The following is a 57,671-nucleotide window of genomic DNA, read 5'->3' on the forward strand; positions in this document are numbered from 1 at the left end:
ACCGCGTCATCCCCAAACACCAGCCTCACCGGCAGCCAGGTCGTCCACGGAATGACCTTCTCCGACGTCAGCCTCACCAGCCCCGCCAACGATCCGCACGCAGTATGGCTCGAAGGCACAGCCCACACCGCCGCCGCTCTCACTGCAAGAGTCCTGCGCGGAGGCGAACCGCTTCCGGCTCTCCTTACAGATATCACAAAGGCCGTTCAATTATTGAAAGACATCGAGCACGCGCAGCAGATCCTCGGCGTCGGTCAAACCGCAGGCGGAAGAGTAATCCCCAGCGGTCTCGGCATCGTCGCATCATCGAGCGTCCTCGACACGGGCTTCGGCTTCACCTACGGCCCATCACTCCACATCGGCGCAACTGGTTGGTACCTCATTGCAGGCTTCGCCGCTAACCCATTCCAGCTTGGTTACCGCGTCATCGGATGACAGACGAGAAGCAAATCAACGAGACAAACATCGATGCCCATATCGCAACAAAATCATCTGTCGTGAAATGGGCATCGATGCAAAGTCTAAATCCGCTCTAAAGTTCCCCTATCCATCTCCCCACCAAAATACTTTTTCAGCGCCTCCTGGAACACGCCGCCACCCTCTTCAGCCTTAGCAAATAACGTCATGCTCGAATGAAATTTAAGATCATCAGGATCCCCGAAGATCTCCCTCGCCGGCCGATCCTTCGCTCCCACCAGGATCGCTGTGCACTCACGCAGCCGCAACCCGAGGACGGGATGCGCCAGATAAGCCCGCGCCTCATCCAGCCCCGAGATCGAATACTTCACCGCCATCGGACTACTCCCGAGCCCGCGAATCTGTGGAAACACAAACCACATCCAATGGCTCTTCTTGCGCCCCGCTCGCAACTCTGCACAAGCCTGCGCGAAGACGCCTAACTGCGCCTCCGCAAACCGATCCAGATCGAACTCGTCGTTATCCGCAACCATATTCACCATGCCTCTCCCAACAGCAACAGTACAACCAACTTCCACGACGTGCTCCAACATGCAGTAGACTCAGTCCGAAGGAGTCCACCATGTCTCCAAACTACGCTAACGGCAAGATCTGTTACCTCGAAATCCCCGCCACGGATATAGCCGTCTCTTCCTCCTTCTACGCCTCCGTCTTCGGCTGGGAACTCCGCCATCACGCCGATGGCACCACTGCATTTGATGACGGTGTCGAGGTGAGTGGTATGTGGGTGCTCAATCGTCCTCCATCCAATCAATTGGGTATCGTCATCTCCATCATGGTCGACAGCGCAGTCGCAACTGTCGATCTCATCACCGCCCACGGCGGCGAGATCGTCCAGCCCATCGACCCCAACGCCCACGAGATCACTGCTCACTTCCGCGATCCCGCAGGCAACATTCTGGGCATCTATCAACATCGGGGCTAGTCGCAACACACGATCAGCGGAAGACGAACACACCACAGAGAAAGCGGCGCTACTTCACGCCCTTATTTGGATCCCAGACACCCTGTAGCTTCCGCACATACACCATCTGTCCAATGTGGTAAGCGTTATGCGCTCCAACGTGCGCAATCGTCGAAGCCCACAGCGCGACCTTCGCGTCATCGGCAGACTCCACCGCCTGCTCCCAGTCGGTCATCACCTGATCGAGCTGCTTCACCGTATCGTTCCAGCTCTTCTCATCAAAGTTGTTGAAGGTCTCGTCGTTATTGCCATCGAACTTCGCCGGTTTCTCGCCTTTGAACTTCGCCAACGACTCGCGATCCCAGAACACCAGGTGATTCGCCAACTGCCCCACCGAGTGGTTCCCGCTCTTATCGGTCCAGCTCGCCTGCGCCGGCGTCAAACCCGCAACTGCAGTATTCGCCGGAACAAACCACTCCGCCTTGTTATGCGTTGTCCGCAGCTGCTCCAGCAGAACAGCCTTCAGCGTCATAGGCTTCTGGTCTTGCGCGATGGCAAAGCCTGACGAAGCCGCAACGGCCAGCGCCAAAACAATTAGAACTCGTCTCATACGATCTCCTGCAGATGGATTAACGTACCGATCGACCAAGGTCTTGTTGACGAGATCATTCTAAAGCCGCATCTCGATCTTCGCTCGCATTTCAAATCGCAGCGTGATCTTCCGTCGAAACCTGCATCTCCCGCTCCGAGACATCCTTACGCCGAAGAAAGATCCCCGTGTAAGCAGGAACACTAAACTCCGGATACCCCGGAATCTCCAGCGAAAGCTCATGCGCCTTCCACTCATCGACCACAACATAATCGAGTTGCTCTAAATCGTGAATCACCTGGCTCTTGTTGTGAACCATGCAAGCAATCCGAAAGATACCAAGGTCTTGAATCGTCGCGACTGGCGCACCATCCGTCATCGGCGTGCGGTTAATCAAAATATACGAAGGCCTCACCGTTAACTCGCCAATCATCTCCGCCAGCGGCCGATGCAGATAGTGAAGCGATCCCGAAACGATCAGGAGATCCGCTCCATCTGCATCCATCCACTCCCCAGTAAATTGAAGTTGTTGCGCCTCGCGCTCTTTCGCAATGGCCTCGCCTGCGGCCATATTCCCCGGCAGATCGAGCACCTGCCACACCAAACCCTCAGGCCAACTCAGATAATTCGAGTACGAATAAAAAAGATTGCCCGAATTTCCTCCCAGGTCGAAGACTCTTTTGATGCAATGCAAAATCGGCCGAATATAAAACAACGCAGCATAATCACTCGGTCTCGCACGAGAGTACATGCCGAGATGGTTCTTCACATTCTGCGGATGTTCGTGACCACCCAGCGAATAGCGCGCCACCGCTGCCTCCGCCTCTTCGAGTGACGCAAACGGCCGTCGATACCCAACCAGCCCGCGATAAAGCGAACGCGTCAGAGGCAGTCTCTGAAAGCCCCGCAGCAGATACTGACCCGCACGAAAGCGCCCCACGCCTTCCACAAGTCGAGCTGTCAAGGCAATCTGCCCTGCGCGCCTCATGAAGGAACTATTCCGGCTGTCACCGTTGAAGTCAAGTTTTGCTCACCATCACCCTCGTCTTATTCGACGAGAGTGAGCACGCCTCCCGTTGCTTTAACCAGCGGCGAGAAATCCTGGGTTACGGGCATCAGCACAGCGAGCGGCAGGCTGAAGGCACCTCATGAGACGCCGACGAAACGGTGCCCAGGTTGATCCTCAACAGCATTTACTTCTCGCTGCTGGGAGGTGCCAACCCTTTCAATCGCAGATAGAGCGCAAGCGTCGCATACTGTTCATCGTCATGCGCCACCGTGCCCCACAAAATGCCAATGCGCGACCGCTTTGCGTTGAACACGTCGAACATATCTGCGAGGTTCGCATCCGTGGTCGCCGCAAACGCCTTATCGCACGCCGCAAACGAAAGCTTCAGCGCGTCGATGATAGTGGCCTTATCCGCAGTCTCTGCCGGCGCCTTTTGAATATCGGCTGCTGCCGTGCCATTCAACGCGCCGCAGGTCCTGAACTGCGCCTCGGTAACGTGATTTACCACACGCGCAAAGGTTCGCACGTCCGCTGTCGGTTTGAACGGATAGTCTGCGTCGGGCATCTTGTCGGCAGACTTCAGAATGTTAGTTTTGAAGGTTCCATAGCTTCGCTGTACCTCAGCCGCAGGCCCAGTCGGCCCCGCTGGAGCAGCCTGTGCTTGTCCCAGCGCCACACCTGTCGTCACTACCATCGCCATCGCGAACATCACACGCATCGATTGCATCCCTGTCACCTCGTCCCTCCAGCCTACCGCCACACACCGCCTGCTCCAGACTTTTTTTGTCAACGCCCTGTCATTTCTGCACTGGCATCGGTCGCTCAGACACCCAATAGTTGCTCCTCGCCGAAACTGTCAGCTCCGGATGATGGGCAACCCGCACCGCAATCGTATGCAGACCCGGTTCGGTAGACGTCGGCGCAAAAGTGAGTACGTAGCCATTGCGAAGATGGTTCGTCAGTATGCCGAGATCCTCAGCCAACTCCCGTCGATTGTCGAAGCTTCCGCACTCGCCTCCCGACAACTCAGCAACCTCTGCAGAAGTATTTCTCCGCATCGCCCCCAGAACCAAAGCCAGCGGCGCGCTGAGATTGAAGTAGGCCTGATATTGGCCGCCGGCGTTTGGTATATTCTGCAGACCGTTGGGAGCCCCTAGCGTAAGCGGCGGATTTGCGTGCGGATTTTTGAACGCCTCTCGGGCTGCTGTCTTCTCAGCTGAAAACGTCATGCTGTAGATCGCCGTATTCGTCTCGCCTACATCACGAACGATCTCCTTCAACGTGGTTTTGCTCCCCACATCATGCTCCTGGCTGATCAGCAAAATTGCACGCCGATTACCCGTTGGCCTTTTCTCAAGCAGCTCAAGCCCATACGCCAAACCATCGAAGATCGCAGCCCCATGATCCCCATCGTCAGGATGATCGATCGCGTCCCGCCATTCGGCAACGTTCGACGTAAAAGGAGACGCAGCCTCCGGGCGACTGTCGAAGTTCACAATTGAAACCTCATTTGGAGCCTTCCCCAGCAGCGAACCAAGCATCGTGTCGAGATGCTCATAACTCGGAAACTGCCCCCGCGCATCCCCGCCCGTCTGTATCAACACCACCAGCGACAGGGGCCGCTTTGCCTCCTCCTCAAGGGTCACCTTCTGCGGAACTCCATTGTCCGTCAGCAGAAAATCATCAGCCCTCAGCGAATACACCAGCTCTCGATCCTGCGTCTCCACCAGCGTCGGCACAACAACCAGCGTGGTCGTCGTATGCAGCGTCGTCTGCGCAAGCGCTGCACCACCCAAAGCAGCAAAGCAAACAACGAATTTGCAGAGCCTCATCATTGCGTCTAAGTTAGACGAGCCAACTGTCGATCGGCACGAGAAAACCAGCAAAAAGGTATCCTATAAAGGACACCCACGACGCCAAACCAGCCTCGTACCCAAGCCATCACAGGGAATAGCAAAACAAGGAAATAGCACAATGCCATTGAACTGCGGAATCGTTGGTCTCCCCAACGTCGGAAAATCAACGATCTTCAACGCCCTCACCTCGGCCAAGGCGCAAGCCGCCAACTACCCCTTCTGCACCATCGACCCCAACACCGGCGTCGTCACCGTGCCCGATGAGCGCCTCCAAAAGATCTCCGCTCTCATCAAGCCCAAATCGCTCGTCCCCACCACGATGGAGTTCATCGACATCGCCGGCCTCGTTGAAGGCGCCAGCAAAGGCGAAGGTCTCGGCAACCAGTTCCTCGGCCACATCCGTGCCACCGACGCCGTCTGCCACGTCGTCCGCTGCTTCGACGACCCCGAGGTCATCCACGTCGCCGGCGGCGTCAACCCCCTCCACGACATCGACATCATCAACACCGAGCTCCTCCTCGCCGACCTCGACACCGTCGACAAGCGCCACACCAAAGTCGAGAAGCTCAACAAATCCACCTCCGCCGATCACAAGATCAAGACCGAGTTCGCCGCTCTATCCAAACTGAAGCAGGCCCTCGAAGCCGGCAAGCCAGCCCGCACCGTCGATCTCTCCGACGAAGAAAAACCCTACACCCGCGATCTCTTCCTCATCACCGCAAAACCCCAGCTCTACGTTGCCAACGTGGACGAAGGCGGCCTCACCACCGGCAACGCCTACACCGCCGCCGTCGAAAAGCGCGCCGAAGAAGAGGGAAGCCAGGTCGTCCGCATCTGCGGCCAGATGGAAGCCGAGATCGCCCAACTCGAGCCAGCCGAACGCGACGAGTTCCTCAAAGAGATGGGCCTCTCTGAACCCGGCCTCAACCGCCTCATCCACTCCGCCTATCGCCTGCTCGACCTCATCACCTACTTCACCGCTGGCGTGCAGGAGGTCCGCGCCTGGACCATCCGTCGTGGCACCAAGGCCCCCGGCGCCGCAGGCGTCATACACTCCGATTTCGAAAAGGGCTTCATCAAAGCCGACTGCTACGCCTCCGACGACCTCTTCACCTACGGCAGCGAGCAGGCCGTCAAAGAAAAGGGCCTCCTCCGCTCCGAAGGCAAAGAGTACATCGTCAAAGACGGCGACATCCTCTTCTTCAAATTCAACGTTTAGAACCGATTCCCGATAGGCATTCATGAGCGACAAAACACTACTGAGCAACAAAACACTACTGAGCAACGAAAGATGCCTGTCATTCTGACCCTGAGCTAGTCGAAGGGGAAGAACCCCCGCATTTCGCTTTTGTAGTTGTCTGTTCTTCTTCTTTCAAACCGCCAGCGAAACAGAAAAAGGCGGCTCCAAAAAGGAGCCGCCTTTTCATCCAACAGGACCGCTACTCCTTGGTCTTCAAAGCACCGTCATTCGCCTGAATGAAAGCCTCAATCTCCGGTGCCATCTCAATAATCTTTCTCCACTGCTCCTTATACAGCGTCACCGGAAACCGGCCCATTCCATACAGCGACAGGCCACCCTTCTCGCTGACCTTCAGGCTGAGCCCACGCCCGCCACTCTTATTCTTCAGCTTGTCGTTCTCTGCTCGCAACCGTTCAATCTCAGCCTTCAAATCTTCATCCGACATAGATACTTATCTCCTTCAACTTAAGAGTACGACAACGGCAGAAGAATCTGTCACCCTTCATCCCGCTTTGCGACGAAGTTAAACGGCAGCCATCAACGGCCACATTGGCACCCATCAGAGCGATAGCGACGCCGAAGCTGATAGCAAAAATTCCGTGCCGTATTCGCTACAAATAAAGTTACAAATACGAAGCACACAACTCAGCGGCCAGCTAGCGCAATCAGCTTCTACTTAGGACTTCCTCCAGCGTGGCCGGCGCCGCCCGATGCGCCACTGCTCGCCGAAGGAGCGCCCATGCTGTGAGAACCTGCCGATGACGCCGAAGATCCCCCACGCGATGGCGAAGCAAACCCAGAGCCTCCGCCTTGCGCTGGCGTTCCCGCCCGCAATGACACCGGCCCGCTAAACCCGCCGCGGTTTGACGCTGTCATCCCCGACGAAGGCGCAGCAGCATACACCGGAATACTCGCCGATCCATGCTGTTCCACGTGGCTCGAGATTTTGTTCAGGCTTCCCAACGATCCACGCGGAACGCCCAGCCCTGCCGAGTTCTGCTGAAAGACAAAGTTCCCCGGCCTATCTACCTTCGACATCACCATCGGCGTACTATTCGCGAGCACCAGTGAACCCGTGCCAACGGTTGGCGCCTGTGGCGACCCGGCGCGCAGCGGCGAGTGCACCGAAGTCCCAACCGGACCCCCTGCAAACCCAGCAACGCCCGCAACATTGTTCAACCCATTGAACGTGCCACCCGGCTGCCAACCCCACCCATATCCAGGGAAGAACGACCACGTGCCCGAGTGATACGGCAGCCATCCCCATGGGTACGGAGACACCCACGAGTAGCCCGCCCCCGGATACTGCGCCCACAGGCCATTGCCGTACGGACTCCATCCCGCGCCAATAAGATACGGCTGCCAGAAAGATCCAAACGCTCCGCCGTTAATAAAGTTCCCGTAGTAGTTCAGGTCGCTCAAGCCATACGTCGATCCACCCGCCACCATCGCATTCGCCTGCGAGTAGCGCGCATGATAGTCATTCGCGTCCTTGTCCCACGCATCGTACGGCTCTTCCTCGATCTTCTTCGCGACTACCACCTGATCCCCGCCCAGCGTCAGCGTCTCCTTCTTCGTCACCATCGTCGTCGCTGAGCCGTGCACCACTTCCACGTTTCCGTTGAACACCGACACCACCGTCTGCCCGTTATCCACCGTCATCCGCATATGCGTCGACGGCGAAACCGTCACCGTCTGATCCCCAGCTCGCAGCAAAAACTCATTGCCCTTCGTACTCTGCAGGTTCACATACACCATGCCTCGCACCACCTGTATCGTCGAGGCCTTCGCACCCGAACTACGCAACGCCAGCAGCGGAAACTCCACCAGCGAGTGAGGAGCCACGCGCAGCGTGCTGTTGTCTTCAAACTCGATCTCTGCATACCCTTCAGCCGTCCGAAGCTTCTCGCCTTCGATGATCGGCATATTCGACATCGTCGCTTCAAAGCCGTTACCCGTCTTGCGGTCGAGCGAGAGCGTACCCTTCACATCGCTCAGTCGCACAATCCTCACATGCGAATCGCCAGGCCGCGCCCCATTGTCCACTCGCACGCTGGCCGCAGGCACACTAGCCGTCGGCGAACTAACTGCCGGCACATCAGCCGTCGCCAAGTGAGCAGTCGATGCAGAATCTGCATCCAAAGGATTACTCTGCTCCCCGGCCGCTACACTCTGTGCTCCCGCGGCCACCACTCCCGCCAACGAAAACGCCATCGCCAGAATCATTCCGTAACCAAATTGGATCTTCATCACCGGCCTCCCAGAACCAAAGCAGTTGGAACATCAAGTGCCCGCAAGTATACGTCCGCGACGATTGCAATAGCTTCATCAAAACTCAAATAGTCACGGCCTTTGTTCGGCACTTTTACGAAACCGTTGCAGTGAAATCGTTCAGTATTGACGGGCCTGCCGATATAACACCATCAGAACAAAGGTTTTGCGATCAAGCATCGTGCAAGGCATCAGAGCCGTCCACTCTAACCCTCTCCGCATCCCCCATCAACAATGCCTTGTACGCTGGCGGAGAATTGAACCTAACCAGCAGGAGACGCGCCAACCGGCGTCGCTCCACCACCCATCAGCACCGCTTTGAACACCGGAGGATAGAAGAACTCCAGATCGACGATCTCGTTCACCAGCGCCTGTGCCTTCTTTGGATCACTCTTCAAAAGCGCCGCCACCTGCGCCCGTTTGCTCGCCAGCCGCGACCGGTCAACATCCTGCACGGCATACTGCAGCGCCGTCGTCATGCGTACCAACTTCTCCTCTGACGTGTCCGCCTTATGCGTAAAAGCGTCGAGATCGTCCTCCGACAGATTCGGCGCCTTACTCAGCTTGAAATATCCCGCGTTCGCCCCCAACAGGTAAGGCACGGCCTGCAGCAGGCTGCCGTAGTAGATCTCAAGCAAAAGCTCCGGTTTTCCTTCCGGGTACGATCCCTTCCTCGCCGCTTCAATCGTCTTCTCACCCTGCCCACGCAGCGAATCCAGCGCAGCCGTCAGCTGCGCACTCAACTTAAGCCCCCAACACCCTTCAATCAGTCGCGACGCCATCTCATCGATCGCAACCAGATCCCACGCTGCAGCCTTAGCCAGCAACGCCGAACAGGCTTGCGGACTGAGCTTGGCAAGCTCGCGCGCAATCGCCGTCACCATCAACACGCCCGCCGCATCGTAGCCTCTGGCCCTGCCCACGAGCAGTTCAGTCCCGACCATCTGCTGCGACGCCTGCTCCAGAAATTTAATCTGCTCCTCTGCCACCGGCGGCACGGATGCCAGCGTCTGCTGAAATCCCTTCACCAGCCGGGCAGAGCGCTCCGGCGTCGGCAGGTCTTTCAGCGTGTCCATAATCTGGACGATCTCCGCATGGTTCGGCAGATGTGCCGGAACCTGCCCAAGAATCGCCAGCATGTTATCCAACAGCGTCGGGGCAGGTTCTCCCGGTGGAATCTCCACCACCAAACTCGGATCGACACCCTCTGGCAGCTTGCCGTCCGCGTGCCACTCCCCACTATGGTCTGCCTGCACCTCAATCAACCCGGGCTGGCCGGTGTAGCGATACCAATGCCCCGGCTCCTTCTGCTCCGGGCTCAGCCGTTCAAACTGCTGCATCGCCTGCCATCCATCCTCCGCGGCCTGCGGCATCGTCGCCACGTAGAAACGCAAAAACGCGCCGTACCGATCCCCAGCCACCCAGCTTTGATCCGACATACTTAAGCCCCCGGTGTTAGAACCTTCAAGCCCTCGATCTTCACCTGGTCCGCCACTCTGTTGCTGACCGTCGCATCCGACCGCTTCGACAACTCCGCGGCCATCGCGGTCGCAACTGCCTGTCCGATCGCCGCGATCTCAGCCTGCGACAGCCCGCCCGCCTTCACCGCAGTCTCAGCTTCCTTCCGCGCATCCTCAAGATCCTTCTCGCCCACCGGCGGCTCTTTGCGCTTCAGGCGATTCAGCAGACTACCAAACGCATCGCCAATTGCCGTGCCCAACTTATCCCCCACCTTCTCCTGCGCAACATCGCTGGCCTTCTTGGCCACACCCTTCAGGAAAGCGAAGAGAAACGAAGAGCCCATCTCGATCAACGCGGCCTCCGCGATGAAGTGCTTCTCTCCGGTCGGAGTGAACTCAGCGGCATCCGCTCCTATCGCGGACCCAATAGCGGAACTGGCTTGTTGAAGGTCTGATTGCATCGCGGAAGTCTAACATCGGCTCAAAGCGCCATAACGAATCAAAGGTAACCACCACGCACTTTGCTTTCATCAGATCACGCCGCCATCCAAAAAGATGGCGACCGCTAGCGCCACAAAAATATTCAAAAAAATCTTCGCGAAAGTTGGCGCATTTTTTTGGCGGCAAAAAACGTGGTGCGAAAACACCACATTCACCATGCAACTCACCACAAATTCACCACCATTTACCATCAAAAAACACCACCAAATCTGCAAAATCCCCTGCAAAAGACCACATCGATACCCCCTGAACTTTTTCCTGCTTAACCACTCCGATTTAGTAGAAACTTGTACCTATCCATGACCAAGCAGACGAAGACGAAACAGGCCAAAACAGCGAAGCAGACAAAGAAAACCTCCACCGGCAAACTCCGTATCGGAATCCTCTTCGGCGGCCGCTCCGGCGAGCATGAAGTCTCCCTCCTCTCTGCCGCCTCCATCCTCAAATCCATCGACAGCACAAAGTACGAAGTCATCCCCATCGGCATCACCAAGCAAGGCCAGTGGCTCACCTCCGGAGAAGCGCAGAGCCTGCTGGCAGGCGACACAAAACCCGCGCCAACACTGAAGAAAAACGCCTCCACCAAGCCCATCGCACTCAACGCAAACGCTGATTTAAATCAAGCAAGCACAGCTCTAGCGCAACAAAACGGCTCCCTCGCCCAGTCCCTCGACATCATATTCCCCGTCCTCCACGGCACCTTCGGCGAAGACGGCACCATCCAGGGCCTCTTCGAACTCGCCGACATCGCCTACGTAGGCTCCGGCGTTCTCGGCTCCGCAACAGGCATGGATAAGACCGCAATGAAACAGCTCTTCGCCGCTGCCGGCCTGCCCCAAACGCCTCACGTCAATCTCCTCCGCAGCGAATGGAAGTCCGACGCGAAGCGCTGCATCAAGCGCATCGAAAAGAAACTCACCTATCCGGTCTTCGTAAAACCCGCGAATCTAGGCTCTTCCGTAGGCATCAGCAAAGTCCACGACCGCAGCGAACTCGCCCCCGCAATGGACCTCGCCGCCAGCTTCGACCGCAAACTCATCATCGAGCAGGGCGTCGGCGGCCCCGGCGCCAAGCCCCGCGAACTCGAAGTAGCCGTCCTCGGCAACGACGCCCCCGAGGCCTCCGTCGTCGGAGAAATCGTCCCCGGCGCAGAGTTCTACGACTACAACGCCAAGTACCACTCCGACGCCTCCGTCCCCATCATTCCTGCGAAGCTCTCCAAGTCCGAAGCGAAACAGATCCGCGAGATGGCCATCGCCGCCTTCCGCGCCTGCGACTGCGCCGGCCTCGCCCGCGTCGACTTCCTCATGGAGCCCGCCGTCAAAAACAAAAAGGGCAGGGAATCGAAGTCCGCCCGCATCTACCTCAACGAAATCAACACCATGCCCGGCTTCACCAGCATCAGCATGTACCCCAAACTCTGGGAGGCCACTGGCGTCCCCTACTCGCAACTCATCGACCGCCTCATCGCTTTAGCCACCGAACGCCACAAAGAAAAGCAACAGACAACCTTCACTCGCGTCTAACAGAAGTCCGTCAAAAGTCACGGATCAGCAGCCGCAGCCACGAAAACTGCGGCTGTTATTCTGTTTCGACGGCGCCCACTCAAAGCGGGTTAGGAGAAAGTCCAGCATGGACACGATCGGCAAGCCAGTTGCACCTCCAAGCCGCACGCCGAAGTATGCCATCGCCTCCATGTCCCTGCATCTCCTTCTCGTGGCTGCGTTTGTACACCAAAGCGCCTCCTGGGTTGCCCCCATCCGCCTCCCCGGAAGCCCCCACGGCACCAACCTCTTGTTGACGTATTCGCCCGGCAGAGCACCTCTTCAAGCCTCCGTCCCCAACGCAAAAACGCAACCCAAACAAGCCGAAGCAACCACCCCACTACCGTCGCCGCCTCAGCCAAAGCTGAAAGAAACCGAAGCCTCTCCCAACACCAGCTCACCAGCCTCCGCGCAGCCCGACTCCGCCGCAGGTGCAGACTCCCTCGGCTCCGGCAACATCAACATTGCTCTCGTCAGCTACTTCCCCACACCCAAACCTGACCTCTCGACGCTCCCACGAGGTACAAAGGGCGATGTCATCCTCGACATCGTCATCGACACTACCGGAAAGATCGCTGACATCAAGATGGCCAGCGGTCTCGGCCACGGCATCGACGAAAACGTAATCGCAACCGTCCAGCAGTGGACGTTCCATCCCGCCACCAAAGACGGCCAGCCCGTAGCCAGCGAGCAAGAGCTTCACTTCCACTACGAAAAGGCCTGACACCCGATCTCAGCCAAAGCGGGTCGCTAAATAACCCTGCTGTGCCTGTATCCACCCTCTGTCAGCGCCGCCAGCAACTCGTCCACTTGCTCTCGTCCGCGCGTCTCGATCGTGATATCGATTGTCGTATCGCCAAGATTCACGCCATAGTAAGCACGGTTGTACAGCGTATCCACAATGTTCGCGCGATAACTTGCAATCAGTCGCGTCAACTCCGCCAGCGCTCCGGGCTTATCAAGCAGATGAATCCGCAAGCGAATCATGCGCCCATCCTGCACCAGACCGCGCTCGATGATCCTGCTCAGCAGTGTCACATCAATATTTCCACCGCACACCATCACAGCCGTATGAGCACCGTTGAGCGAAGTCTTCTTCTGTAACAGCGCTGCCAACGCAGTCGCCCCGGCCCCTTCAGCAAGAGTCTTCTCGCGCTCCAGCAAAACCAGAATCGCCGACGCGATCTCGTCTTCATCGACGGTCACAATCTCATCGACATATCGTTCAACCACTGGAAAGGTAACATCACCGGCGCGCCGCACCGCAATACCATCGGCGATCGTCGTCGAAGGCTCGAGCGTCACCGGCCTTCCCTCGCCACGCGCAGCCAACATTGAAGGCAGTCTGGAAGTCTGCACTCCAATCACGCGAATCTCCGGACGTGATTCCTTGATCGCGCATGCGACTCCACCAATCAGCCCACCCCCGCCAATCGGCACAACAACAGCCTCCAGCTGCGGAACCTGCTCCAGCAACTCAAGGCCAATCGTCCCTTGCCCAGCCATCACCACTGCATCGTCGAACGGATGAATGAACGTCATCCCCTCCGCCTGGCACAGCCGCGTCGCCTCCTCGCAGGCCTCGTCGTAGTTGGCCCCATGCAGAATGACTTCAGCGCCGAACCCACGCGTCGCCGTCACCTTCACCAGCGGCGTCGCCAATGGCATCACGATCAGCGCTCGAATCCCACGCTTTGTCGCGTGATACGCAACCCCCTGTGCATGATTCCCGGCACTCGCAGCGACCACCCCCCGAGCAGCCTGCGCCTGCGTCAGCGTCGCAATCCGGTTCAACGCCCCGCGCTCTTTGAACGAGCCCGTCATCTGTAGATTTTCCAGCTTCAAATAAACCTGCTGCCCCGTTAGGGAAGACAGCATCTGCGAGTGCGGACAAGGCGAGTAGTAGATCGACCCACGCACCCGCTCACGCGCCGCAGACACATCGGCGAGACTGATACTAACTTTATTTATCGAGTCGCTCACAGGCATCAAATTCTTCCTTCAAAGTCCCAACCCATCAAACAACTTCGATCAACTGACATCAACGACGCTGACGAAACCGATTCGCAAGCGCAAACTCATCTCGCAGCTCCGGAGTCCGCAGATTCTCCCTCACATGTTGCAACCGTTGTTCAAGAGCCAACAAAGTATCCGCGACCGGCCCAGTATTGGTCATCGCGACATCCCGCCACATACTGTAAGGGCTAGCTCCCAGGCGCGTCGTTTCCCGCAGCGCGCGTCCACCGATGGCCGCAATCTCCGGCGCATCGCCGAACCGATCCTCCAGCAGTGCCGCAAGCGCAGTTGAAAGCATCTGTGGCAGATGGCTCACCCACGCACACAGCTCGTCATGTCGTGTCGCATCCATATCCAGCGTACGGGAGCCAAAACATCCAACCCACGCGCGCCAGTCTTTCTCTATCGCAGTCATCTCAGAGCTGGTCGGCGTAAACAACCACATCGCTCCATCAAACAACCCCGCCTCCGCCAGCAAAGCCCCACCCGATTCTTTGCCCGCCATCGGGTGTCCCGGCAAAAAAGTTGCTGTCTCGCCCCCGACAAACAACTGCTGTGCCAGCTCGACAATCTCAAGCTTTGTGCTCCCAACATCGGTCACGAGCTGCCCCGGGCGCAACACAGGCGCTAACTGCTTCATCCAGTCTTTGATCGCTAGCACCGGCACCGCCAGCACAACAACATCCGCCAACCGTGCCAGCTCCAGTGCGTCTTCACGACTCGCAGCTCTGCCGTCGATCGCGCCCATCTGCACCGCGCCCGCCATCTCGAGCTGACTTGCATCCCACCCGTCGATGCGGCCCGCAAACCCCGCCGAGCGCAGAGCCAGACCCGTCGAAGCCCCGATCAACCCAGTTCCGATGATGAAAACCCGCTCCACTATCCTTGAACCCTCATCTTACCCAATCGTCCTGCCGACTACCGGCGCCAACTGCTGCAGTTGTGTCATCAGTTTCTGTAACTGTTCAGGATACAAACTCTGAGCCCCATCGCTCATCGCCTTGTCCGGGTTCGGATGCATCTCCATCAAAAGCCCATCAGCTCCAGCAGCAACGCTCGCCAGCGCCATCGGCGGAACCAGATCGCGAATGCCCACACCGTGCGACGGGTCGCCAAGCACGGGCAGGTGTGTCAACTTCTTCAATACCGGAATCGCAGAGATGTCCATCGTGTTTCGCGTATACGTCTCGTAGGTCCGGATCCCCCGCTCGCACAACATCAGGTTGTAGTTCCCGCCCGACAAGATGTACTCCGCGCTCAACAGCACCTCTTCAATCGTCGCCGCGATCCCTCGCTTCATCAGCACCGGCTTACGCACATGTCCCAGCTCGCGCAGCAGATTGAAGTTCTGCATATTCCGCGCACCCACCTGGAAGCAATCGATATAGGGCAGCATCAATTCGATCTGTGAGATCTCCATCACCTCTGTGATCACGAGCAGTCCGGTCTCATCTGAGACCTCACGCAGCAGCTTCAGCCCATCAAGCCCCATACCCTGAAAGCTATACGGCGAACTCCTTGGCTTGAATGCTCCACCCCGCAGAAACTTCGCGCCCGCCGCCGAAACCTGCTTCGCGCTCGTCAAAATCTGCTCCCGCGATTCCACAGAGCACGGCCCAGCCATTACAACAACTTCTCTTCCACCAACAATCACGCCGTTCGGAAATGTGACCGTCGTCCCTTCAGGACGAAAGCTACGCCCTGCCAACTTGTACGGCGAAGAGATGCGATAAGCGTCATACACACCTGCCAGCACCTTGAACTCAGCAACCTCAAAGTGCTCCGGCGTCCCAACCCCCGCCAGGATCGTCTGTGCCGCGCCTGTTGTTCGGTGAACATTGAAGCCGAGCTCCACCATTCGCTCGATTACCTGCTGTATGTTCTCTTCGGTCGCCTGGCCATGCATCGCAACTATCATCGTCTTCGATTCGCTCTCTTATATGTAACTAAATTAGTTATAAAACTACACTGGCCTCGCCAATCATCGGCTTCTAACGATCTCTCCGCTGCAGCGTTCGCATCACATCGATAATCCGTTCGTAAACGTGTAGTAACTCAGCGTCAGGCAACGGTCCAGGGTTTGCCTTGCGGACACGATCGAAGACCTCCTGCTCGCGGCGCGGCTCGTAAACCGGAAGATCTGCTGTACGTTTGAGCTCGCCAATCGCACGCGCTGCCTCTGCACGTTTGTTGATGAGTCGAACGATCTCGACATCCAACTCGTCAATCTTCTGTCTCCAGTCGGAGATATCCATCCAATTGCCTTTCGCTGCAACGGCACCGCATGCACAAGTAATCGTCGCAAGGTTAGTTGTATCAACCATGATAACCGCCGCATGCCGTTGCCACGATCGGGCGTAGTTGAAGATCTCATCCTCGAAGCCCCGCTATAAATCTTCCAATCGCAGCCGCGGCATCCGGTGCAGGCGTCTTCTCAATAAGCGCTACCAACGCACTACCAACAATCGCCGCATCCGCAAATTCGCCAACCGCCTTCACATGCTCAGCATTGGAGATCCCAAATCCCACAGCAATCGGCAACGTTGTAAATCGCCGCAGCCGCGCCACAAGCTCCGAAGCATCTCCAGCCACCTTTTGCTGCGTGCCAGTTATCCCAACCCGCGAGATCGCATAGACAAACCCCTTCGACACTCCAGCTATCGCCTTCAATCGCGCATCCGGACTGGTCGGCGCCGCAAGAAATATCGGAGCCAGCCCATTCCCCGTCATCGCTTCGAGATACTCTGCCGCCTCTTCAACAATCATGTCCGTCAGTAGCACACCGTCGGCCCCAGCCTCCGCTGCCCATGCACAAAACGTCTTCATTCCCATCCGAACCACGGGATTCAGGTAGGAGAACAAAACGAGGCCCGCCCGCGGCCGTGCAGCGCGCAACTCTTTCGTCAGACTAAGCACATCGCTCAACCGGACACCGCGTGCGACCGCACGTTCACTGGCTCGCTGAATCACCGGTCCATCCGCCAGTGGATCGCTGAACGGCACACCCAACTCAATCACATCCGCGCCGTTGTCAATCGCTGCCAATGCAATATCCCGCGTCGTCTCCAGGTCGGGATCACCCGCAGTCAAATAAGCAACAACCCCCGGCCTCTTCCTGAACTCAATCGCCATCGCTCTGCACTTACCCTTTCGCCGTGCTGTTGACTTGCTGGCTCCCTGACTCGCTGCCTTTCAAATTCAACTCTCTCGCCAGAATGCCCATGTCTTTATCGCCGCGACCGGACAAGTTCACCATCAACACATCGGTCTTTGCCATCGTCGGAGCAAGCCGAATCGCCTCTGCTACCGCGTGAGCACTCTCAAGCGCAGGCAGAATTCCCTCCGTGCGCGACAGTGTAACCGTAGCCTTCAACGCCGCATCGTCCGAACACGAAACATAGCTCGCCCGCCCCGAATCGTGCAGCATCGCATGCTCTGGCCCCACACTCGCGTAGTCCAGGCCTGCCGAGACCGAATGCGTACTGCTCACCTGCCCCGCATCGTTCTGTAACACATACGAGTACGTACCCTGGAGCACCCCCGGCATGCCGCCGCCGATCTTCTGAAATCGTGCAGCATGTTCGCCTAACGCCGTGCCGCGCCCACCTGCCTCTACGCCAATCAACTGCACATTCGCATCCGGCAAAAACTCATAGAAGGCGCCAATCGCGTTCGACCCACCGCCCACACAAGCGACGACCGCAGTCGGCAGTTTACCCTCCTGCTCCAACATCTGCGCTCGCGCCTCGCGGCTAATCACCCGATGGAAATCCCTCACCATCGTCGGATACGGATGTGCCCCCAGCGCGCTCCCTAGAATGTAGTATGTCGTCCGAACATTGGTGACCCAATCCCGCATCGCCTCATTGATCGCGTCCTTTAAAGTCGCCGATCCAGCCGAAACCCCGCGAACCTCCGCGCCCAGCAGCCGCATCCGGTACACGTTCAGCTCTTGTCTACGCATATCTTCTTCACCCATATAAACGACGCACTCCAGGCCAAGCAGTGCACAAACCGTCGCCGTCGCAACACCATGTTGCCCCGCGCCAGTCTCTGCGATGATCCGCTGCTTCCCCATCCGCCGTGCCAGCAGGCCTTGCCCCAGCGCATTATTGATCTTGTGTGCGCCGGTATGCAGCAGGTCTTCGCGCTTCAAATAAATCTTCGCCCCACCCAACTGTTCCGTAAGCCGCTTCGCAAAGTAGAGCGGAGTAGGCCGCCCGCAATAGTGATGCAACAGGCCATCCAACTCAGTTTGAAATTCAACGTCCTTCTGAGCCACCGCATACGCATGCTCCAACTCTTCAAGCGCCGCCATCAGCGTCTCTGGAACATACCTGCCGCCATATGCGCCGAATCGCCCCGCCACCGCCGTTGGCAAACCTATCGTTGAACTTGCACTCATCGATCTCTCTCCTGCTGTTCACGTTTCAAAAAACAAAAACCGCGACTCGGAAGGTCGCGGCTCGTATGGATGTCGAATCAACTGAAACTTACAGATCTTTCAGATGAAGCTACTCCGCCGACGCCGCTATTGTGTGCCAATAGCGGGCAATAAACGAAATTCGGCTAATCTGAGTAATCATCATCTTGCTATCAAGATACATCCTGTCCACAACTCCCGCAACTGTGCGAGATCGAATTGCTCTGTATTTTTTTTTTCAAGAGAGCCGCATCAACGACTCGAAGGCATCGCCAACTGGCTCTCTTCGTCTTCCATCGTCTCTTCGAGACTGCGGAACTTCTTCAGGGACATCACGCCCAGCACAGCCAGCACCATCACCTCAGGTTCAATCGGCTGCCGATAGTCCGGCGACGCATGCGTGAAGTAGTACGTGATCGGGAAGAACACGATCAAAACCAGAAACGGCAGCGCCCTGACTCTGTCTTCGCGCCAGAACCGTCGTGCTCCCACCAGCATCAGCACAGTCATGCCTGTACAGAAAAACACATCGGGAATCTCCAACGGCTCAAGGCTGAGATACGACGGGCTGAAGCTCCAGAAGCCGCTCCAGTATGCGAAAGCGCGTCGCAGCGACAATCCTGCAAAGAACACAGGATGATGCTCGACAAAGTTCATCGTCATCACCTTCTTCTCAGCGATATAGGCGACCTCACCGACAGCCTCGAACCGCTGCATCTCCATCGCATTGCTGGCGGGATGAGCCCATCTCGCATTCGACTCGAACGTATCGCCGTTGTTCCCCGCCCAGCACTCCAGCCAGAAGTTATCCCGCACCGGCCCCACAAAGTGCATCGCGCGATAATTGTGAATCGTCCACGGAGTCAGCACGACAACAACCCCTGCTGCGGCAACGACGCAACGCAGCAGCCACCTCTCACCATCCCGACGCATTTGCAGCGCAGCAAGCAGCAAAAACACAGGAAACATCGGCAGCACCGATGGATTCGCCAGCGCGGTCACTCCATAGAACGCGCCAAAACCCAGCCAGGCCACAAGCTGTCTCCGCCGATGCAGTTGCTGAGCGATGCAAAAGCAAGCCGTAAACAGTAGCCCAGTCAGCGCGTAATCCCACACCCGCGCTCCAGAAAAATAAATCGCATACGGATAGATCACCCAACCGATCCCAGCCCACCGCGCGGCCTTCTCACCCAGCGCATACCGAGCGCTGAAATAGATCGGTATGCAGGTCAGCGCAGACAGCAGGCTATTGATCGACAAGATTGCAAACGCAGCCTTTGCCGTATACAACCCAAACAAATGAAACATGCTGGCCAGCATGTACGGAAATATCGGTGGAACCATCGCCGTCGGTCCGGTAAAAGGGAAGAACGGCGAGCTAAAGCCATGCCCCAGAAAGATCGACCGCGCAACCCAGCCCATCTCCCACCCAAACTCCGCATGATCGATCGTCGGCGCTGCCTGCGCACGAAAACCACAGAGCACCACGACCATCCGCACCGCCAGAGCGGCCAAAACCATTAACAAAACTGGATGCTTATCCCACGCTCTGCGGAATGGACCCGCGCTAATACTCTTCAAGATGGCCCACTCTCCATCTTCATCAGCTGCGAACAATCCATTTGTCCATGATATAGGGTGACGCTTCTATAAGGCCTCTGAAATATTGGGGATTTCGACAAATTAGGATCACAATTTGTTACTAAAGCTGGTCGCGGCATCTGCATCTCACAATGCGACGCAATAGTTAGCTCTGACGTTAGCCGTGCCTTGCCACTCCGCTTCGCATACATCATCAAATCTTTTGCACGCGTTGTACATCTCGCACGCCTGGCACCTTCCGCAGATTCTGCACCAGCTTGTTCAGATGTCGCACGTCCACCGTTTCCACGACAAAATCCACCATCACCTGACCATCCGGCAGCGGCTTCGTATCCACGCTGCGAATGTTGGTCCCATCATCCGAGATGATTGCCGTAAACTCCTTCAACATACCCGCCCGGTCATCACACAACACCGTCAGCTTCACCGGATACGTCTGTGCCTTTGTCGTTCCCGGCTCCGTCGGCGATGGCGACCACTCCACCTGGATCCTCCTATCCGACTCATACAACAGATTCTGCACATTCGGGCAGCTTCTAGCATGCACCGCAACGCCCTTGCCCCGCGTCACGTACCCCACAATCTCCTCACCACGAATTGGGTTACAACAGCGCGCCCGATACACAAGCAGATCGTCCTGCCCCTCCACCTGCAGCGAATCCGATCCCTTCCCAAAGAAGACTCGCTTCACCGCCTCCGACATCTGCCCAACCGTATTGCCGACTCCGCCCTCCGGCGCCACAGGCTCAGCCGACATCGTCGACCCCGGCTCCAGCTTATTCAGCACCTGCCGCGCAGAAAACTTACCGAACCCAACGCCCGCCAGCAGCTCCGCCTGCGTCCCCAGACCATACTCGCTGGCAACCTTGTCGTAGTCCGCCTCATGAAACTTACCTAGCCCCAGCTTGTACTTCCGTGCCTCGCGATCCAGCAGCTTCTTGCCGATCTCAATCGCACGCTCGCGCTGATGCTCATTCAGCCAGTGCTTGATCTTGTTCCTTGCCCGCGAACTCTTCGTAAAGCTAAGCCAGTCGCGGCTCGGAGCGTGTCCCGTCTGCGTCGTAATCTCAACAATATCGCCATTACGCAACTTCGTCCGCAGAGGCACGATCCGCCCATTCACCTTTGCGCCGACCGTCGTGTTCCCCACCTCGGTGTGAATCGTGTACGCAAAATCAATCGGACTCGCGTCCTTCGGCAGCACGACAACCTTGCCCTTCGGAGTAAAGGTGTACACCTCCTCCGGATACAGATCGATCTTCAGCGTCGACATGAACTCATTGGGATCGGTCATCTCCCGCTGCCATTCCATCAACTGCCTTACCCACGCCAGCCGCTGCTCATCCTTCGCGCTTACATTGTCGGATGCCTTGTACTTCCAGTGCGCCGCAATCCCTTCCTCCGCGACGCGATGCATATCCTCCGTTCGAATCTGCACCTCAAACTGATGCCCACCCTCAGCAATCAAAGTCGTATGCAGCGACTGGTAGAGATTCGGTCGAGGCATAGCAATAAAATCCTTGATCCGACCGGGCACCGGCCGCCAGATACTATGCAGCAGCCCAAGCAGCGCATAGCAATCCTGAACGGTATTGCAGATCACGCGAATCGCCAGCAGGTCATACACCTGATCAACAGGAATCTTCTGATCCACCAGCTTCTGCTGTATCGAATACAGCCGCTTGATTCGCGACTCCACCCGCCCCTGAATCTTGAACTCCTTCAGCTTCGCCTCAAGCTGCTTCACAATCTTTTGCAAAAACTCTTCGCCCGCCCCGCGCAGCGCATCTACCTCAGTCGACACCTGTTCATACGCATACGGATCGGTATACCGAAACGCCAGATCCTCCAGCTCGCCGCGCAGCTTGCCCATGCCCAGCCGATGCGCAAGCGGAGCGTAGATATCCAGAGTCTCCCGCGCAATCTTCTGCTGCTTCTCCGGCTTCAGGTGCTCCAGCGTCCGCATATTATGTAACCGATCTGCAAGCTTAATAATCACCACGCGAACATCGGTCACCATCGCAAGCAGCATCTTGCGAATGTTCTCCGCCTGATGGTCCTCACGATTTGCGAACTTGATCTTCTCCAGCTTCGTCACACCCTCAACGATGTGCGCCACCTGGTCCCCGAACCGCTTAGCGATCTCAACCGAAGTAACATCGGTGTCTTCCACCGCATCATGCAGCAACCCCGCTGCAATCGCCGTCGAATCCATCTTCAACTCAGCCAGCACCTGGGCCACTTCAAGCGGATGGATAATGTACGGCTCGCCACTGGCCCGCTTCTGGCCCTCATGCTGCTGCAGGCAGAACGCCCAGGCCTTGCGAATAATATCCAGGTCATCCGCTGGCCGATTCGCGTGCACCGTCTCCAGCAGCCGTTGAAACTTCGCATCCACAACATGAATGGCCTTCGCGGAACTACCCGCAAGATGACTCGCCGAAGACTCATCCACGCCGGCAATCACCAGATCGGTCTTGTCCGGTGTCACCTCTTGCTTTTTTCGTTTCACGCGAGGGGTCGTATCCGAGGCGACCGGTGGTTCCGCGACAGGAAGAGCTGCTTCCAGCTCAATCCCCGTTTCGGTATGTTCCAACTCCGGTTGGCTCTTCGGTTCTTCTTTCGGCTTCGGCCCAGCCTGCGAAGAGGCCAGAGGAGCGATTGCCATAGTTCATTATAGGCTGAACCGTCAACCTTTACAGCCGCAGTGAAAGAAGCCAACTTAGGCCCACTGAGATCTGCGCTCCGAATCGCCGGCCATCCGGGACTTAGAAACAAGCCATTCTGCACACCGCGAACTTGGCGGGCGGGGAGGTCAGTGGTGCACTTCACGCTATGCTTGTTCATGAGGCCGTGGTAGAGGGTAGAATCTCTTTGCGCAGCTGGTTTCAGTCGTTATCAAGGACCCTTCACACCCAGACGCTTGACCCAGACGCTTGCCCAACTGGACCTTGACTATGCCTTCCGCTCAAAAACTCGACACTCATCACAAAGCACTCGCTATCAATCTTGATACGTCAACCTTCGGGTCTTTCGCCGAAATCGGTGCCGGACAGGAAGTCGCGCGGTGGTTCCTTGTCGTAGGAGGAGCCTCCGGCACCGTGGCTAAGACCATCTCCGCCTACGACAAGGAAGTCAGCGATGATCTCTACGGCGCCGGGTCGCGCTATGTATCCAAGCAGCGACTCGAGGCGATGCTCGATAACGAGTGGGCCCAGCTTCTTACGCAATTAAACGAGACTCGTGGTCCGCAGACTCGGTTCTTCTGCTTCGTTGATACCGTCTCTGCCCGCAACTTCGCCGGAACCAACGACTCACATGGTTGGATCGGTCTCCGGTTTCAGTTGCAGCCCGGTGGTCCTGCCAACGACGTCCTGCTGCACGTCAACATGCGCGATCCTTCGAATGTCCTCCAGCAGGAAGCCATCGGTATCCTGGGGGTCAACCTCATCCACGCTGCGTTCTATGAAGTACAAATCAAGGATTCATTTCTTGAAGGCTTGGCACAAGACGTTGTCCCGGAGCGAATCGAGATCGACTACGTGGATCTTCACGGGCCGGCATTCGAAAGCTGGGATCGTCGGGCTCTGCTAGTCCAGTTGGTTCGTGATGGCCTCGCAGAGGCTGTATGTTTCCCAATCAAGGGCTCCGCTGTTCCCCCGACCGAGGTCCTCTACAAGAAAGCAATTGTGCTTGTACCGGGATCCTTCGGCCACACCGATCCCATTCATTCGCAGGTCCATTTGCGATTATTGAATTCCGCAATTCAAGAGCTTCATCAGGACCTTAGCGAAACAAAATCGACGCCCGCTGGTTTCTTTTGCCTGACCGCTGCTCCGCTGACGTCGGAAGAGCCAACCCCGGAAACTCCCGACATGCTTCGTCGCATCGATTCGCTTCTCGCCGCTGGCGGCGACGTGCTCCTCTTTCGTAAACCCGAGCTCTACCACATGACGGCTCTCGTCAATCGCCATACACAGGCGCCTGTGCGATTCGCCGGAGGTCTCTCCCTTGTGATTCGAGCCTTCGAAGACATCTACGGCAATCTCGAAGGCAAGCTGCTCGAAGCTCTTGCCCGTCTCTTCGCCCAGAATGTTCGCATCTACGTCTATCCGATGCCCGCCGCGGATCTGCGGGAATGGCTGAGGGGTACTTCCTTTAACGGTTGGGAGTGGAGCGAGACGAATGAATGGGTTTCAGCAAGCCACCTGCGTCGCACGCCACCTCTGGGACATCTATTCGCCTATCTTCTCGCCAGCAACTTCCTCGTCCCGATGGACCCTCCTGTGGAGGGATGAGAGCCTGTGTAGAACCCGGCTCTCCTGTCACGGCAACTCGGAAGTTATATAGACGTCCAAGCCTAAATCCCTGTTTCGAGGATTTTAAGTAGGGAGGGGTACCCCGGAGAGGAGTACCCCGATGCCTCCCAGCTAAGCCGATGCCGAGTTCGTGCCGGCCAACTGCCGCAGCACGTACTGCAGAATCCCGCCGTTCTGGTAGTACAGAATCTCCTGCGGCGTATCGATCCTCACTGTTGCAGAAAACTCCATCGTCCTGCCCAGGTCCGACTCCGCAAACACTGTAACCACCTTGCCATCGGCAAACTTGTTCTCGAGCATCGCCTTCAACTCACCCCTCTCACCGACGGCAAACACCTCCTCGCCCGAAAGCCGTAGCGATTCGACATTCTGCCCCGGCATAAACTGCAGCGGCAGAATCCCCATCCCCACGAGGTTCGAACGATGAATCCGCTCATAGCTCTCCGCGATCACAAAACGGATCCCCAGCAGCCGCGGCCCCTTCGCTGCCCAATCGCGCGACGACCCCGACCCATACTCCTTACCCGCCAGAATCGCCAGCGGAGTCTTCCGCTTGGCATACTCCACACTCGCGTCATAGATCGACATCGGCACATCGTCCGGCAGCAGCCGCGTCACGCCTCCCTCGGTCCCCGGAGCGAGCCTGTTCCGCAGCCGCACATTGGCAAACGTCCCACGCACCATCACCTCATGGTTCCCGCGACGCGATCCATAGCTGTTGAAGTCCGAAGGCTTCACCCCATGCTCGGTCAGATACTTTCCAGCAGGCCCATTCTGTTTAATCGAACCCGCCGGTGAGATATGATCCGTCGTGACCGAATCGCCCAGCACAGCCAGCACTCTCGCCCCATGAATATCCTCCACAGGAGCAGGCGTAGCCGGCATCCCATCAAAGTAGGGGGCCTTGCGAATGTAGGTCGAATCCGGCTCCCACCCATACGTCTCCCCGTCGGGAAACTTCAGGCTCTGCCAGTTCTGGTCGCCATCCGAAACAGTGCTGTACTGGCGCCGAAACATCTCCGAATCGATCGACGAATTCACCGCAGCAGAAACCTCACTCTGCGTCGGCCAGATATCCTTCAGATAAACCGGCAGCCCTTCCTTGTCACGCCCCAGCGGATCCGTATCGAAGTTATGTGCAATGTGCCCCGCCAGCGCATACGCCACCACCAGCGGCGGACTCATCAGATAATTTGCCCTCACCTCCGGCGAAATTCTTCCCTCAAAGTTCCTGTTCCCCGACAGCACCGACACAGCCACCAGCCCGTTGTCTTCAATCGACTTCGAAACATCCGTCGGGAGCGGCCCCGAGTTCCCAATGCACGTCGTACATCCATACCCCACAACTTGGAACCGCAGCTTGTCGAGATACGGCATCAACCCTGCTTTCACGTAGTAGTCCGTCACCACACGAGATCCCGGCGCCAGCGAAGTCTTCACCCATGGTGGCGTGCTCAGCCCTTTCTCCACGGCCTTCTTTGCAAGCAAACCCGCCGCCATCATCACATACGGATTCGACGTATTCGTGCAAGACGTAATCGCCGCAATCACAATCGATCCATGGTCGAGATACTTATCCGGATCCACTCCAAACCTCGTCCGAATCGACACATGCGGAGCCTCAAGCTGCGGCAGCTTCTCATCCCGAATCGTAATCACCTGCACCACCGGAGCCTCCACCACCGGCGCCGAAGCCCCAACGCTGCTGCTCAAATCACCCGACGCAGAGGCCGTCCCGCCCTCTCCCTCCCATCGCACCATCTGCCGAATTACATTCTTATTTCCATTCGGCCCCAGCAGCGACGGCAGCTGTTCCTTGAAACTCTCCGCCGCACCCGACAGCGCAACCCGATCCTGCGGCCGCTTCGGTCCCGCCACACTAGGCTCCACCGTCGCAAGGTCCAGCGAGATCGTAGCCGAGTACACCGCCTCCTTCGACTCCGCCGTATGAAACAGCCCCTGCTCCCGGTAGTAGGCCTCCACCAGCGCAATCTGCTCCTCTGGCCGTCCCGTTAGCCGCAGATATCGCAGCGTCTCCGCATCCACCGGAAAGATCCCGCACGTCGCTCCATACTCAGGAGCCATATTCGCAATCGTCGCGCGATCAGCCAGCGGCAACTCGGCAATCCCCGGCCCATAGAACTCCACAAACTTCCCAACCACCCCCAGCTTCCGCAGCATCTCGGTCACCGTCAGCACGAGATCGGTCGCCGTCGTTCCTTCCTTCAACTTGCCCGTTAGCCGAAACCCGACCACCTGCGGCACCAGCATGCTCACTGGCTGTCCCAACATCGCCGCCTCTGCCTCAATACCGCCAACGCCCCAACCCAGCACACCAAGCCCATTCACCATCGTCGTATGCGAATCAGTTCCAACTAGCGTATCGGGATAAGCAAACAGCTTCCCCTGCGCATCCGGCTGCGTCGTAAACACCACCCGCGCCAGGTACTCCAGATTCACCTGATGACAGATCCCCATCCCCGGCGGCACCGCAGAAAAATTATTGAACGCCGTCTGCCCCCACTTCAAAAACGCATACCGCTCGCGGTTCCGCTGAAACTCCAGCGCCGCATTCAAGTCATACGCCCGCTGCGTCCCAAACTCATCCACCTGCACCGAGTGGTCGATCACCAACTCCGCCGGCTGCAGCGGATTGATCTTCTCCGGATCTCCACCCAGCGCCTTCATCGCATCACGCATCGCGGCCAAATCTACCACCGCAGGCACGCCAGTAAAGTCCTGCATCAACACACGAGCAGGCATATAAGCAATCTCGCGCGAAGGCTCTGCATTCGGATCCCAGCAAGCAAGAAACTGAATATCATCCGCAGTCACCGTGCGGTCGTCCTCATGTCGCAGCAGGTTCTCCAGCAAAATCTTCAGCGAAAACGGAAGCCGTGTCAGATCGACTCCCGCGCCCTCCAGCGACTTCAGGCGAAACAGGTCATACGTGGTCTTACCGGATGTAAGCGTAGCTTGGCTCTTGAACGAATCAGGGTGCGTTTGGGTCGGCATGGTATCTTCTCCGAGGTGCGCTGTAGGAAGCGCGATGGTAAAGGGCCGGGGTCGCAACTTCGAGCCGCAAATGTAACGGCTGAAGCCTATCAAGTTTTCAGGGGAGGGGTAAAACTAGAAGCAGCGTCCGCGGTCAGGGCGACCGTGGCGAAAGCGCTTCGTGTTGGGAAGGCTGCCTGCCATGCAAACAATTTTACTGCGATCCCGGCCTTCGCGCGTAGCCTCGTCTTCACTTCCATCTTCAAGACAAATCTCAAAATCAGATCGCCGAACGCCTGCCCCTCCTAAAGTAACGACACACCCTCTAAAGTACTGAGGCTTTAGCCCCAAGACCTCCTCATCGAGCCTCGTCTTTGTTAGTGTCATCACCAATCACAAACGATATTTCCTTAAATGTGCATCTCAATTCGTAACTTCGTGTTTACACGGGTAGCTGGTAAGAGGAGACAGGCGGTATGAACAAACTATTTCCCAGGTATCTTTTAGGAATTTCGCTCGGCATCACATCTCTAGCAGGCGCTGTAGCCATCTCCGGATGTCACAAGGGAGCTGAGCCGGCGGCCATCCCCGACAACGCAGGCCCCGACCCAACCGACGCCAACATGGCGCCCGTCGATAACAGCCAGCCCCAGGCCGCCCCCGCCCCCGCACCGGCCCCACAAAGCAGAGTCCTCGGCATCCGTTCGCAGGCGCAGCCCCAACAGAGCAGTCAGCAATATGCTCCTCAGGCCCCACCGCCGCAGAACGAGGCGTACACCGCCGCTCAAACCGCGCAGCCTGCTGCTAGCAGCGGTGCCGACTACGACGACAACTACAACTACAACGCCCCTCCCCCCTCAGACGATCAGGTAGACGCCGGCCAGCAGGCCATCGAAGAAGCCAACGAGCCGCCTCCGCCGCTCCCTGTCTACCAGCAACCCGAAGCTCCCGCGCCCAACTATCTCTGGACCCCCGGCTACTGGTCGTATGCTCCCGTCGGCTACTACTGGGTCCCTGGCGCATGGTGCGCTCCGCCCTTCTACGGCGCCCTTTGGACACCCGCCTACTGGGGCTTCTTCGGCAACCGCTACATCCTGCACCGCGGCTTCTGGGGTCAGCACATCGGCTTCTACGGCGGAGTCAATTACGGCTACGGCTACACCGGCAACGGCTACCACGGTGGCTACTGGCAGGGTAATAACTTCTACTACAACCGCTCCGTCAACAACATCAACACCACGCGGATCACCAACGTCTACAACCGCACGGTCATCGTGAACAACACGACCATCAACAACAATCGCGTCTCCTACAACGGCGGTCGCGGCGGCATCAACGTACGCCCGCAGCCAGCCGAGATCGCAGCCAACCGCGGCCCTCGTGTTCCACCCATGACCACGCAGATTCAGAACCAGCGCGAAGCCGCACAAAATCGTCAGCAGTTCTATAACGTGAACAAGGGCCGTCCTGCCTTGGTCGCATCCCCTCGTCCCATCGCGGCAGTCGCCCGCCCCATCCCCGCCGCGCTTGTGCAGCCAAACCGCCCCGGCGTTCCTGAAAACCGTCCCGGCCAACCGGTAACTCGCCCCGGCGAGACCAACCGCCCCGCCGTTCAACCGGATAACCGCCCAGCCGTCCAGCCCGTTCGCCCTGGCCAACCGGAAAACCGTCCGGCCATCCAGCCTACCCGCCCTGGCCAAACTCCTCAGCCTGAAACTCGGCCGGGCCAACCCCAAACCCGACCGGTTCAACCCAACCAGCCGCAGGTACGCCCAACGCAGCCTGAGACTCGACCAACTCAACCCAACCAGCCTCAGGTCCGCCCAACGCAGCCTGAGACTCGACCAACTCAACCCAATCAACCTCAGGCACGCCCAAACCAGCCTGAGACTCGCCCAGTCCAACCCAACCAACCTCAGGTACGCCCAACGCAGCCTGAGACTCGCCCAGTCCAACCCACGCAGCCGCAGGTACGCCCGACTCAGCCTCAGAACCGTCCAGTTCAACCGGACAATCGTCCAGCCCAGCCTCAGGCACGTCCCACCCAGCCCGAAACCCGGCCCGTTCAACCTCAGTTCCAGACCAGACCGGTCCAACCCCAACCCCAGTCTCGCCCTGCTCAGCCGCAGACTGAAGTAAGGCCCACTCAACCGCAGTCCCGTCCCGAGCAGCAGTCGCGCCCGCCTCAACAACAGGAGCGGCCAAGCCAGCCCGAGCCACGGCCACAGAACATATCTCGCCCGGCACCACAACAGCCTCGGCCTCAACCGCAGCAAAGGCAGGTCTCAGCACCCAGACCGCAGCAATCCGAGCCACACCAGGAGGGGCATCCTCACTAGTACCTAACAACCCAGAGGTACAGAACACCCGGTGAGCCTCTTCACCGGGTGTTGCTTCTTCGCCTCTCACTCGGCAGGCCCGGCAAACAGAATAAGATTCCCGTCCGGATCCCTGACGATGAACGTCCTGGCTCCCCACGGCTCCTTCTTCAGCGTCTGATGGAAAGGCACATCAGCAGCCTGATACATGAGGAAGAGCTGCTTGATCTCCTCCACGCTGGCTACCGTAATCGAGGCTAAAACCAAATCCTCGCGCTCCCGGATGTCTCCCGCATCGCTCACGGCAAAGACAGGCTCATCCACATGCCGCAGCGCAAGCTTCACTTTGTCCCGGCTGACCTGTCCATAAAAGGGCGGATCTCCATAGACAAAGTCCACAGCAAACCCAAGCCTGCTCGCGAAGAACTCACAAGAGGCGTTGATGTCTCGAACGAACAGATGTGCGGCAACTGAATTGAGCACTGGCTGAACCTTGCTCATTGGTGGAACGGCGTTTTGTTTCGTTGGTTGGCTCACGGTGTCGGCTCCAGTCCTGAGCGCCTGCCATCCCGCAAACCCCTTCTCACGCGCCACCAGCTCCTGCGCATCAGCCAGCTTGAACTCTGCCGCCAGGATCTCCGGATCGGAGAGCTGACCGAATCGAGGCAAGTACTCGCGAATGATGGCTGCGACCGGGTAATACCGCTCACGGTGCCATCGCAGATACTGTTTGGCCTGTTTCCTGAGGTTTTCGAGATTCGACATCGGCGCAATTTGAAGGTCACATACTGTAGGTGGGCATTGCCCTTTGGACCTGCACCGATGCGCCTACGCCGCGATCCTAGATTGTCGCGCCCAGTCCGGTTTGTCAACCAAACTCAGGATCGGGACGTGTTCATAAGACGTTGCAGGTCACACCAGCGATGGAGGCTGGACTGACCGATCACATCTGGAGTCCAGAAAATTTGGCTGCGCTTGCCCCAGAGAACGAAGCCAGGAAGCGCGGCTCATATAATGAGCGCAGCTCGATATGAAACCACTATTCACCGCAACATTTTCGGTCGCGTTTGTGGCTTACATTATCCCGTGCATAGCGAGTTTCATTCCGGGATTCGACATAAGTTTGCTGGCTCGTCCCAGTTTCGTGCTGTCGGCGGCATGGTTCTTACTATTGGCTGTAACCCTGTTTAGGTGCAGGTGGCGAGGCCTATGGGCGCTGATCGCACTTCCCCTCGTTATCTTTTGGCCCTGTTTTTTCTCGCTACTCTCTGCCTGTCGTCAGAACGTCAACAATTGTCCATAAATTTCAAACTAAGACACTACCCAGGATCGGGGGAGTATCTCAGTTTGGACTTTCGCTCACCGACCCAAAGTGGACCATCCGCGTCGACGCAGTCCGTCACGCGACTAAGCCGGAACGTACGTCAACCGAATCACGTCACCCGCGATTCGATCGCTGCCCACAAGGCGGAGCCGCGACCGGGGGCCGGCGAAGAACGGCTTGCCACTCCCAAGCACGATAGGGAAGAGATAGAGTCGATACTCATCGATAAGACCAGCCTCGGTCAGGCTCTGCGCCAGGTCTGGTCCGCTAACATATATCTCGCCCGTCTGCTCAGCCTTCAGTTTGCGTATCTCCGTCTCGAAGTCATCCGCAACAAGCGTGGCGTTGGGGCCAACTGACTTGAGGGAACGCGACACGACCCACTTCGGCTTGCTCTGCCACGCAGCCGCGAACTCGCGATCCTCCGCGTCCCAATCAGGAAGATCTTCGTCCCAATAGCGCATGATCTCGTACGTGCGACCACCGTAAACGAAGCCAGTCGCGTCGCGCACCAGCCCAATGAAGTGACGGAAGGCCTCAGGCGGAGGCGGCCCAATTTGCATGTGGTCCACGTAGCCATCCAGTGACTGATTCAAGCCGAAGACAAGTTTCGCCATGCTGCAAATCTCCTTCTTAGGTTCTTCAGAACACCTTGCGCAGACGTCGCGCGGAGGCGAGGTTGAACCCTATCTGCGCGCCGCATTGTCAGTGACCTCTCACTGGAGCGCAGCTTCCCAATCCCGAGATGCAAACTGAGACGCTACCCAGAATCGAGTCGCCCCGAAAGTCTGTCAAGCCCCCAAAGTGCGAAAACCCGCGCCAGTCCTGCACATTCGCGTGGCGTATTAGTTCTGCTCCATCCGGTAAAATGAATACAGAGATCAGAAAGCCCCGGGAGATATTCCGGGGCTTTTAGCTTTAAAGCAGCTGTCACCTATAACCCGTTTGTTTAGACGTATTTAGCTGTAACCCTTTTAGAATGACATTTTTGCGGGGAGCAATTTTCGTAAATATTTGCAAATAAAAGGCTTGCGACCACCTACCAGGGGGGTACCCCCCCTGGGCAAACAAGCGGCTATTGCCCAAGCGCGATCTGTCCCAGGAGCACCACATTCAGGGTCAGGATAATACCCACCGCGCACCACCCCGCCACCCGTGTCCTGCGCGTACTGACGAAGCTCCGCATCACCGAAGCGCGGTTGGTCAGCAACAGCAAAGGAATCAGTGCAAACGGCAGCGTAAAGCTCAGCACCACCTGCGACAGAATCAGAATCTTCAGCGGATCGAGTCCGACTGCAATCACCACCAGCGCCGGAATGATCGTAATCAGCCGTCGCAGAAAGATCGAGAACTTGATGTCGAGAAACCCTTCAATAATCACCTGTCCCGCCATCACCCCAACCGTCGAAGAAGAGAGGCCCGAGCACAGCAGAGCCACCGCAAACACCGTCGCCGACAGCGGCCCCAGCAGCGGCCCCAGCGTCCGATACGCCTCCTCGACGTCCGGTGCATGGCCGCCATGCACAAACGCCACCGCCGCCATCACAATCATCGCTGAGTTGATCAGCCACGCTCCATTCATCGCAACGAAGACATCGATCAGCTCAAACTGCAGATACTTCCGGCGCCGCGACTGCCCATCCACCCGCGGCAGCTTCACCATCTCCTCTCGCCGCGGTTGCACCAGCGCCGAATGCAGGTAAACCACATGCGGCATCACTGTCGCACCCAACATCCCGACCGCGGCATACAGACTGCCATGCATATCCCTCGGGTCCAGCGTTGGAACCAGCGTATGAAACGCCGCACGCTTCCAATCCGGATGCACGAGGAACACCTCAAACCCATAGCAGAGGCCAATGATCCCGACGAACGCCATGATCCCGCGCTCCAGCCACTGGTACCCCGCAAGATCCAGAGCCAGAATCAGGAACACCAGCACCGCCGAGACAGTTGCCGCCGCAAACAGGCTCGATGTCCTGGACCACCCATGCGCAAGCAGCACTGGCCCAAACAGCAGATACAACCCCAGCGCCGCTCCCAGAAACTCCGCCAGGTCGGTCGCGATTGCAGAAACCTCCGCCGCCACCCACAGAAACAAGGTCATCGGGCGCGAAAAATGCTTGCGGCAGTTCTGCGGCAACGTCAGCCCGGTCACGATCCCGAGCTTCGCGGAAAGATACTGGATCAGGATCGCCATCGCATTCGACCACAGCAGCACCCACAGCAGCCGGTATCCATACTGGCTCCCACCCAGAATGTTGGTCGCAAAGTTTCCCGGATCGATGTAAGCCACCGAAGCCACAAACGCCGGGCCAAAGTAGGTCCACATCTCATTCCGTCGAAACCCAGGGAAAAAACCCTTGGTCGGAGCCGCGACTGGACTCGTCGCAGCAGCCTTGGCCGCAGAAGAACTCGACACATCTCCAGACAGATCCAAATCCGCCATCCTCTTCAGTATAGAGATGTCACGGCAAGCCGCCGCACACAGTCGCGCCCGAATGCGGCAAGATAGAAGTATGAAGGTTCTGGTAATCGGTGGTGGTGGTCGTGAACACGCGTTAGTCTGGGCTCTCCGCAAGTCGTCTCAGGTCACAGAAGTCATCTGCGCTCCCGGCAACGGAGGCATCGCTCAGCTCGCCCGCTGCATCCCCTGCGATCCAGCGAACCTGCACGAGATGGTAAACATTGTCGCCATCGAACAGCCCGCCCTCACGGTAATCGGCCCGGAACTCCCCCTCGCTGTAGGCGTGGTCGACGAGCTCACCCGGCGCGGCCATCGCGTCTTCGGCCCCACGCAAGCCGCGGCCCAGCTCGAGACCAGCAAAGCCTTCGCCAAAGAGTTCATGCAGCGCCATGTCATTCCCACCGCAGCCTACGGCATCTGCACTACACTCGAACAGGTTCGCGAGGAGCTGCCACGCTTCACCGTTCCTGTCGTCGTCAAAGCTTCCGGCCTCGCCGCTGGCAAAGGCGTCGTTATCTGCCAGACCCACCTTCAGGCGGAAGAAGCTGCTGCCCAGATGTTCAGCGGCGTCCTCCTCGGCACGGCTGAGCAGGAAGTCATCCTGGAGGAATTCCTCACAGGAGAGGAGCTCTCCTTCTTTGCCCTCTGCGACGGCACACACGCCATTGAGATCGCGTCCGCACAGGACCACAAGCGCATCGGCGAGGGCGACACCGGACCCAACACCGGCGGCATGGGAGCCTACTCCACCGACGGCATCGCCACCCCGGCCATGCGAAGCTGGCTCCTCCACAACGTCGCGCAAAAGGTAGTCGATGGCATGCGCTCCGAACGCGAACCTTTCAAAGGAATTCTCTTCTGCGGCATCATGATGTCCCCGCGTGGCCCAATGGTCCTCGAGTTCAACACCCGCTTCGGCGACCCCGAAACAGAAGCCATTCTCCTCCGCCTCGAGACAGACATCCTCGACCTCTTCAACGCCGCTATCGACGGCACCGCCAACCAACTCTCCATCGCAATGCGTCCCGGAGCGAGCGTCTGCATCATCGCGGCCAGTGGCGGCTACCCTGGTAAGTACGCCTCCGGAAGACCCATCTCAGGCCTTCCTGCAAAAGACGACCAGCCCGCCGAGGACGTAGTAGTCTTCCACTCCGGCACTGCTCTCAAAGAAGGAAAAATCACCACCGCCGGAGGCCGTGTCCTTGCTGTCTCCGCCTTCGCCCCAGAGCTCCAGACTGCCCTCGATAAGGCTTACACAGAACTAGCTAAGATTTCTTTCGAAGGAATGCAGTTCCGCCGCGACATCGGCCACCGCGCTCTGCGATAGACGTAACTTCATGAGCAACTCCGGATAAAACAAAGGATAAGATTTTGAATGAACCCAAACTCACCGCCCGCGACCTGATTTCCTGGGTCGAGAAGACCTCCAACGGTTGGCGTAACCTCCTGGCAGTTCATCCAGAACTACTCGATGTCCCTTGCGACATTACGAACGTCCAGACCGTAGCTCAGCTTTTACAGCACATCGTAGCGGTGGAGCTCCGTTACACAGAACGCCTGGCCGATCTGCCCGCGACTGACTACGCCAACGTTCCCTACGATTCAGTCGAGCGAATATATACCACCCACGACCACGCCTTCGCGTTCCTCCAGAAGCTCCTCGACTCTGAAATGAACTGGGACGAACCGATTGAGTTTTCTACTAGGATGATGGGGCCAGCCCGATCCACACGCAAAACCATTCTTTTTCATCTACTCCTGCACAGTATTCGGCATTACGCACAACTCGCCACTCTGGTACGCCAGCAAGGCATCAAGCCCGACTGGGCAATGGACTATCTGCTTATGAATGTCGAGGCCGTCTAAACTCGATTAACACTCGCAAACAAGTGACCAATTACTAATCGTCGCCGTGATAGTCAAGCGGAGATCTTTGCACGAATTTTGACAAAGGTCCGACCACAAGCTAGAGTGGTCTCCCATGCGCAGAGCTAGCTCCTTTCTCTATCTCGTATCGACAATTTGCCTCTCTCTTTCGATCTGCAACTCTGCTCATGCGCAGCAGCGTCCAGCCATCACTGGTATCGCCTTCGTCCGCATGTACACCGCCGATCCCTCGGCGTCCGCCAACTTTTACAGCAAAACTCTCGGCTACGGTCACGCCGATGACAAGGGCATCACACGCTATTCGGTCAACGATCTACAGTGGCTTGAAGTAGAACCGCTCCCCTCACCTGCTCCCGCTAGTCGCCAAGCCGCGGTCGCATTCACCACCCGCGATGCCGGGGCACTTGAGCGTTACCTGAAAGCTCACGGCATCGCTGTCGTGCAGCCATTGGCCCATGGCGCCTTCGCAGTCCATGATCCCGAAGGCAACCTCGTCTACTTCGTTCAGGAGGGAACCAAGATTCCCGGCCTACCCATCCCTTCGCCGAATGCTCCCTCTCATCGCATCATCCACACGGGCTTCCTTGTCCGGGATGCTGCAGTCGAAGACCACTTCTATAAAGATCTCTTAGGCTTTCACCCCAACTGGCATGGTGGGATGCACGAAGGCGAGACCGATTGGGTCAGTGTCCAGGTTCCAGACGGCAGCGACTGGCTTGAGTACATGCTAGAGGCCGGGCCCAACCCGTCCGCCAAGGTGCTTGGTGTCGTCAATCATTTTTCTCTCGGCACTAATCACATGAGCGACGTAGTTCAAGCTCTCGCCCGCAACCACTGCGAAGGCTCCAACTGCACTAAGACACAGATGGGCCGCGACGGGAAGATCCAGCTCAACCTCTTTGACCCAGACCTCACGCGCGTCGAGTATATGGAGTTCTTGCCCACTGGCACGCCGTGTTGCTCGCCAATCGTAGGCAAGGCTCCCACCGAAGTAGAGAACCGCTAGCCGGGATTCATCCCGCGTGACTCTCTTAGCATCGCCGCGATGGCGAGTACGAACACTCTTTGCAATCTCTGCAAAACGTATGATTCATCCGGTGCGCGCATATCATCAGCACGCTACCCGTCATCGTCACGGCAACCTCGTATTCATGCGATGGCAATCGGGTTCCCCAGAACGCTCCTGCGAAGATAAATCCCAGTCCTAACACCATCAGCCCGAGAATACGGCGCCGCCCATGCGTGCGAAAACCACGCACCAGTGCGAGCGCGCCCAGTGCCGCGATCCCGACTGCCAAGGTACGATGAGTTCGTTCCTCCCCCGGAATCAGATGAGCCAGCACGACAGACATCGACACCAGAACCGGCGTTAGAACACAATGCACCACGCAGAAAGCGGAGGCCCAGATGCCAAGCTTGTCTGCAGAAAAAGTAGAAGTACGCAAATAGGTATTCATGAACGCGGCATCTTTCAGGAGGTGAAATGGAAAAATAAAATCGTCATTCAAAATACGCTAATGAAAATTCATTATTATTAGATGATAACACCTCTCAATTGCTTGTCCTGTTCGGCGAAACACAACGATCGCCTCACGTGTTTCGGCGTTTTCATGAGAGTAAAAGTGTGGATTAGTTGTTGCTTGCTCTGATGAATTGGCAGATGCTGTTGAGTATGTTTGCTCTAATTCGTTCCCCGCACGCTATGCTGTGCGGATTTGTTCTGGGTTTGATGTTGTTGGGTGGGACCGGCGTGATGGCCGGGGTACAGGTGGGAACCGAGACCCAACGTGTGTTGGACGAGGCGGCAGTGGGGACCTCGAATACTGACTCCGGGCAGGAGACAAGAACACAGAGGCCTACGAGCACACCATACTCAGGGGATCTTTCCATCTTCGAGTATCCGGATCGGGATAAGAAACTGCAGATCGATCGAGTGATGGATCTACTGGGAATTGTGCCGGGGAAGAACGTTGCAGACATTGGCGCAGGCTCTGGCTGGTTTACCCTTCGGGCGTCGCGTAGAGTTGGGCCAACCGGAGTGGTGATCGCGGAGGATATCAACCCACTGGCAGTTGAATATATCGGCAAGCGTGCTCTCAAGGAGAACCTGACGAATGTCAGAACGGTGCTCGGCAGCTCCGATGACCCGAGACTACCTTCCGGGAGCGTAGATGCTGTGCTGATGCTGAAGGTCTACCACGAGATTGCGCATCCGGTACCGACGATGAAGGTGTTGCAGCAGGCCCTGAGGCCTGGGGCAAAGGTGGGGATTATCGATCGCAATGGGAATGGCGCGGATCATGGATTGAACCACGATGTAGTCGTGAAAGAGATGGGTGAAGCGGGTTACAAGCTGGTGGGAACCTATGACTTTACCAAGGCGGATGGTCAGGACTACTTTCTGATCTTTCAGGCGCGTTGAGACAACTACCTCTTGCGCACGGTGCTGACGAAGCTACGCTAGGCGAGGAAAACCAAAGCAGCCGGGTGCATAAAAGCCCGAGCAGCACTCGGCTTTTAGTGTTTGAGGCAGAAAAATTATTTGTGCGCCGTGGTCTTTGGCTTGGATGCTGCAGGCGCGGGGTTCTCGGCGATTGCGGTGTCCAGCATCGCATAGAGCTGAGTGACGTCATTCACTTGTGTGTAGCCTTTTTGCGTAACGATGAAGATGCTCGGGGTCTGGGTAAGACCGACCCTTTCGCCCAGGGTATAGTCGGCGCGCACCTCGGCGGCGAAGAGACCGTTCGGGTCGATGACGAACGGCATCACACGACCGTGAGATTGAAAATATTTTTGCGTGAACGTGTTGAGGTCGTCCTTTGAGGCGATTGAAGTCTGATTCGCGAAGACGGCGCGCCGGTACTCTTCTGCGGCCTGGGGGGAGATCTTATCCTGGATATAGCGAGCTGTGACGGCAGCGTCAAAGCTCCAAACATGCATCTTTAGAGGGAAGTCGTGGCGGACGAGCGGAATTTTGTACTTGTCGATAGCCGCATGGACGATTGGGAACGCACGAGCGCAGGCTGGGCATTCAAGATCCTCGAACTCGAAGATGGCTACCCTTGAGCCGGCAGGCGCCCGAAGCATCGAGGTATCTTTGAAGGCAGTTTGGGCCAGGGCGGGGATGCTCGTCGGGACGATGATCAGCAGAGCAGCGGCTAGAAGAATGCGGTTCATAAAGGTAAGACGCATAGAGTTATCTTTCGTATTTTAGCTGAGGGTGGTGGTGTACGGAGCTCAAAGCGCAATTGAGCGGTTTTTGGCATCATTTATGCATCGGAGACCGGGTATGGCACTCTAATAAGAGAGCATGACAGTCTTGACAGGAATCTTTGCAAGTGCGAAAGCGCGATGGCAGGCACCGGTGTGGCCGTTGGCGTTGGTTTTGTGCGCGCCGATAGCTGGCGCCCGAGCGCAAAGTGCTGCGGATCTACCGCCGGCGCCGGTGCCGAACGTAGTAAAGCTTCAGGGCGGCGTGGAGGTGGAACAGGCTACGCCAGGCGCCTTGCCGCTCAGCCTGGACGATGCGATCGCTCGTGGTGAGAAGCGTAACCTGCAGATGCTGTTGGTGATTCAGAACCGGCGGCTGGTCCATGGCGAACTTTTGACGGCAGAGAACAGTTTGCTGCCCAGCCTGACAGCAAAGGGGCAGATTTCGGCGCAACAGATTAATCTGGCTGCACTGGGATTTAAACCAGGAGCACTAGCCAACTTCAATTTACCGCCGGGATCTATTACTGAGATTGTGAAAGTGAATACGGCTTCGGCTCAAATGAATTTGGACCAGCAACTCTTCAATGCGCCCGCATATTTCCTGTACCGATCGGCGCAAAAAGCACAGAAGGTAGCTGATCTTTCGACACTGAATCTGTTAGGCGGTGTGACTCTGGAAGTGGGAACTCAGTACCTGCTCGCCGTCGCTGATGCGTCGCAGATCGAAAATGCGCGGGCGCTGGAGAAAGCCGATGAAGTCGCTTACCAACAAGCGAAGGCCTCACACGAAGCAGGCGTAGGGACGAATTTGGATGAGTTGCGGGCTAGGGTGCAGTTGCAGACGCAGCAGCAAGCACTGATCAATAACGAGAACGCCTTTGCGAAGGACAAGATCGCACTGAATCGTATGATCGGGCTGCCGGCTGACCAGGAGATTACCCTGATCGATGCGGCCCCATATGCGGAGTATGCGGAACTGCCCATTGAAGACGCGAAGAAACTGGCGTACCAGCGGCGGAAGGACCTGCTGAATCTGCAGGCGCAGTTAGAGGTGGCAACGCAGGCACGTAAGGCGGTTCGAGCGGAGTATCTGCCAGTGATATCGTTCAACGGATACTATGGGGTTCTCGGCGAAATTGGATCGCTCTATCACGGTGTGTTTGCCGCTACCGGTAAAGTCAGTGTGCCGGTGTTTCAGGAAGGTCAGCTGCGTGGGGAGCGTGAGGTAGCGGACGCCCAGGTCGTTGCCCTCCGGCAGCAAATCGAATCGCTGAGAGTATCGATTGAGCAGCAGATTCGGGCCAGCATGTTGGATGTAGAGTCGTCGAACCAGCTGGTGAAGGTCGCGCGGAGCAACGTTGATCTTGCAACTCAGGAGTTGCAGGATGCGACGGATCGGTTTTCCGCCGGGGTGGATGACAACTTACCAGTTGTGCAGGCGCAGGCGACGCTGGCAGCGGCGCAGAGCAGACTCGTTGACACTCTCTATCAATACAACCAATCGAAGTTATCGCTGGCGCGAAATACTGGCGTGGTCGAGAGTCAATACAAGGTCTATCTGGGCCGTTAGTCTTATTAGGGATCGCCTTCGCAACCGATTGATACCTGCGTGTATTGACATCACACCTCCAGTGCCGCGGCATGAACCGGCGCGCACTTGAGCAAAGCACGGGCACATCTCCTGCCAGATGGTGACATCTCCGTAACGGAAGTGTGAAAACATAGGCTATGGCGGATGGTTCGGAGCGAAGGAATCTGGCGGCAGGGAAGGACTATCGCTCGGCGTTCAAGTCGCGTGACTTTCGGCTGTATCAGGCGGCGCGGTTGATGGTGATTCTGGGGGCAGAAGCGCAGTCGGTTGCCGTTGCGTGGCAGGTATATGCGTTGACGCACTCGGCGCTCGATCTCGGATACACGGGCCTCGCGCTCTTTCTGCCTGGGTTGTTTGTAATGTTGGCAGCGGGGCATGCGGCGGACCGGTACGACCGCAGAAAGATCATCCTGCTCTGTTATGGGCTGCAAGCCTGTTGTACTGCGGTGTTGCTGTGGTTGTCGTTGAGCGCGACCGCTCTGCAGCATGGCCGAATATGGCCGATCTACGCAGTGCTGGTGGGCATCGGTTTGGGCCGGGCGTTCAGCGGGCCAGCGGCGAGCGCAATGCTGCCCAGCTTGGTGCCAAAGGAAGACTTTGTGAATGCGGTCACCTGGGGCGCAACTGTCTATCAGATTGCAAATATGTCAGGCCCGGCAGTGGGAGGAATCCTGTTTACACTGCCGTTGGCAGGCGCCGCTGCCATGTGCAACGGAGCACCACTTGTGTATAGCTTCACGCTGGCGATGTTGTTGGGTTTCATTATTCTCGTCAGCATGATTCGCGCGAAGATGGTGACCGAGAAAAAGGCGTTCAGCATGAAGACCGTGCTCGCCGGACTTGAATATGTTTGGCGAGCGAAGTTGCTGCTGGGATCAATCTCACTGGACCTGTTTGCCGTTCTTCTGGGGGGAGCGACAGCGCTTCTGCCGATCTTCGCCACCGATATTCTCCACGCTGGACCGCGCGGATTGGGTCTGCTGCGGGCGATGCCTTCGGTGGGGGCGCTCGCGGTTTCGCTCACGATGGTCGTGCGGCCGATCAAACGCAAAGCCGGCCTTACGATGCTGATATGCGTCGGTATCTTCGGTGCTACGACGGTCGTGTTCGGGTTGTCAAAGAGCATCTGGTTGAGCGCGGCGGCGCTGGTGATCGTGGGCGCAAGCGACATGGTAAGCGTGGTAGTTCGTTCGAGCGTGCTGCAACTGGCGACGCCGCCGGAGATGCGCGGTCGCGTGAGCGCGGTGAACTGGTTGTTTATTGGAGCATCGAACGAATTTGGCGAATTTGAAAGTGGTCTGACAGCCCACTGGTGGGGTGCAGTACGGGCGGTGGTGATCGGCGGTATTGGGTCGATGCTGGTAACGGCTTCGGCTGCGGGACTATTTCCTCAGTTGCGCAGGGCCGATGCTTTAACAGCAGAGGCGTTGATGGAACCGCAGCTCGAGTTGAGCATGGCTGAGCCGGTAGATTAGAGTTCAGTGGTTCTGATTTTGATCCATAAACGAGGGCTGAGGAGATTCGATGGAGAATGGAGCAAAGGCAGCGATTGGAGCCACTGTAGTGCTAATTCTGGCGGTGGGTGTTCGAGTGGGGATGATCTACCGTGAACGGAATGCGCCGGATAACTCGGTGAAGGCTCCTGCGCGCGAAGTGATTCCCGCTGATGACCTGGTTTTTTTGAAGCATAAGCGACCGGACACGCTGAAGGACATCAAGGATTTAGCAGGGACGACGGTGTGGGTCTCGGCTGGCGGCCAGCTCGAGTACTATCCGTTCGTTGGGCACGCAGCCCAGTATGGCAAAAGCGCAGGTACACTGCTGGGCGCCGAGCCGCTTGTTGTGAAGGATGCGATCGAGCAAGTCGCTCCGAAGGCAGCGACGTTTCGGATTCCGGGTGGAGACAAGCAGGTGCTGCTCGTATTCACCCGGCCCGATGCCGCGGGCGATACCAAGGAGTATGCGGTTCCAATTGGGTATCGGCAGGCTGGCGCGTACACCTTTTATACGGACGAGATTTTCTTCTATGACGATCCGCATGAGCTCTACAAGCACTGGGGACCAGAAATCTGGAAGGCTGTGGATGCGCATCAGGTCATTCTTGGGATGAACGAACGACAGGTGGAGCTCTCTCTCGGGCAGGTGAGCAAGAGTACGAGCAAAGACTACGGGAACCGGATGGTGGTGTTTGCGAACCTCGGCAAGCCGATGGCCGTGACGTTCACGAAGAACAAGGTGACCGCGTTCCGCGCAGACCAAGGATATTAATCCTCCCATCCTAGCCTGATTTGATGGATTTCAATAGATTTCAAAATTAATTTCGACATTGAGCTCGACAAGAACCGGAATACCGTTCTGTGTGGCGGGGGAGAAAGTGTACTTTTGTACAGCCGCGAGAGCTCGTTCATCAAGCCCCATTCCCAGCGCATGAACGATGGACATATTTGTTACGGTGCCATCTGGCTCGAGGTGAAAATTTACTACGACGACGCCACTGTATTGGAGTCTACGTGCGAAATCGTTGAACGTTGGTTCTTTTGCATGCAATAGTTTGGGTGCTTTAATTGCGCCGCCAACGCGGGCCGGTTTAGGAACAGGCGCTTGTTGGCTCGTTTGTTCTGCGGTGGAAGCGTCTGACTCGACTATTGGAGTGAAGTATTTCAAAGCATAGGGCCTCCAATACGACGGCATCGACGGAATTAAGTTGGGAAGACCATTAACGAAGACGGCATCTAGAGCAGGGCCATAATCGCCCGTCGGACTGGCTGCGACTTCTAGATGAATAGATTCGTCCTGTTGACTTCCTATTTTTCCTGCGTTAAGCGGAACGCGGAATTGCTCGTCATCTTTCAACTCGAGACCGATACGCCGACCATCGAGAATGAGCTTATCCTGCTTAAGATGGGCATCTTTGAACTCGAAGCCGCAGAGAGTAAAGGCGACAACGCTGGACTTCTCCCTGAGAGTTCCGGCGGAGTCGAAGTGTAGCTTGTCGTCGCCCCAGCAGCCACGTAAAAAGAGTGGCTGGTTCGTCAGTCTCGTCTTGATGTCGGCTTCGGTCGATTGCGCTTTGAGGGCAGGTATGAAACTACAGGCGAACAAAAACACAAAGATGGAACAAGCGCGAGACGAACGCAGGATCGTGAGCATGAGTTCAAATCTAGACGAGAAACAAATTTGCAGAAACAACAAAGATGAACGACGGGTCTGCCAACAACTCAGCCTGTGTTGCGGAGGCCTGCGCTGATGCCGTTGATAGTGGCAGAAATGGCACGGTCGAGTTCGGGGGAGTCGGGTTCGTTGTTGACGGCAGCGGTGCGCTTGCGGCGGATTAGCTCGACTTGGATAAGCGACATGGGATCGACGTACGGATTGCGAAGACGGATGGAGCGCTCGAGGACAGGGTTCGTTTGCAGGAGCGACTTTTGCTTCGTGATCTCGAGGATCATGCGGTGCGTGAGGTTAAACTCGGCTTCGAGCGTGGTGAAGACGCGGTCGCGGAGGGCTTCGTCTTCAACGAGTGAGGCGTAGAGGCGGGCGATGCCGAAGTCGGCCTTGGCAAGGGCCATCTCGACGTTGCGAATGATGTCGAGGAAGAGAGGGAAGTCGCGGGCCATTGTCTGTAGCTGAGCGAGGCCGTCCGGTGTGGACTGAATGAAGTGATGGAGCGCATGACCTACGCCGAAGTATGCGGGGACAAGCTGTCGGGACTGCATCCAGCCGAAGACCCAGGGGATGGCGCGAAGGTCCGCCATGGATTTTTTACCGCTGCGTTTGGCAGGGCGGGAGCCAAGGCGAGCATGTTCGAGTTCCGCAACAGGGGTGGCTTGTTCGAAGTAAGTGAAGGTGTCGGAGTTGTCGACGATGTGTTCGCGATAGAAGGCGTACGACGTGGCTGAGAGTTGGTCTAGGGCAATCTCCCACGCAGGAAGAATTTCGCCAGTCAGATGGGGAATTTTGTTGCCGTGCTGCAGCAGTGCGTCGGGACGGGCCAAGGCGTCGAGGCTTGCCGCGATCATCAGTTCTAGATTGCGCTCGGCGAGGATGACGTCGGAGTACTTCCAGTTGAGGACTTCGCCCTGTTCGGTGATGCGGAGCTCGCCGGTGAAGCTGTTCATTGGTTGAGCGAAGATGGCGCGATGGGTAGGGCCGCCGCCGCGACCGACGGTTCCTCCGCGGCCGTGGAAGAGGCGGAGGGTGATGCCGCAGTCGCGTGCTACTTCGTGAAGGGCGCGGTGAGCTTTGTAGATCTCCCATGTGCTGGTAATCATGCCGCCGTCCTTGTTGGAGTCGGAGTAGCCGAGCATGACCTCTTGATGGTGGTTCCAACTTCTTAAGAGCGGACGGTAAGCCTCGCTTGTCCAGAGCTCGCGCATGATAGCGGGGGCGTTCTGGAGGTCCTCAATGGACTCGAAGAGTGGGACGGGCTGGAGGCCAGGATCGTCGCTCTGATCGTCTTGGCCTAATGAGGTCGCTTCGACTTTGACTCCACCAAGGCGCGCAAGCCAGAGGACGTGAAGAACGTCTTCAGCGCTGGTGGCGCCACTGATGACGTACTGACGAATAGATTCGGGCGAGTACGTCTGCTTTAGTGCGGCGATGGTGCGGAACGTATCGAGGACTTCGGCGGTCTGTTCGGTGAGCGCAGGTGGTAGGGTCAGCGACTTAGCCGAGCTAGCCTCGGTCCATGCGGAGATTTCGGCGACGGCTGCGGCGTGGACGCGCGCGTGTTGCCGGATGTCGAGCGTCTGCAGATGCAGACCGTAGGTACGGACCTCCATCAGAAGCGGGTCGATGAGCATCTGGGCGAGACGCGGACCGTTGTTCTCGATGAGCGAAGTGCGGAGGGTGGTGAGGTCAGAGAGTAGGTCCGCAGATCGAGTGTAGGGAGTGAGCGCAGGGTTCGCAGGAACAGGGACGGCGGACTGCGGTGTGGCGCCCAGACGCATCATGACGCAAGCGATGAACAGGCGGATCGATTCGTGTGGGAAACGCTCTTCGAGGGCGTTCTGACCGGCGGTGCGGAGTTGGGTGAGGTAGCGATCAAGCAGGGCGGTGATTTCGGTGGAGACGGGGACCTGCTGGGTGGAGCTGGCGAGCTGCTCGAAGACGTTTTGCAGACGGCGGCGATAGTGAGTGAGGAGGAGAGAGTGCGCCATCGCGAGGGCTTCACGTGTGGCCTGCGGAGTAACGAAGGGGTTCCCGTCGCGGTCGCCGCCGATCCAGGAACCGAAGTGGATGAGCCTTGGCAGCTCGCAGATGGACGGTGGTGATGCCTCTAATGATGCCGCAGATCCTGCGGGAGCGCATGGATTGGTGTTGGGATATTCAGCGGCGATTGCTGCGGCGACTTCGGAATAGAGGACGGGGAGGGTGTCGAAGAGGCTGGACTCGTAGTAATCGAGGGCCATGCGGATCTCGTCGCGAACGGTGGGGCGGGCGCTGCGAACGTCGTCTGTCTGCCAGAGAGCGGTAATCTCGGCAAGAAGATCGCGCTCGAGAGCTTCGAGTTGTGGCTCGGGGACGGGGATGCGGTCGAGTTGTTCGAGGAGGTCCGAGATGCGGCGGCGCTTGAACATGACGCTGCGGCGGGCGACCTCGGTGGGGTGTGCGGTGAAGACGGGCGAGACGCAGATGCGTCGGAGAAGGGAGTGAACTTCGTTTGCGGAGATGCCGGCCTGGCGAAGACGGCGGAGAGTTCCGCGAAGGTCGCCGCGCTGGATGGCGCTGGGCGGGGATGCGGTCTGATTGAGCTGCAGAGAGAGCCGTCGGCGCTTGCGATGGTTGGTCTCGGCGAGGTTGATGAGCTCGAAATAGAAGCCGAAGGCGCGGGCGAGCTGATAGGCGGCGGCGAGCTCGAGAGTGTGAACGCGCGCGAGTGCCTGCTGCAGGTGAGCGGTGGCGTCGGCTTGGTTTGCCGCTCCGTTCTGCGGTGCTTCGGCCTCGCGGCGTGCGATGGCGGTTCGGCGAAGTGCCTCAACGGCTTCGTAGAGCGGGTCGCCTGCCTGTTCGCGAAGAACCTCGCCGAGGAGCATACCGAGCGATCGGACGTCGCGGCGTAGGGGGGCTTCTTTGAGCTCGCCGGTTGGGGCCTGGAGTTCGGCGAGGCGTTGGGGCCAGTCGGTTGGAGACCACAGGGACGGCATGTATTGATTATGCCTTGAAGGAAGTAGATGAGAGTGGGTTGGCGGCTTATCTTCGGTTGTTGGCTCGGGTATTGCACCGTTCCCGGCGGGGAACCCAGAAATGGGGTTAGAGTTGCTGCGTCGAGAACGATAATCAAGCGGGCTGGTATAAGTGTTTTATGCCATGAGGGCGAGCGCAAGGAGGTTTAGCGCCTGCGGTGAGCGAACTTCAGCGCAGACCAGTCGCCGTCGATGGAGCACACCTTGTAGTCGACCAAACCAGACGCCAGGGCAGCGTCGCGGACGTGATTCTGGTTGAAGTCGACGCGGTGTTTAGGCGTACGCTTTGGATGGGCGATCCAGACAGAGGCTCGCTTTGGTAGCCGAACGGTAAGCAAATCGAGCGTCGCGGCAAGGTCCTCGAGCGATCGGATAAAGCAGAGGGCAAGGTTGGTCTTTGGGGTGATGTGGGGGAGTAGCGTTGTGCCCTCTGGTATATCGCCGAGGAGTTCTTCGAAGCCGTCGGGCGCGGCGATGGCGGCTACTTGCATATCTTCGCCGACGCCCAATTTCGTAAGGAGCGGTGTTGTCGAAAAGTCGCGAGGCGGCGCGATGGCAGGCACGGACGGCGGATGTTTCAGAAGCGCTGCCAACGCCTTTGGCACTTCAGGCCAGGCAGCGTAGGCGGCATCGGGATTTTCGCTGCGGATGCGCTCCATCTTTTCAGGCACGCCTCCGGCGAAGAGGATGGGGATGTGTCGCGCGGACTTGCTGGAGCGAAGTACAAGAGCGATCTCACGCGACTTTGAGGGGAGCTTGTCGAATACTAAGGCGGCCGGGTTGAGATGTATGAACTCCCCCACTACGCCTGAGGCGCTGATCAGAGGTGCTGCATCGACTCGCAGGCCAGAGCGCTTAACGCTGGCGGCCTTTGTTTTGACATCATCGTGCCAGGAGAGAAGCTTGATGGTCTTCATGGCATTTCGTCTAGGCAAAGAGTGAGATTAAAGTGTGTTGTCTTGTGTGCATTGTAGACCTTCGCACCAAATTCAATGGATCTCAGCTGGTGATGTAAGGAGTGATCTAACTTTCGAAGCGGGCCTTTTAGAGAGCAGCGGCGCGACAGAGTGGTTCTTTGCGGATTTCGTTGAGCAGTGGCGTGGTCAAAAAGTCGACAGAGTTGTTGCCGAGCGTGAGTCGGAACGTGGGGAGAGCCGACAGATAGCGGAGATAGTAGCTGATCTCCTCAAGGTTGTAGGAGCCGGAGCCCGGGGAGTTGTAGCGGTACTGCCCTGGAGTTTGAGTTGGGACTTCCCACTGACGGCGGACGGGCTTGACGTGGGTGTAGCCGATGAAGTCCATGGTAAGGAGGACCTTTTCGGTGCTCGGAGGAAAGAGATCGTCTTCTGAGGTTCGGGTCCAGGGCGGGTAGAACGCCAGGTCGGTTGCACCTCCGAAGTTGGCGAAGACCTCGAAGTAGGATCTGCCGTTCGGTCGCTGGGTGCATTGGGCGATCAGTGTCGGTGGAGGCGTAGGTGGTGGGTTGTCCGTCGGGCTATGAAGCGATCCAGTGAGGATGAGCCGGACATATTGGATACGGGAGGAGGGTTCCTGTCCCGCAATCCTGTCGATCTGCGTGGGGATGGTGGTCTTTTGTGGCTGCGACTGGTCGGATTGTTGTGCGCAGAGAGCGAATGACGTGCATAGCACAGCAAACGCTACTACAGCGGGAGTGGATCCGAATGGGCTGACTTGCATGGGAACAGCGTAGCTGTCGCCGATCTATTTGAGAACAAAAAATCTATCTGTTCCAAGCTGCTTTCAAAGAACGACTAACGTCTTGATGATCTTGAGAAAGGGAGTAGAGAACCCGGAGACCTTCTACATGACCTGCGCAATCTTTTCCAGCTCCTCCTGCAGGCAGCGCAGGGAGCAGCTGAAAGACTCCATTCGGTAGGCCGCCCTGCGAGCAGCCTGCGTGGAGACGCCGTAGCCGCGGGCGACGAGAAAGCTGCTGATGAGATCGGCGGCCTGCCAGGAGTCTAGGCCCGACTTCATCAGGTCTTCGCGCAAACCGTTGAGATCGGCCTCGGTGAACTTTTCGACGTGGGCATGCTTTGCCTTTGTCATCTGCTCTTCTCCATATCGGAGTCTATCTGCTACTGCCTGTATCCGCTAAATCTTTAGACGTGATGGGCGAATCGAAGTCGCGGATCTCATACGACTACGCTTTCATCGTACCGACAAACTGCACCAACTATTGACTCTACGGATGGCCGAGGCCGGAAGTTTCAAAGACTTACCGAATCAGACAACGCGATCTGCGAGCAGTACAGGAATGCCGTCGATCAAGGGGTACCGGCGCCCGCAGCCTTGGCACGTTACCGTATCAAGTGAGAGAGCTAAAGCCTGATGACAGACTGGGCATACGAGCCAACGTAGCTCCTCTGCGCTAAGTGATCGCGCGACCATGAATCTATCTTAGCGATAGAGCGATAGATTGTCAGACGGGGACGGCCAGACGGAAGATTATCAAGCGGGACTTGCAGCATGGCGCGATACCATGGTTGAGATGACGACAACTCCACGAATTCTAGATGGTATCGCGATTGCGGGACAGATCAAAGCCGAGGTCGCGGTCGACGTTCAAGCGCTTGTTGCACGAGGCATTACCCCGGGGCTGGCGGTGATTCTGGTCGGCGACGTACCGGCTTCGCAGATTTACGTTCGCAGCAAGGTGAAGACCTGTGGCGAGTTGGGTATCTTCAGCGAGATGCTGACGCCACCCGAAAGCATTACGACCGCCGAGATGCTGGCACTGGTGGCCGACCTAGATGCACGGGAAGACATCGATGGCATTCTGATTCAGTTGCCGTTGCCGAAACACGTCGATACGAAACGGCTGCTGGAGGCCGTGTCGCCGGAGAAGGACGTAGATGGCTTCCATCCTGTGAATGTCGGTCGCTTGCAGAGCGGCCAGCCTGGGCTTGCGCCATGTACTCCAGCAGGAATTATGGAGATTTTACGGCGAAGCGATCTGCCTGTGGCTGGCCAGAATGCTGTGGTGATCGGGCGGTCGGATATTGTCGGCAAACCGGCGGCGATGATGCTGCTGAATGCTTCGGCTACGGTGACCATCTGCCACAGCAAGACGAACGATTTGGGCAAGGTTACTCGAGAGGCAGATCTGCTGGTGGCGGCCATAGGGCGGCCAGGTTTTGTGACGCCGGAGATGGTGAAGCCAGGCGCGACGATCATCGATGTAGGCATCAATCGCGTTACGGATGCGGCTGAGGTCGAGGAGTTCTTTCCTGGAAATGCGGAACGGGCCGCAACGTTTGCCAAACGCGGGTCGGTGGTCGTTGGTGACGTTCATCCCGCTGCTTTTGCGTTGTCTGGCGCGTATACGCCGGTTCCGGGTGGCGTCGGTGCGCTGACCATTGCCATGCTGATGCAGAATACCGTGACGGCGGCAAAGCTCCGGCGCGGAATTTCTCTGGAGAAGAAGTAGCCGCCATGTTGCGCGTAGGCCTTACCGGTGGTCTGGGAAGCGGGAAGTCGACTGCGGCGCGTTTGTTTGCGGGTCTGGGCGCGCATGTGTTGCAGTCGGACGCGATTGGACGCGAGCTCATGGAGCCGAGGCAGGCAGTCTATGCGAAGATCGCCGCTCACTTCGGCCCGGATGTGGTGCTTGCTGATGGAAGGCTCGACCGGGGCGCGCTGGCTCGAATTGCATTCACGGATGGTCGAGTAGAAGAGCTGAATGCGATTGTGCATCCGGCCGTGATTGCTCGCGAGGCAGAGTTGAGCGAGGAGATTCGTGCTCGTGACTCTCGTGCGGTGGTGATCGTGGAGTCTGCGCTCATCTTTGAGACCAAATATAGCGAGACAAAATACAGCGAGACCAAATATGGAGAGACGAAGTACGGAGGCTTGCACGGCGCGAGTGGAGCGGGGTGGCAAGATCGTTTTGATCGAATCATCCTTGTGACTGCTCCGGAAGAGGTAAAGATTGCGCGGTTTGTTGCGCGTTCCGCTGCGGGTGATGCGTTGAGCAACGAGCGTCGCGCTGGGCTGGAGGCAGAGGCCCGGCGCAGGATAGCGCAGCAGATTCCGGATGAGCAAAAGAGTGCGCTGTGTGACTATGTGTTGACCAATGGTGGTGCACTTACGGAGCTTGAGTGGCAGGTGGATCAGCTTTGGCCGCTTTTGCAGGATGCGGCCCGATAAGTTTCGCTGTCTTGGGACAAGCTGTTTTGAATCTATTGAATCGCCCATTACTTTCGAGTGATGCATTTTTCCCGTCTGCCGATGAAGGCAATGTGCTGGATAGGCACACTTAAAGAGGGCGAGGAGATGGGCGCATGATCCGGCAGGCGATTAATTGCGATATGTGTGGGGCAGAAAAACAGGAGAGCAACTACTGGTTCGTCGCCTATGAACAGGGAGGCGAGTTGAAGGTGCGCGGATGGGAGTCTCCGCAGAACTCGCGTAAGAATGCGAAGCATCTCTGCGGGCAGAAGTGCGCACAGAGGATGATGGCCAACTTTATGGCTTCACTGACCGCAGCGAGCCACATTGGCGAGGTGACGAAAGAGGTCGCATCGGATAACGGAGATCGGACGACGAAGAGCGATGATATGGAAATCATCGTGCGGCCAGAACGCTCGGAGAAGTCTGAGCGCTCTCTTGATCGCACTGACCGCTCTTTGGTAGGTCGGGCAAACGTGGAAAGTGCCGACATCGAAGCAGAGTCCTGGGCTGGGCCTGTGCGCTTCAAATCGGAGGCTTGGGAGGCACCCGCCAAGCCGCAAGCCGAACGGGAAAACTTCCTTCGTGCGCCTCGCATTAAGCCATCGGCGTTGAACAGGTTGCAGCGGATGGTCTGATTGTAGGAGTTTGCACGAGACTTGATCGGGATGGAGTTCAGTTTCAAAGGCGGGATCGATCTAGTCCCGCCGCACTAACCCCCTCCGCACCATCCGAGCCTGACAGAAGGATTTCGACGAATGTGTGCGTCATCGAATGACACGCAAACTTAGCGTGATGGAGCGGCTCGGCTCGATACAATCAATGTGTCGGCTTTTTACGGCTGGCTATTTGAAGGATCAGGTCGTGAACACAATGAAACTACGCCCCGTTCTGCTCGTGGTTGTTATTCTCACCGGCTTCTACTATCTGACGACGCATGTCGGATCGACGGGCCTGCTTGCGCCATGGGTGCATCGTGCTGTACCTGCCGTCACCGTCTCTGGTGCGAATACTGCCCCGGTAAACGGACCGATGGGCACGTTTGAGTTGACCGAAGCGAACGCTGCGCCGGCATATGACACCGAAGAGCAGCAGAACATCGCGGTTTATAAGAAGGCGCTGCCTTCGGTCGTAAACATCACCTCGACGGCTGTGGCGTTCGATTTCTTCTATGGACCGGTTCCGCAGCAAGGGCAGGGGTCGGGATTCATCCTCGATAAGCAGGGGCATATTCTGACGAATAATCACGTCATCGATAATGCACAACGGGTGGAGGTAACTCTCTCCGACAAGCATAAGTACAAGGCCACGGTGGTTGGCGTCGATAAGGGACACGATCTGGCGCTGTTGCAGATCAACAACGCGCCGAACCTACAGCCCGCCACGCTGGCGGAGTCGCAAAATCTGACGGTTGGGCAGCGAGTCTATGCGATCGGCAATCCATTTGGGTTGTCGGGAACGATGACGCGAGGGATTATCTCAGCGATCCGGTCGATTCGCGGGCCGAATAACAACCCGATTGAGGATGCAATTCAAACCGACGCAGCGGTCAATCCGGGAAACTCCGGTGGGCCCCTGCTGAACTCGCGCGGCGAGGTGATCGGCATCACGACGCTGATTGCGAATAACGGTGCGGATCAATCGTCGGGTATTGGATTTGCGATCCCGGTGAATACGGCGAAGGCGGTCATCGCTGATTTTGCAAAGTATGGCCGAGTACGTCGACCGTCGCTCGACATTTCGACGCTGGAGATTGGGCCTGAGGTCGCAGAACAGATCGGACTACCCGCAGATTATGGCCTGCTGATTGAGCGCGTTCTGCCGGGCGGGGCTTCTGAAAGAGCCGGTTTGCATGGAGGTACGCAGCGTGCCTATCAAGGCAATATGCCGGTGATGCTGGGCGGGGACCTGATCGTCGCGATGGATGGTCAAGAGATCGCGAATGCGCAGGACCTGTCAGCGGCGATGAACTCACACAAGGCGGGAGACGAGGTTACCCTTACTATTTTTCGCGGTCGCAAGCGAATGGACGTCAAGGTCAAGCTGAACGATGCAACGGACACGCAGGGGCAAGTGGGGCGAGAGGCCTGAAGCTTTATCCGTAATTGCTTTCGATTCGTGAGCTACCTGAGTTTTGGTGTGTCTCTGATTTGATCGTCGATCAAGCGTGTCTTGCGATTCTAGACAGCGCGTCGGACGTAGCGGCGGTTTTCGATAGCGTATTGGCCGCTGAGCACGCATGCGATGGCCTCTGGGTAGGCGCGATGCTCCTGTTCGAGGATGCGTGCTGAGAGGGTTTCGGCTGTGTCGTCGTCGTTCACGGAGACGGTCTTTTGCAGAATGATCACACCGTGGTCGACTGCCTCATCGACGAAGTGGACTGTGCAACCGGCTACCTTGGCTCCATAGTTGAGTGCCTGAGTTTGTGCGTCGAGACCTGGGAAGGCTGGCAGCAGCGACGGATGAACGTTGAGAATCCGGTTTGGAAAGGCCTGCACAAAAGTTGGCGAAATGATGCGCATGTAGCCAGCCAGGCAGACGAGATCCACCTTGTGCTGATGGAGTCGGGCGATCATCTCAGCGTCATGTTCAGCACGTTTACGACCGGCTGACGGGATCGCGAATGCGGGCAGGTTGAGCTTGCGAGCGGCGTCGAGACCCGGGGCGTCTTCGAGATTCGAAAGTACGACGGCGATCTCAGTGCCGAGTAGCCGGTGCTCCCGAATCGCCGCGGCAATTGCGAGAAAATTTGAGCCTCTGCCAGAGAGGAGGATGCCGAGTCGGTGCATGCATGTTCCCTTACATCGATTCTAGGCCAGTTGGCGGATCAGCCGTAACTCGTTCACGTGTTTCAAGTCGAGGTCGCGTGCCGGCCCGGAGTAGGCTCAGCCGACACATTCGACCTCGTTCGTTGGCTTACTGACTAATGGACGTTGTCAGCGTCTTCGGCAATTGGATCGTTGTTTTCTGCTGGATGTTCTGCGATGAGTCGCCCAGCAACAGATCGTACGACCCTGCACTAGCCTGCCAATTCGACGATTTGACGTCGAAGTAGCTGAAGCTGCGGGGATCGAGGCTGAGGGCGATGTGCTTGGTCTCGCCCGGCTGCAACATGACGCGTTCGAACCCCTTCAACTCTTTTGCTGGACGCTCGACTGTCGGAGATCCTTGGCCCACATATAGTTGGGCCACTGTAGCTCCGGCACGTTTTCCGGTGTTTGTAACATCGAAGGTAACAGTAAAGTCGCCGTCACCTGCCGGCGAGCTCTTCAACTTGCTAAATGAAAAGCTTGTATACGAAAGGCCGTAGCCGAACGGATACAGCGGCTCAACGTGATTGTGCTCGTAGCCGCGATAACCCACGAAGATGCCTTCGCGATAGATGATCTTGTTGGTGCCGGGATCGGGATAATAGTTGTTATAGCTCGGATTGTCGGTGATCTTCTTCTCCCAGCTGATGGGGAGGTGTCCCGATGGATTCTCCTCGCCAAAGAGTAGCCGCGCTGCAGAGGTCCCACCCTCCTCGCCCGAGTACCACGTTTCGAAGATGCCCTGAACCTTGTCCTTCCAGTTCGAGACATCAACGCTTCCGCCAGACGTGATCATGACAACGGTCTTCTTGCCAAGCGCTGCGATCTGATCGATGAGTTCTTCCTGCCCAACGGGCAATTCGAAGCTGCGGTCTCCGCCCTCTGACTCCGATGCTGCGTTGAAGCCGACTGCGAGAACGACAACATCCGCCTTCGCCGCCATCGCAAGCGCATCCTTCTCAACAATGGTGGTAAGCGGCGCGATGCCGACACGCATACCCGAGACTGAGCCGATCTGCTGCGAGAGCTGTTCTAGAACAACCTTATGCGGCGCTTTCGTCAACTCCACCGTTGCCTGATTCAGGATGTACTTAGGGACGACAGAGCTATCGAAGACAACCGCATCGTCGACCAGAAGGCGGTATTTTCCGTCGGTCTGGATGAAGATGCTGAACTTACCTGCCTCTGCAGGCGTGTAGTAGCCGACCCACTTGCTGCTGTTGGTGGCGCGAACGTACGGGCTTGCGGTCTTGTGGGCAGTGAGCGCATTGAGCTCCTGCTCTTCCGGCTCGCGGCGAGTAGAGGCAGCAGCGCTCAGAGTAGTTTCGACGACGGTGCCGGTCACGTCGCCTTCGAGGTTCGCCTTGGCGAAGATGGTGTGCGTCACCCCGGGAGTCTTGCCATCGGCATCCGTCGTGAAGTGGGTGAGGCGTGCCATCTGGTTGATGCTGTACAAACCTCGCGCATACAAAACCTTCGTCTGTTCACCGAGGTAGTTGCTGATTCCTACCAGAAGGTTGGTGTTTGCGAAGCTGACGACCTCGCCGCTGCCTCCGCCGGTCGTGACGGTCTGTGTCGCAGTGGGCCCGATGACCGCGATGGTCTTTATCGCCTTCTTATCGAGTGGTAGTACGCCGTTCTCATTCTTGAGCAACACCGCTCCCTCCTCTGCGGCCTGCAGAGAGGCAGCGCGGCCTGCGAGGTTGTAACGAGGGATGTCGATGTCCAGTTGTGGACGATCGAGCCAGCCGAAGTCAGCAGCGACGCGCAGGATGCGGCGCACCTTGTCGTCGAGCGTCGCTTGGCTGATCGTGCCGTCTTTGATCAGCGGCAACACCTTTTCTGGCGCGTAGTAAACGGCGAATGGCATCTCTAGATCGAGCCCGCCATTTGCCGTTCCGGCGGTGTCGTATGTGGACACCCAGTCCGACATGATAACGCCGGGGAAGTGCCATTGTTCTTTGGCGACGGTGACGTTCAATGGCTTGTTCTGCGTCATGTGTTCGCCGTTGGTGATGTTGTAGGAGTCCATGATGGCGCCGACCTTTGCGGTCTTCACGGCGGCTTCGAAGACCGGCATGTAGATCTCGCGCAGCGTACGTTCGTCAATGATGGAGTCCGAATCATGGCGCAGATACTCGGAGTTGTTGCCAAGGTAGTGCTTGACCGTTGCGGAGACGCCCTCCTGCTGAACGCCGCGAATGTAACCAACTGCAATCGCGCTTGCGAGAAAAGGATCTTCGCCGAAGTATTCGAAGTTGCGGCCGTTCATTGGCGCGCGATAGATGTTGACGCCGGGGCCAAGGATAAATGCGGCGCCGCGAGAGCGTGAATCGCGTCCAAGTTGTTGCCCGATGCGTAGGGCGAGCGCCCGATCCCACGAAGATGCGAGGCCGATTCCAGCAGCGTAGGCGATAGTGGGTGCAGGAATGTGAGCGCCCACGGGGCCGTCGGCCATCTGAAAGTACGGGATGTTCAATCGCGGAATGGCATGCGTGCGGAAGGGAGTGTCTCCGCCGATAAACTCGATCTTTTCATCGAGCGTCATCTTCGAGACGAGGTCATCCACGCGATTTTCTACTGCTTCGGGATTATTGCCGACGAACTGCGCGGAGCTGAATACGGTCGTTAGAAGAAGGGTGGCTGCAACAGGAAGGATGCGGGTGACAGCGATGAGATGGCGCATGAAGATTTGGTAGCTCCCGGGGTGAGTAATCGGATCTCCATGCGAGCCCGTTCCAATCTACCGAGCTCGAATAAGGGATCTCTTTCCCGGGAGAAGTATACCGACATCAAGACTGTAGAAAGAAACACGCGACGAACTGCGAAGCGAATCGTCAATCCAACTCGGAAGAGGATGCGGATTGACGATCTCTAGTTGTAGTGCACCTTGCGCTCTCCACGCGTCACGCGGCCGATGAGGCAGTGGCGTTCATTGGCACGATTCAGAATGGCCTTCGCCTTCTTGATCTTCTCCGCTGGAATCACGGCGATCAGGCCGATGCCCATGTTGAAGGTGCGGAGCATCTCGTCCTCGTCGACGTTGCCGAGATGTTGAAGGTGTTCGAAGAGCGGAGGAACCGTCCACGAGGCACGGTCGATCATTGCACCCATACCTTTGGGCAGAATGCGGGGAAGGTTCTCTGTGATTCCACCGCCGGTGATGTGCGCCATACCGCTGACGACCTCGGCTCCAGTGAGTTTTTTGATGACCGAAAGATAGCTGCGATGCGTGCGCATGAGAGCGGCACCGGTCTTGTCCTTTAGCTCGTTGACGTACTGCTCGGGGCCGTACTTTGCTACTTCGAACAACAGCTTCCGGGCCAGCGAGTAGCCGTTGGTATGCAGTCCGTTCGATGGCAGGCCGACCAGAACGTCGCCCACCTGAATGTGTTCGCCAGTGATGATCTTGTCGCGGCTGACGGCACCGATGATGGTGCCGGCCAGATCGTACTCGCCGTCGGCATAGAAGCCTGGCATCTGGGCGGTCTCGCCGCCGATCAGTGCGCAGCCGTTGGCTCGGCAGGCCTCGCTGATGCCTTGTACTACCTTTTCGATGACCATATCCTCGAGCTTGCCGCTGGCGAGGTAGTCAAGGAAGAAGAGCGGCGTTGCGCCTTGCACGGCGATGTCGTTAACGCAGTGGTTGACCAGATCCTGGCCGACGGTGTGGTGAATGCCGAGGTCGAAGGCGACCTTGAGCTTGGTGCCGACTCCGTCTGCGCTCGACACGAGGACGGGATTGGGGAACTTCTCGAGGTCGAGAGCGAAGAGGCCACCGAAGCCACCTATCTCGCTGAGTACCTGCTTGTTGAAGGTCTTGCGGGCGAGCATCTTAATGCGCTGCTTGCTTCGATCCCCTGAGGTGATGTCGACGCCGGCGTCGGCGTAGCTGATCGATTTCTTCGTGGGCGATGTCTTATCGTTTGTCTTGATGGCGGAACGCTTTAGAACTGCGATCTTCTTGTGAGCAACTGCGGGCTGTATCGCTGCTGTCTCTGATGTTTTGTGCTGTGCAGGCGCGGTGGCGTTGGTTGTGGTTGATTCGGGCGTCGGGGAGGTCTCATCCGGCAAGGTCGTGCTCCATGTGGTAGTGCTTGAAAAGAAGAAGTTTAGTCTAGCAGGGCAAACGTCAATGACTCATAAAACAACCGTTATTCGTACACGCCGAGTAATCTGCTGCGCAGACTCGGGGGTGGTACGGGGCATGTCGTGTAGCGGCCAAAGAGCCGGTAGCGCATGCGGGCGACGATTCCGTAGGCAAACTCCCGCAGACGGCGTGGCACGAGCATCAGAGATCTACCCAGGAGCTGCCAGGGGCTGGAGAGCAGCTTGAGAGCTGCTCCAACCGCGTCCGAGCGCCTGTAGAGGCGTTCTCGGGGCGTTAGAGAGTCAGTTATGAGGACAACGCCGTCGGAAGGTGAGACGATCCCAAAGCGGGCGAGCATCTTGCGGCCCACAAGGCTTTGGAGTGGGGCGT

General features: G+C 57.5%; 51 protein-coding genes (2 of these 51 cut by a window edge). 18 read left to right on the plus strand and 33 right to left on the minus strand.

The window, feature by feature from the left end; all coding sequences use genetic code 11:
• Positions 1 to 435 carry the end of a hypothetical protein gene (locus tag RBB82_RS12080; RefSeq protein WP_433970716.1) on the plus strand. Its footprint begins 987 nt before the window's first position, so 435 of the gene's 1,422 nt are visible here — the last part of the coding sequence; the start codon falls outside the window, past its left edge; its stop codon occupies positions 433 to 435.
• Between the two features lie 86 nt (positions 436 to 521).
• Here RBB82_RS12080 and RBB82_RS12085 read toward each other — a convergent pair whose 3' ends face one another.
• Positions 522 to 959: a DUF1810 domain-containing protein gene (locus RBB82_RS12085; RefSeq protein ID WP_433970717.1), complete on the minus strand. Its 438-nt coding sequence runs from the start codon at positions 957 to 959 to the stop codon at positions 522 to 524.
• Between the two features lie 80 nt (positions 960 to 1,039).
• On the opposite strand from RBB82_RS12085, the gene RBB82_RS12090 reads away from it, so the two are divergent.
• Entirely contained in the window at positions 1,040 to 1,402 is a 363-nt protein-coding gene (locus RBB82_RS12090; RefSeq protein WP_433970718.1) for a VOC family protein, read from the plus strand.
• 49 nt (positions 1,403 to 1,451) lie between these two features.
• Here the strand turns inward: RBB82_RS12090 and RBB82_RS12095 are convergent, their stop codons facing one another.
• The 4 genes from RBB82_RS12095 to RBB82_RS12110 form a co-directional block, all read right to left on the minus strand.
• Positions 1,452 to 1,991, minus strand: a complete 540-nt coding sequence (locus RBB82_RS12095; protein ID WP_433970719.1) for a DinB family protein — start codon at positions 1,989 to 1,991, stop codon at positions 1,452 to 1,454.
• Positions 1,992 to 2,082: 91 nt separating this feature from the next.
• A complete protein-coding gene (locus tag RBB82_RS12100) occupies positions 2,083 to 2,934 on the minus strand; it encodes a methyltransferase, TIGR04325 family (RefSeq protein ID WP_433970720.1) in 852 nt (283 codons plus the stop codon).
• A gap of 229 nt (positions 2,935 to 3,163) precedes the next feature.
• Positions 3,164 to 3,706, minus strand: a complete 543-nt coding sequence (locus tag RBB82_RS12105) for a DinB family protein (protein WP_433970722.1) — start codon at positions 3,704 to 3,706, stop codon at positions 3,164 to 3,166.
• A gap of 70 nt (positions 3,707 to 3,776) precedes the next feature.
• Complete coding sequence (locus RBB82_RS12110) at positions 3,777 to 4,814, minus strand: VWA domain-containing protein (RefSeq protein WP_433970724.1); 1,038 nt, start codon at positions 4,812 to 4,814, stop codon at positions 3,777 to 3,779.
• 139 nt (positions 4,815 to 4,953) lie between these two features.
• Here RBB82_RS12110 and ychF point away from each other — a divergent pair, with 139 nt between their 5' ends.
• Positions 4,954 to 6,054, plus strand: coding sequence for a redox-regulated ATPase YchF (gene ychF / locus RBB82_RS12115; RefSeq protein WP_433970726.1), 1,101 nt, complete (start codon positions 4,954 to 4,956; stop codon positions 6,052 to 6,054).
• 220 nt (positions 6,055 to 6,274) lie between these two features.
• On the opposite strand, the gene RBB82_RS12120 is transcribed toward ychF, so the two are convergent.
• The 5 genes from RBB82_RS12120 to RBB82_RS12140 form a co-directional block, all read right to left on the minus strand.
• A complete protein-coding gene (locus RBB82_RS12120) occupies positions 6,275 to 6,520 on the minus strand; it encodes a hypothetical protein (protein WP_433970727.1) in 246 nt (81 codons plus the stop codon).
• 227 nt (positions 6,521 to 6,747) lie between these two features.
• Complete coding sequence (locus RBB82_RS12125; RefSeq protein WP_433970728.1) at positions 6,748 to 8,325, minus strand: DUF6600 domain-containing protein; 1,578 nt, start codon at positions 8,323 to 8,325, stop codon at positions 6,748 to 6,750.
• Positions 8,326 to 8,609: 284 nt separating this feature from the next.
• Positions 8,610 to 9,785: a hypothetical protein gene (locus tag RBB82_RS12130; RefSeq protein ID WP_433970729.1), complete on the minus strand. Its 1,176-nt coding sequence runs from the start codon at positions 9,783 to 9,785 to the stop codon at positions 8,610 to 8,612.
• Positions 9,786 to 9,787: 2 nt separating this feature from the next.
• Positions 9,788 to 10,267, minus strand: coding sequence for a hypothetical protein (locus RBB82_RS12135; RefSeq protein ID WP_433970730.1), 480 nt, complete (start codon positions 10,265 to 10,267; stop codon positions 9,788 to 9,790).
• A 69-nt stretch (positions 10,268 to 10,336) separates the two neighbouring features.
• Complete coding sequence (locus RBB82_RS12140) at positions 10,337 to 10,534, minus strand: hypothetical protein (RefSeq protein ID WP_433970731.1); 198 nt, start codon at positions 10,532 to 10,534, stop codon at positions 10,337 to 10,339.
• A gap of 72 nt (positions 10,535 to 10,606) precedes the next feature.
• On the opposite strand from RBB82_RS12140, the gene RBB82_RS12145 reads away from it, so the two are divergent.
• The gene (locus RBB82_RS12145) at positions 10,607 to 11,833 is read left to right on the plus strand and encodes a D-alanine--D-alanine ligase family protein (RefSeq protein ID WP_433970732.1); all 1,227 of its coding nucleotides are present in this window, start codon (positions 10,607 to 10,609) and stop codon (positions 11,831 to 11,833) included.
• A gap of 106 nt (positions 11,834 to 11,939) precedes the next feature.
• Positions 11,940 to 12,575 (plus strand): energy transducer TonB, encoded by a 636-nt coding sequence (locus RBB82_RS12150; RefSeq protein WP_433970733.1) that lies wholly within the window; start codon positions 11,940 to 11,942, stop codon positions 12,573 to 12,575.
• A gap of 26 nt (positions 12,576 to 12,601) precedes the next feature.
• Here RBB82_RS12150 and RBB82_RS12155 read toward each other — a convergent pair whose 3' ends face one another.
• From RBB82_RS12155 to RBB82_RS12190, 8 genes are all read right to left on the minus strand, one after another.
• Positions 12,602 to 13,834: a threonine ammonia-lyase gene (locus RBB82_RS12155; protein ID WP_433970734.1), complete on the minus strand. Its 1,233-nt coding sequence runs from the start codon at positions 13,832 to 13,834 to the stop codon at positions 12,602 to 12,604.
• Positions 13,835 to 13,892: 58 nt separating this feature from the next.
• Entirely contained in the window at positions 13,893 to 14,747 is an 855-nt protein-coding gene (locus RBB82_RS12160) for a prephenate dehydrogenase (RefSeq protein WP_433970735.1), read from the minus strand.
• Between the two features lie 18 nt (positions 14,748 to 14,765).
• On the minus strand, positions 14,766 to 15,785 hold the full coding sequence (gene aroF / locus RBB82_RS12165; RefSeq protein WP_433970736.1) for a 3-deoxy-7-phosphoheptulonate synthase: 1,020 nt from the start codon (positions 15,783 to 15,785) through the stop codon (positions 14,766 to 14,768).
• A 73-nt stretch (positions 15,786 to 15,858) separates the two neighbouring features.
• Positions 15,859 to 16,191, minus strand: a complete 333-nt coding sequence (locus tag RBB82_RS12170) for a chorismate mutase (RefSeq protein ID WP_433970738.1) — start codon at positions 16,189 to 16,191, stop codon at positions 15,859 to 15,861.
• A gap of 46 nt (positions 16,192 to 16,237) precedes the next feature.
• Entirely contained in the window at positions 16,238 to 16,999 is a 762-nt protein-coding gene (trpA, locus tag RBB82_RS12175; RefSeq protein WP_433970739.1) for a tryptophan synthase subunit alpha, read from the minus strand.
• 10 nt (positions 17,000 to 17,009) lie between these two features.
• Positions 17,010 to 18,272: a tryptophan synthase subunit beta gene (trpB, locus tag RBB82_RS12180; protein ID WP_433970740.1), complete on the minus strand. Its 1,263-nt coding sequence runs from the start codon at positions 18,270 to 18,272 to the stop codon at positions 17,010 to 17,012.
• A gap of 270 nt (positions 18,273 to 18,542) precedes the next feature.
• A complete protein-coding gene (locus RBB82_RS12185; protein ID WP_433970742.1) occupies positions 18,543 to 19,871 on the minus strand; it encodes a glycosyltransferase family 39 protein in 1,329 nt (442 codons plus the stop codon).
• A 214-nt stretch (positions 19,872 to 20,085) separates the two neighbouring features.
• Complete coding sequence (locus RBB82_RS12190) at positions 20,086 to 22,560, minus strand: RelA/SpoT family protein (protein WP_433970743.1); 2,475 nt, start codon at positions 22,558 to 22,560, stop codon at positions 20,086 to 20,088.
• Between the two features lie 289 nt (positions 22,561 to 22,849).
• Here RBB82_RS12190 and RBB82_RS12195 point away from each other — a divergent pair, with 289 nt between their 5' ends.
• On the plus strand, positions 22,850 to 24,190 hold the full coding sequence (locus RBB82_RS12195) for a hypothetical protein (RefSeq protein ID WP_433970745.1): 1,341 nt from the start codon (positions 22,850 to 22,852) through the stop codon (positions 24,188 to 24,190).
• Positions 24,191 to 24,322: 132 nt separating this feature from the next.
• On the opposite strand, the gene RBB82_RS12200 is transcribed toward RBB82_RS12195, so the two are convergent.
• The gene (locus tag RBB82_RS12200) at positions 24,323 to 27,226 is read right to left on the minus strand and encodes an aconitate hydratase (protein ID WP_433970747.1); all 2,904 of its coding nucleotides are present in this window, start codon (positions 27,224 to 27,226) and stop codon (positions 24,323 to 24,325) included.
• A gap of 455 nt (positions 27,227 to 27,681) precedes the next feature.
• Here RBB82_RS12200 and RBB82_RS12205 point away from each other — a divergent pair, with 455 nt between their 5' ends.
• Complete coding sequence (locus RBB82_RS12205) at positions 27,682 to 29,544, plus strand: hypothetical protein (protein WP_433970749.1); 1,863 nt, start codon at positions 27,682 to 27,684, stop codon at positions 29,542 to 29,544.
• 66 nt (positions 29,545 to 29,610) lie between these two features.
• Here RBB82_RS12205 and RBB82_RS12210 read toward each other — a convergent pair whose 3' ends face one another.
• The 3 genes from RBB82_RS12210 to RBB82_RS12220 all read right to left on the minus strand — a co-directional run bounded on the left by RBB82_RS12210 (position 29,611) and on the right by RBB82_RS12220 (position 33,269).
• Positions 29,611 to 30,288: a VOC family protein gene (locus RBB82_RS12210; protein WP_433970751.1), complete on the minus strand. Its 678-nt coding sequence runs from the start codon at positions 30,286 to 30,288 to the stop codon at positions 29,611 to 29,613.
• Between the two features lie 642 nt (positions 30,289 to 30,930).
• On the minus strand, positions 30,931 to 31,464 hold the full coding sequence (locus RBB82_RS12215; protein WP_433970753.1) for a dihydrofolate reductase family protein: 534 nt from the start codon (positions 31,462 to 31,464) through the stop codon (positions 30,931 to 30,933).
• A 458-nt stretch (positions 31,465 to 31,922) separates the two neighbouring features.
• Positions 31,923 to 33,269 carry an Nramp family divalent metal transporter gene (locus tag RBB82_RS12220; RefSeq protein ID WP_433970754.1) on the minus strand — a complete coding sequence of 449 codons (1,347 nt, stop codon included), beginning with the start codon at positions 33,267 to 33,269 and terminating at the stop codon, positions 31,923 to 31,925.
• Positions 33,270 to 33,366: 97 nt separating this feature from the next.
• Here RBB82_RS12220 and purD point away from each other — a divergent pair, with 97 nt between their 5' ends.
• From purD to RBB82_RS12235, 3 genes are all read left to right on the plus strand, one after another.
• Positions 33,367 to 34,641, plus strand: a complete 1,275-nt coding sequence (gene purD / locus RBB82_RS12225; RefSeq protein WP_433970755.1) for a phosphoribosylamine--glycine ligase — start codon at positions 33,367 to 33,369, stop codon at positions 34,639 to 34,641.
• Positions 34,642 to 34,685: 44 nt separating this feature from the next.
• Positions 34,686 to 35,180, plus strand: coding sequence for a DinB family protein (locus tag RBB82_RS12230; protein WP_433970756.1), 495 nt, complete (start codon positions 34,686 to 34,688; stop codon positions 35,178 to 35,180).
• A 115-nt stretch (positions 35,181 to 35,295) separates the two neighbouring features.
• On the plus strand, positions 35,296 to 36,207 hold the full coding sequence (locus RBB82_RS12235) for a VOC family protein (RefSeq protein WP_433970758.1): 912 nt from the start codon (positions 35,296 to 35,298) through the stop codon (positions 36,205 to 36,207).
• 25 nt (positions 36,208 to 36,232) lie between these two features.
• On the opposite strand, the gene RBB82_RS12240 is transcribed toward RBB82_RS12235, so the two are convergent.
• Entirely contained in the window at positions 36,233 to 36,709 is a 477-nt protein-coding gene (locus RBB82_RS12240) for a MerC domain-containing protein (RefSeq protein ID WP_433970760.1), read from the minus strand.
• Between the two features lie 152 nt (positions 36,710 to 36,861).
• Between RBB82_RS12240 and RBB82_RS12245 the strand changes: the two genes are divergently transcribed.
• A complete protein-coding gene (locus RBB82_RS12245; RefSeq protein ID WP_433970761.1) occupies positions 36,862 to 37,623 on the plus strand; it encodes a class I SAM-dependent methyltransferase in 762 nt (253 codons plus the stop codon).
• A 116-nt stretch (positions 37,624 to 37,739) separates the two neighbouring features.
• Here RBB82_RS12245 and RBB82_RS12250 read toward each other — a convergent pair whose 3' ends face one another.
• Complete coding sequence (locus RBB82_RS12250; RefSeq protein ID WP_433970763.1) at positions 37,740 to 38,393, minus strand: DsbA family protein; 654 nt, start codon at positions 38,391 to 38,393, stop codon at positions 37,740 to 37,742.
• A gap of 118 nt (positions 38,394 to 38,511) precedes the next feature.
• Between RBB82_RS12250 and RBB82_RS12255 the strand changes: the two genes are divergently transcribed.
• The 3 genes from RBB82_RS12255 to RBB82_RS12265 all read left to right on the plus strand — a co-directional run bounded on the left by RBB82_RS12255 (position 38,512) and on the right by RBB82_RS12265 (position 42,273).
• Positions 38,512 to 39,984, plus strand: a complete 1,473-nt coding sequence (locus RBB82_RS12255) for a TolC family protein (protein WP_433970764.1) — start codon at positions 38,512 to 38,514, stop codon at positions 39,982 to 39,984.
• Positions 39,985 to 40,142: 158 nt separating this feature from the next.
• On the plus strand, positions 40,143 to 41,480 hold the full coding sequence (locus RBB82_RS12260; protein ID WP_433970766.1) for an MFS transporter: 1,338 nt from the start codon (positions 40,143 to 40,145) through the stop codon (positions 41,478 to 41,480).
• A 49-nt stretch (positions 41,481 to 41,529) separates the two neighbouring features.
• Positions 41,530 to 42,273, plus strand: coding sequence for a hypothetical protein (locus RBB82_RS12265; RefSeq protein ID WP_433970768.1), 744 nt, complete (start codon positions 41,530 to 41,532; stop codon positions 42,271 to 42,273).
• A 30-nt stretch (positions 42,274 to 42,303) separates the two neighbouring features.
• Here the strand turns inward: RBB82_RS12265 and RBB82_RS12270 are convergent, their stop codons facing one another.
• From RBB82_RS12270 to RBB82_RS12290, 5 genes are all read right to left on the minus strand, one after another.
• Entirely contained in the window at positions 42,304 to 43,155 is an 852-nt protein-coding gene (locus RBB82_RS12270; protein WP_433970770.1) for an energy transducer TonB, read from the minus strand.
• A 68-nt stretch (positions 43,156 to 43,223) separates the two neighbouring features.
• Positions 43,224 to 46,151, minus strand: a complete 2,928-nt coding sequence (gene ppc / locus RBB82_RS12275; protein ID WP_433970771.1) for a phosphoenolpyruvate carboxylase — start codon at positions 46,149 to 46,151, stop codon at positions 43,224 to 43,226.
• A gap of 185 nt (positions 46,152 to 46,336) precedes the next feature.
• Positions 46,337 to 47,107 (minus strand): hypothetical protein, encoded by a 771-nt coding sequence (locus RBB82_RS12280; protein ID WP_433970773.1) that lies wholly within the window; start codon positions 47,105 to 47,107, stop codon positions 46,337 to 46,339.
• Positions 47,108 to 47,234: 127 nt separating this feature from the next.
• Positions 47,235 to 47,888: a hypothetical protein gene (locus tag RBB82_RS12285; protein WP_433970775.1), complete on the minus strand. Its 654-nt coding sequence runs from the start codon at positions 47,886 to 47,888 to the stop codon at positions 47,235 to 47,237.
• A 123-nt stretch (positions 47,889 to 48,011) separates the two neighbouring features.
• Positions 48,012 to 48,260 carry a hypothetical protein gene (locus tag RBB82_RS12290; protein WP_433970776.1) on the minus strand — a complete coding sequence of 83 codons (249 nt, stop codon included), beginning with the start codon at positions 48,258 to 48,260 and terminating at the stop codon, positions 48,012 to 48,014.
• Between the two features lie 433 nt (positions 48,261 to 48,693).
• Here RBB82_RS12290 and RBB82_RS12295 point away from each other — a divergent pair, with 433 nt between their 5' ends.
• The 4 genes from RBB82_RS12295 (at position 48,694) to RBB82_RS12310 (ending at position 52,472) form a co-directional block, all read left to right on the plus strand.
• On the plus strand, positions 48,694 to 49,641 hold the full coding sequence (locus tag RBB82_RS12295; protein ID WP_433975367.1) for a bifunctional 5,10-methylenetetrahydrofolate dehydrogenase/5,10-methenyltetrahydrofolate cyclohydrolase: 948 nt from the start codon (positions 48,694 to 48,696) through the stop codon (positions 49,639 to 49,641).
• A gap of 5 nt (positions 49,642 to 49,646) precedes the next feature.
• Positions 49,647 to 50,360 (plus strand): dephospho-CoA kinase, encoded by a 714-nt coding sequence (gene coaE, locus RBB82_RS12300; protein ID WP_433970777.1) that lies wholly within the window; start codon positions 49,647 to 49,649, stop codon positions 50,358 to 50,360.
• A gap of 134 nt (positions 50,361 to 50,494) precedes the next feature.
• Entirely contained in the window at positions 50,495 to 51,019 is a 525-nt protein-coding gene (locus RBB82_RS12305) for a hypothetical protein (protein WP_433970779.1), read from the plus strand.
• 235 nt (positions 51,020 to 51,254) lie between these two features.
• Positions 51,255 to 52,472 (plus strand): S1C family serine protease, encoded by a 1,218-nt coding sequence (locus RBB82_RS12310; RefSeq protein ID WP_433975368.1) that lies wholly within the window; start codon positions 51,255 to 51,257, stop codon positions 52,470 to 52,472.
• An 89-nt stretch (positions 52,473 to 52,561) separates the two neighbouring features.
• On the opposite strand, the gene purN is transcribed toward RBB82_RS12310, so the two are convergent.
• The 4 genes from purN to RBB82_RS12330 form a co-directional block, all read right to left on the minus strand.
• Entirely contained in the window at positions 52,562 to 53,170 is a 609-nt protein-coding gene (purN, locus tag RBB82_RS12315) for a phosphoribosylglycinamide formyltransferase (RefSeq protein WP_433970780.1), read from the minus strand.
• A gap of 127 nt (positions 53,171 to 53,297) precedes the next feature.
• The gene (locus tag RBB82_RS12320; protein WP_433970781.1) at positions 53,298 to 55,877 is read right to left on the minus strand and encodes a beta-glucosidase H; all 2,580 of its coding nucleotides are present in this window, start codon (positions 55,875 to 55,877) and stop codon (positions 53,298 to 53,300) included.
• Positions 55,878 to 56,065: 188 nt separating this feature from the next.
• Entirely contained in the window at positions 56,066 to 57,127 is a 1,062-nt protein-coding gene (gene purM, locus RBB82_RS12325; protein WP_433975370.1) for a phosphoribosylformylglycinamidine cyclo-ligase, read from the minus strand.
• Between the two features lie 218 nt (positions 57,128 to 57,345).
• On the minus strand, positions 57,346 to 57,671 hold the 3' portion of the coding sequence (locus RBB82_RS12330) for a thiol-disulfide oxidoreductase DCC family protein (protein ID WP_433970783.1). It continues 124 nt past the right edge of the window; only the last 326 of its 450 coding nucleotides appear in the window; its start codon lies off the right edge, out of view; it ends in the stop codon at positions 57,346 to 57,348.

Source organism: Tunturiibacter lichenicola (assembly GCF_051013355.1).
GTDB lineage: Bacteria > Acidobacteriota > Terriglobia > Terriglobales > Acidobacteriaceae > Edaphobacter > Edaphobacter lichenicola_F.

What these genes read in the sequence shown, in the direction of transcription:
- RBB82_RS12085 (WP_433970717.1), bottom strand. Translation starts at nt 959, where the DNA reads ATGGTGAATATGGTTGCGGATAACGACGAGTTCGATCTGGATCGGTTT.
- RBB82_RS12090 (WP_433970718.1), top strand. Translation starts at nt 1,040, where the DNA reads ATGTCTCCAAACTACGCTAACGGCAAGATCTGTTACCTCGAAATCCCC.
- RBB82_RS12095 (WP_433970719.1), bottom strand. Translation starts at nt 1,991, where the DNA reads ATGAGACGAGTTCTAATTGTTTTGGCGCTGGCCGTTGCGGCTTCGTCA.
- RBB82_RS12105 (WP_433970722.1), bottom strand. Translation starts at nt 3,706, where the DNA reads ATGCAATCGATGCGTGTGATGTTCGCGATGGCGATGGTAGTGACGACA.
- RBB82_RS12110 (WP_433970724.1), bottom strand. Translation starts at nt 4,814, where the DNA reads ATGATGAGGCTCTGCAAATTCGTTGTTTGCTTTGCTGCTTTGGGTGGT.
- ychF (WP_433970726.1), top strand. Translation starts at nt 4,954, where the DNA reads ATGCCATTGAACTGCGGAATCGTTGGTCTCCCCAACGTCGGAAAATCA.
- RBB82_RS12120 (WP_433970727.1), bottom strand. Translation starts at nt 6,520, where the DNA reads ATGTCGGATGAAGATTTGAAGGCTGAGATTGAACGGTTGCGAGCAGAG.
- RBB82_RS12125 (WP_433970728.1), bottom strand. Translation starts at nt 8,325, where the DNA reads ATGAAGATCCAATTTGGTTACGGAATGATTCTGGCGATGGCGTTTTCG.
- RBB82_RS12130 (WP_433970729.1), bottom strand. Translation starts at nt 9,785, where the DNA reads ATGTCGGATCAAAGCTGGGTGGCTGGGGATCGGTACGGCGCGTTTTTG.
- RBB82_RS12135 (WP_433970730.1), bottom strand. Translation starts at nt 10,267, where the DNA reads ATGCAATCAGACCTTCAACAAGCCAGTTCCGCTATTGGGTCCGCGATA.
- RBB82_RS12145 (WP_433970732.1), top strand. Translation starts at nt 10,607, where the DNA reads ATGACCAAGCAGACGAAGACGAAACAGGCCAAAACAGCGAAGCAGACA.
- RBB82_RS12150 (WP_433970733.1), top strand. Translation starts at nt 11,940, where the DNA reads ATGGACACGATCGGCAAGCCAGTTGCACCTCCAAGCCGCACGCCGAAG.
- aroF (WP_433970736.1), bottom strand. Translation starts at nt 15,785, where the DNA reads ATGATAGTTGCGATGCATGGCCAGGCGACCGAAGAGAACATACAGCAG.
- RBB82_RS12170 (WP_433970738.1), bottom strand. Translation starts at nt 16,191, where the DNA reads ATGGTTGATACAACTAACCTTGCGACGATTACTTGTGCATGCGGTGCC.
- trpA (WP_433970739.1), bottom strand. Translation starts at nt 16,999, where the DNA reads ATGGCGATTGAGTTCAGGAAGAGGCCGGGGGTTGTTGCTTATTTGACT.
- trpB (WP_433970740.1), bottom strand. Translation starts at nt 18,272, where the DNA reads ATGAGTGCAAGTTCAACGATAGGTTTGCCAACGGCGGTGGCGGGGCGA.
- RBB82_RS12190 (WP_433970743.1), bottom strand. Translation starts at nt 22,560, where the DNA reads ATGGCAATCGCTCCTCTGGCCTCTTCGCAGGCTGGGCCGAAGCCGAAA.
- RBB82_RS12195 (WP_433970745.1), top strand. Translation starts at nt 22,850, where the DNA reads ATGCCTTCCGCTCAAAAACTCGACACTCATCACAAAGCACTCGCTATC.
- RBB82_RS12200 (WP_433970747.1), bottom strand. Translation starts at nt 27,226, where the DNA reads ATGCCGACCCAAACGCACCCTGATTCGTTCAAGAGCCAAGCTACGCTT.
- RBB82_RS12205 (WP_433970749.1), top strand. Translation starts at nt 27,682, where the DNA reads ATGAACAAACTATTTCCCAGGTATCTTTTAGGAATTTCGCTCGGCATC.
- RBB82_RS12210 (WP_433970751.1), bottom strand. Translation starts at nt 30,288, where the DNA reads ATGTCGAATCTCGAAAACCTCAGGAAACAGGCCAAACAGTATCTGCGA.
- RBB82_RS12215 (WP_433970753.1), bottom strand. Translation starts at nt 31,464, where the DNA reads ATGGCGAAACTTGTCTTCGGCTTGAATCAGTCACTGGATGGCTACGTG.
- purD (WP_433970755.1), top strand. Translation starts at nt 33,367, where the DNA reads ATGAAGGTTCTGGTAATCGGTGGTGGTGGTCGTGAACACGCGTTAGTC.
- RBB82_RS12235 (WP_433970758.1), top strand. Translation starts at nt 35,296, where the DNA reads ATGCGCAGAGCTAGCTCCTTTCTCTATCTCGTATCGACAATTTGCCTC.
- RBB82_RS12245 (WP_433970761.1), top strand. Translation starts at nt 36,862, where the DNA reads ATGCTGTTGAGTATGTTTGCTCTAATTCGTTCCCCGCACGCTATGCTG.
- RBB82_RS12250 (WP_433970763.1), bottom strand. Translation starts at nt 38,393, where the DNA reads ATGCGTCTTACCTTTATGAACCGCATTCTTCTAGCCGCTGCTCTGCTG.
- RBB82_RS12255 (WP_433970764.1), top strand. Translation starts at nt 38,512, where the DNA reads ATGACAGTCTTGACAGGAATCTTTGCAAGTGCGAAAGCGCGATGGCAG.
- RBB82_RS12260 (WP_433970766.1), top strand. Translation starts at nt 40,143, where the DNA reads ATGGCGGATGGTTCGGAGCGAAGGAATCTGGCGGCAGGGAAGGACTAT.
- RBB82_RS12265 (WP_433970768.1), top strand. Translation starts at nt 41,530, where the DNA reads ATGGAGAATGGAGCAAAGGCAGCGATTGGAGCCACTGTAGTGCTAATT.
- RBB82_RS12270 (WP_433970770.1), bottom strand. Translation starts at nt 43,155, where the DNA reads ATGCTCACGATCCTGCGTTCGTCTCGCGCTTGTTCCATCTTTGTGTTT.
- ppc (WP_433970771.1), bottom strand. Translation starts at nt 46,151, where the DNA reads ATGCCGTCCCTGTGGTCTCCAACCGACTGGCCCCAACGCCTCGCCGAA.
- RBB82_RS12280 (WP_433970773.1), bottom strand. Translation starts at nt 47,107, where the DNA reads ATGAAGACCATCAAGCTTCTCTCCTGGCACGATGATGTCAAAACAAAG.
- RBB82_RS12285 (WP_433970775.1), bottom strand. Translation starts at nt 47,888, where the DNA reads ATGCAAGTCAGCCCATTCGGATCCACTCCCGCTGTAGTAGCGTTTGCT.
- RBB82_RS12290 (WP_433970776.1), bottom strand. Translation starts at nt 48,260, where the DNA reads ATGACAAAGGCAAAGCATGCCCACGTCGAAAAGTTCACCGAGGCCGAT.
- RBB82_RS12295 (WP_433975367.1), top strand. Translation starts at nt 48,694, where the DNA reads ATGGTTGAGATGACGACAACTCCACGAATTCTAGATGGTATCGCGATT.
- coaE (WP_433970777.1), top strand. Translation starts at nt 49,647, where the DNA reads ATGTTGCGCGTAGGCCTTACCGGTGGTCTGGGAAGCGGGAAGTCGACT.
- RBB82_RS12305 (WP_433970779.1), top strand. Translation starts at nt 50,495, where the DNA reads ATGATCCGGCAGGCGATTAATTGCGATATGTGTGGGGCAGAAAAACAG.
- RBB82_RS12310 (WP_433975368.1), top strand. Translation starts at nt 51,255, where the DNA reads ATGAAACTACGCCCCGTTCTGCTCGTGGTTGTTATTCTCACCGGCTTC.
- purN (WP_433970780.1), bottom strand. Translation starts at nt 53,170, where the DNA reads ATGCACCGACTCGGCATCCTCCTCTCTGGCAGAGGCTCAAATTTTCTC.
- RBB82_RS12320 (WP_433970781.1), bottom strand. Translation starts at nt 55,877, where the DNA reads ATGCGCCATCTCATCGCTGTCACCCGCATCCTTCCTGTTGCAGCCACC.